At 61.0% G+C, this 57,186-nt stretch carries 52 protein-coding genes, 1 tRNA gene and 1 pseudogene (1 of these 54 only partly in view); 32 read left to right on the top strand and 22 right to left on the bottom strand.

The genetic code is table 11. From position 1 onward, the window contains the following. The 3 genes from KQ659_RS08110 to KQ659_RS08100 form a co-directional block, all read right to left on the bottom strand. A protein-coding gene (locus tag KQ659_RS08110) for a TonB-dependent receptor (RefSeq protein ID WP_216689247.1) crosses the window boundary here: on the bottom strand, nt 1-216 show its 5' portion. Its footprint begins 2,145 nt before the window's first position; 216 of the gene's 2,361 nt are visible here — the first part of the coding sequence; it begins with the start codon at nt 214-216; its stop codon lies beyond the left edge, outside the window. An 86-nt stretch (nt 217-302) separates the two neighbouring features. Next, nucleotides 303-614 (bottom strand): thioredoxin, encoded by a 312-nt coding sequence (trxA, locus tag KQ659_RS08105; RefSeq protein ID WP_168674075.1) that lies wholly within the window; start codon nt 612-614, stop codon nt 303-305. 105 nt (nt 615-719) lie between these two features. Then, entirely contained in the window at nt 720-1,169 is a 450-nt protein-coding gene (locus KQ659_RS08100; protein WP_216689248.1) for a hypothetical protein, read from the bottom strand. 228 nt (nt 1,170-1,397) lie between these two features. Here KQ659_RS08100 and KQ659_RS08095 point away from each other — a divergent pair, with 228 nt between their 5' ends. Both KQ659_RS08095 and KQ659_RS08090 read left to right on the top strand, forming a co-directional pair. Continuing rightward, entirely contained in the window at nt 1,398-1,682 is a 285-nt protein-coding gene (locus tag KQ659_RS08095; RefSeq protein ID WP_216689249.1) for an HNH endonuclease, read from the top strand. A 42-nt stretch (nt 1,683-1,724) separates the two neighbouring features. Beyond that, entirely contained in the window at nt 1,725-2,777 is a 1,053-nt protein-coding gene (locus tag KQ659_RS08090; protein ID WP_216689250.1) for a DUF6687 family protein, read from the top strand. A gap of 70 nt (nt 2,778-2,847) precedes the next feature. Here the strand turns inward: KQ659_RS08090 and KQ659_RS08085 are convergent, their stop codons facing one another. The 4 genes from KQ659_RS08085 to lpdA form a co-directional block, all read right to left on the bottom strand. Further along, the gene (locus KQ659_RS08085; RefSeq protein WP_216689251.1) at nt 2,848-6,561 is read right to left on the bottom strand and encodes an AAA family ATPase; all 3,714 of its coding nucleotides are present in this window, start codon (nt 6,559-6,561) and stop codon (nt 2,848-2,850) included. 78 nt (nt 6,562-6,639) lie between these two features. After that, nucleotides 6,640-7,110 (bottom strand): hypothetical protein, encoded by a 471-nt coding sequence (locus tag KQ659_RS08080; protein WP_216689252.1) that lies wholly within the window; start codon nt 7,108-7,110, stop codon nt 6,640-6,642. Between the two features lie 54 nt (nt 7,111-7,164). After that, nucleotides 7,165-8,424, bottom strand: a complete 1,260-nt coding sequence (sbcD, locus tag KQ659_RS08075; RefSeq protein WP_216689253.1) for an exonuclease subunit SbcD — start codon at nt 8,422-8,424, stop codon at nt 7,165-7,167. A 418-nt stretch (nt 8,425-8,842) separates the two neighbouring features. After that, nucleotides 8,843-10,237, bottom strand: coding sequence for a dihydrolipoyl dehydrogenase (lpdA, locus tag KQ659_RS08070; protein WP_216689254.1), 1,395 nt, complete (start codon nt 10,235-10,237; stop codon nt 8,843-8,845). Between the two features lie 219 nt (nt 10,238-10,456). Here lpdA and KQ659_RS08065 point away from each other — a divergent pair, with 219 nt between their 5' ends. Next, on the top strand, nt 10,457-11,368 hold the full coding sequence (locus KQ659_RS08065) for a tetratricopeptide repeat protein (RefSeq protein WP_216689255.1): 912 nt from the start codon (nt 10,457-10,459) through the stop codon (nt 11,366-11,368). A gap of 164 nt (nt 11,369-11,532) precedes the next feature. Here KQ659_RS08065 and KQ659_RS08060 read toward each other — a convergent pair whose 3' ends face one another. Continuing rightward, nucleotides 11,533-12,774: an NAD(P)/FAD-dependent oxidoreductase gene (locus tag KQ659_RS08060; RefSeq protein ID WP_216689256.1), complete on the bottom strand. Its 1,242-nt coding sequence runs from the start codon at nt 12,772-12,774 to the stop codon at nt 11,533-11,535. 124 nt (nt 12,775-12,898) lie between these two features. Between KQ659_RS08060 and fabG the strand changes: the two genes are divergently transcribed. Genes fabG through KQ659_RS08045 form a run of 3 tightly spaced genes read left to right on the top strand, consistent with a single transcriptional unit; the run spans nt 12,899 to nt 15,125 of the window. After that, entirely contained in the window at nt 12,899-13,648 is a 750-nt protein-coding gene (gene fabG, locus KQ659_RS08055; protein WP_216689257.1) for a 3-oxoacyl-[acyl-carrier-protein] reductase, read from the top strand. 11 nt (nt 13,649-13,659) lie between these two features. Beyond that, nucleotides 13,660-14,451: a DUF4262 domain-containing protein gene (locus KQ659_RS08050; protein ID WP_216689258.1), complete on the top strand. Its 792-nt coding sequence runs from the start codon at nt 13,660-13,662 to the stop codon at nt 14,449-14,451. Next, entirely contained in the window at nt 14,448-15,125 is a 678-nt protein-coding gene (locus tag KQ659_RS08045; RefSeq protein ID WP_216689259.1) for a YiiX family permuted papain-like enzyme, read from the top strand. Before KQ659_RS08050 ends, KQ659_RS08045 begins: the two co-directional genes overlap by 4 nt. Here the strand turns inward: KQ659_RS08045 and KQ659_RS08040 are convergent. After that, nucleotides 15,122-18,085 (bottom strand): InlB B-repeat-containing protein, encoded by a 2,964-nt coding sequence (locus KQ659_RS08040; protein WP_226930117.1) that lies wholly within the window; start codon nt 18,083-18,085, stop codon nt 15,122-15,124. The genes KQ659_RS08045 and KQ659_RS08040 overlap by 4 nt on opposite strands. Nucleotides 18,086-19,058: 973 nt before the next feature. Here KQ659_RS08040 and KQ659_RS08035 point away from each other — a divergent pair. The 9 genes from KQ659_RS08035 (at nt 19,059) to KQ659_RS07995 (ending at nt 28,645) form a co-directional block, all read left to right on the top strand. Then, on the top strand, nt 19,059-21,140 hold the full coding sequence (locus tag KQ659_RS08035) for a VWA domain-containing protein (protein WP_226929886.1): 2,082 nt from the start codon (nt 19,059-19,061) through the stop codon (nt 21,138-21,140). Between the two features lie 131 nt (nt 21,141-21,271). After that, complete coding sequence (locus tag KQ659_RS08030; protein ID WP_216689261.1) at nt 21,272-21,949, top strand: NAD-dependent epimerase/dehydratase family protein; 678 nt, start codon at nt 21,272-21,274, stop codon at nt 21,947-21,949. Nucleotides 21,950-22,031: 82 nt separating this feature from the next. Continuing rightward, on the top strand, nt 22,032-23,159 hold the full coding sequence (locus KQ659_RS08025; protein WP_216689262.1) for an MBL fold metallo-hydrolase: 1,128 nt from the start codon (nt 22,032-22,034) through the stop codon (nt 23,157-23,159). 90 nt (nt 23,160-23,249) lie between these two features. Further along, nucleotides 23,250-23,837 carry a pseudouridine synthase gene (locus KQ659_RS08020; RefSeq protein ID WP_216689263.1) on the top strand — a complete coding sequence of 196 codons (588 nt, stop codon included), beginning with the start codon at nt 23,250-23,252 and terminating at the stop codon, nt 23,835-23,837. Nucleotides 23,838-23,845: 8 nt separating this feature from the next. Continuing rightward, complete coding sequence (locus KQ659_RS08015; RefSeq protein ID WP_216689264.1) at nt 23,846-24,853, top strand: alpha/beta hydrolase; 1,008 nt, start codon at nt 23,846-23,848, stop codon at nt 24,851-24,853. A 27-nt stretch (nt 24,854-24,880) separates the two neighbouring features. Continuing rightward, a complete protein-coding gene (locus KQ659_RS22080; protein WP_216689265.1) occupies nt 24,881-25,141 on the top strand; it encodes an immunity 53 family protein in 261 nt (86 codons plus the stop codon). 86 nt (nt 25,142-25,227) lie between these two features. After that, nucleotides 25,228-25,611: a hypothetical protein gene (locus tag KQ659_RS08005; protein ID WP_216689266.1), complete on the top strand. Its 384-nt coding sequence runs from the start codon at nt 25,228-25,230 to the stop codon at nt 25,609-25,611. A 237-nt stretch (nt 25,612-25,848) separates the two neighbouring features. Next, nucleotides 25,849-27,783 (top strand): molecular chaperone DnaK, encoded by a 1,935-nt coding sequence (gene dnaK, locus KQ659_RS08000; protein ID WP_216689267.1) that lies wholly within the window; start codon nt 25,849-25,851, stop codon nt 27,781-27,783. Between the two features lie 196 nt (nt 27,784-27,979). Continuing rightward, complete coding sequence (locus KQ659_RS07995; protein ID WP_216689268.1) at nt 27,980-28,645, top strand: hypothetical protein; 666 nt, start codon at nt 27,980-27,982, stop codon at nt 28,643-28,645. A gap of 114 nt (nt 28,646-28,759) precedes the next feature. Here the strand turns inward: KQ659_RS07995 and KQ659_RS07990 are convergent, their stop codons facing one another. Together KQ659_RS07990 and purE are read right to left on the bottom strand one after the other, a co-directional pair. Further along, nucleotides 28,760-29,857: an endonuclease/exonuclease/phosphatase family protein gene (locus KQ659_RS07990; protein WP_226915608.1), complete on the bottom strand. Its 1,098-nt coding sequence runs from the start codon at nt 29,855-29,857 to the stop codon at nt 28,760-28,762. 154 nt (nt 29,858-30,011) lie between these two features. Further along, nucleotides 30,012-30,477, bottom strand: a pseudogene (gene purE / locus KQ659_RS07985) (5-(carboxyamino)imidazole ribonucleotide mutase); the annotation flags it as partial. 207 nt (nt 30,478-30,684) lie between these two features. Between purE and KQ659_RS07980 the strand changes: the two are divergent. From KQ659_RS07980 to KQ659_RS07960, 5 genes are read left to right on the top strand one after another with little or no spacing between them, the layout of a single operon-like run. Next, on the top strand, nt 30,685-31,305 hold the full coding sequence (locus KQ659_RS07980) for a MarC family protein (protein ID WP_216689269.1): 621 nt from the start codon (nt 30,685-30,687) through the stop codon (nt 31,303-31,305). 31 nt (nt 31,306-31,336) lie between these two features. Next, complete coding sequence (gene hemE / locus KQ659_RS07975; protein WP_216690721.1) at nt 31,337-32,365, top strand: uroporphyrinogen decarboxylase; 1,029 nt, start codon at nt 31,337-31,339, stop codon at nt 32,363-32,365. A gap of 35 nt (nt 32,366-32,400) precedes the next feature. Continuing rightward, complete coding sequence (locus KQ659_RS07970; protein WP_216689270.1) at nt 32,401-32,820, top strand: hypothetical protein; 420 nt, start codon at nt 32,401-32,403, stop codon at nt 32,818-32,820. A 21-nt stretch (nt 32,821-32,841) separates the two neighbouring features. Continuing rightward, a complete protein-coding gene (locus KQ659_RS07965; protein WP_216689271.1) occupies nt 32,842-33,036 on the top strand; it encodes a hypothetical protein in 195 nt (64 codons plus the stop codon). Between the two features lie 16 nt (nt 33,037-33,052). After that, nucleotides 33,053-33,262, top strand: coding sequence for a zinc ribbon domain-containing protein YjdM (locus tag KQ659_RS07960; RefSeq protein ID WP_216689272.1), 210 nt, complete (start codon nt 33,053-33,055; stop codon nt 33,260-33,262). A 195-nt stretch (nt 33,263-33,457) separates the two neighbouring features. Here KQ659_RS07960 and KQ659_RS07955 read toward each other — a convergent pair whose 3' ends face one another. The 5 genes from KQ659_RS07955 to KQ659_RS07935 all read right to left on the bottom strand — a co-directional run bounded on the left by KQ659_RS07955 (nt 33,458) and on the right by KQ659_RS07935 (nt 39,034). Continuing rightward, the gene (locus tag KQ659_RS07955) at nt 33,458-34,459 is read right to left on the bottom strand and encodes a bifunctional heptose 7-phosphate kinase/heptose 1-phosphate adenyltransferase (RefSeq protein ID WP_226929883.1); all 1,002 of its coding nucleotides are present in this window, start codon (nt 34,457-34,459) and stop codon (nt 33,458-33,460) included. 139 nt (nt 34,460-34,598) lie between these two features. Beyond that, nucleotides 34,599-35,819, bottom strand: coding sequence for a pyridoxal phosphate-dependent aminotransferase (locus tag KQ659_RS07950; protein WP_216689273.1), 1,221 nt, complete (start codon nt 35,817-35,819; stop codon nt 34,599-34,601). 123 nt (nt 35,820-35,942) lie between these two features. Next, entirely contained in the window at nt 35,943-37,931 is a 1,989-nt protein-coding gene (locus KQ659_RS07945) for a glycosyltransferase family 2 protein (protein WP_216689274.1), read from the bottom strand. A 109-nt stretch (nt 37,932-38,040) separates the two neighbouring features. After that, nucleotides 38,041-38,655 carry a recombination mediator RecR gene (gene recR / locus KQ659_RS07940; RefSeq protein WP_216689275.1) on the bottom strand — a complete coding sequence of 205 codons (615 nt, stop codon included), beginning with the start codon at nt 38,653-38,655 and terminating at the stop codon, nt 38,041-38,043. A gap of 97 nt (nt 38,656-38,752) precedes the next feature. After that, nucleotides 38,753-39,034 (bottom strand): ATP-dependent Clp protease adaptor ClpS, encoded by a 282-nt coding sequence (locus KQ659_RS07935; RefSeq protein ID WP_216689276.1) that lies wholly within the window; start codon nt 39,032-39,034, stop codon nt 38,753-38,755. 152 nt (nt 39,035-39,186) lie between these two features. On the opposite strand from KQ659_RS07935, the gene KQ659_RS07930 reads away from it, so the two are divergent. Continuing rightward, nucleotides 39,187-39,744: a hypothetical protein gene (locus KQ659_RS07930; RefSeq protein WP_216689277.1), complete on the top strand. Its 558-nt coding sequence runs from the start codon at nt 39,187-39,189 to the stop codon at nt 39,742-39,744. Nucleotides 39,745-39,801: 57 nt separating this feature from the next. Here the strand turns inward: KQ659_RS07930 and KQ659_RS07925 are convergent, their stop codons facing one another. Continuing rightward, a complete protein-coding gene (locus KQ659_RS07925; protein WP_216689278.1) occupies nt 39,802-40,440 on the bottom strand; it encodes a YceI family protein in 639 nt (212 codons plus the stop codon). A 113-nt stretch (nt 40,441-40,553) separates the two neighbouring features. Beyond that, on the bottom strand, nt 40,554-41,018 hold the full coding sequence (locus tag KQ659_RS07920; RefSeq protein ID WP_317197787.1) for a MarR family winged helix-turn-helix transcriptional regulator: 465 nt from the start codon (nt 41,016-41,018) through the stop codon (nt 40,554-40,556). Between the two features lie 161 nt (nt 41,019-41,179). Here KQ659_RS07920 and KQ659_RS07915 point away from each other — a divergent pair, with 161 nt between their 5' ends. After that, nucleotides 41,180-41,755: a DUF6799 domain-containing protein gene (locus KQ659_RS07915; protein WP_216689279.1), complete on the top strand. Its 576-nt coding sequence runs from the start codon at nt 41,180-41,182 to the stop codon at nt 41,753-41,755. An 88-nt stretch (nt 41,756-41,843) separates the two neighbouring features. Here KQ659_RS07915 and KQ659_RS07910 read toward each other — a convergent pair whose 3' ends face one another. Continuing rightward, nucleotides 41,844-42,587 (bottom strand): enolase C-terminal domain-like protein, encoded by a 744-nt coding sequence (locus tag KQ659_RS07910; protein WP_226929881.1) that lies wholly within the window; start codon nt 42,585-42,587, stop codon nt 41,844-41,846. A gap of 81 nt (nt 42,588-42,668) precedes the next feature. Further along, nucleotides 42,669-42,848, bottom strand: a complete 180-nt coding sequence (locus KQ659_RS07905) for a hypothetical protein (protein WP_216689281.1) — start codon at nt 42,846-42,848, stop codon at nt 42,669-42,671. Between the two features lie 208 nt (nt 42,849-43,056). Between KQ659_RS07905 and KQ659_RS07900 the strand changes: the two genes are divergently transcribed. The 5 genes from KQ659_RS07900 to KQ659_RS07880 all read left to right on the top strand — a co-directional run bounded on the left by KQ659_RS07900 (nt 43,057) and on the right by KQ659_RS07880 (nt 49,880). Next, nucleotides 43,057-44,295: a DUF6799 domain-containing protein gene (locus tag KQ659_RS07900; RefSeq protein ID WP_216689282.1), complete on the top strand. Its 1,239-nt coding sequence runs from the start codon at nt 43,057-43,059 to the stop codon at nt 44,293-44,295. 158 nt (nt 44,296-44,453) lie between these two features. Beyond that, nucleotides 44,454-45,863: a dicarboxylate/amino acid:cation symporter gene (locus tag KQ659_RS07895; RefSeq protein ID WP_216689283.1), complete on the top strand. Its 1,410-nt coding sequence runs from the start codon at nt 44,454-44,456 to the stop codon at nt 45,861-45,863. Between the two features lie 261 nt (nt 45,864-46,124). Continuing rightward, nucleotides 46,125-46,742: a hypothetical protein gene (locus tag KQ659_RS07890; RefSeq protein WP_216689284.1), complete on the top strand. Its 618-nt coding sequence runs from the start codon at nt 46,125-46,127 to the stop codon at nt 46,740-46,742. Nucleotides 46,743-46,854: 112 nt separating this feature from the next. Beyond that, nucleotides 46,855-47,433, top strand: coding sequence for a hypothetical protein (locus KQ659_RS07885; protein WP_216689285.1), 579 nt, complete (start codon nt 46,855-46,857; stop codon nt 47,431-47,433). A 74-nt stretch (nt 47,434-47,507) separates the two neighbouring features. Continuing rightward, nucleotides 47,508-49,880 carry a GAF domain-containing protein gene (locus KQ659_RS07880; protein WP_216689286.1) on the top strand — a complete coding sequence of 791 codons (2,373 nt, stop codon included), beginning with the start codon at nt 47,508-47,510 and terminating at the stop codon, nt 49,878-49,880. A 37-nt stretch (nt 49,881-49,917) separates the two neighbouring features. Here KQ659_RS07880 and KQ659_RS07875 read toward each other — a convergent pair whose 3' ends face one another. Together KQ659_RS07875 and KQ659_RS07870 are read right to left on the bottom strand one after the other, a co-directional pair. Next, on the bottom strand, nt 49,918-50,610 hold the full coding sequence (locus tag KQ659_RS07875; RefSeq protein ID WP_216689287.1) for a phosphatase PAP2 family protein: 693 nt from the start codon (nt 50,608-50,610) through the stop codon (nt 49,918-49,920). Between the two features lie 94 nt (nt 50,611-50,704). Beyond that, nucleotides 50,705-50,786, bottom strand: a tRNA-Leu gene (locus KQ659_RS07870). A gap of 191 nt (nt 50,787-50,977) precedes the next feature. Here KQ659_RS07870 and KQ659_RS07865 point away from each other — a divergent pair. From KQ659_RS07865 to KQ659_RS07845, 5 genes are all read left to right on the top strand, one after another. Beyond that, on the top strand, nt 50,978-51,679 hold the full coding sequence (locus KQ659_RS07865; RefSeq protein WP_216689288.1) for a class I SAM-dependent methyltransferase: 702 nt from the start codon (nt 50,978-50,980) through the stop codon (nt 51,677-51,679). A 163-nt stretch (nt 51,680-51,842) separates the two neighbouring features. Next, a complete protein-coding gene (locus KQ659_RS07860; protein WP_216689289.1) occupies nt 51,843-53,921 on the top strand; it encodes a M61 family metallopeptidase in 2,079 nt (692 codons plus the stop codon). 204 nt (nt 53,922-54,125) lie between these two features. After that, a complete protein-coding gene (locus KQ659_RS07855) occupies nt 54,126-54,812 on the top strand; it encodes a hypothetical protein (protein WP_216689290.1) in 687 nt (228 codons plus the stop codon). A gap of 99 nt (nt 54,813-54,911) precedes the next feature. After that, nucleotides 54,912-55,907, top strand: a complete 996-nt coding sequence (locus tag KQ659_RS07850) for a hypothetical protein (protein WP_216689291.1) — start codon at nt 54,912-54,914, stop codon at nt 55,905-55,907. A gap of 180 nt (nt 55,908-56,087) precedes the next feature. Next, nucleotides 56,088-57,098, top strand: a complete 1,011-nt coding sequence (locus tag KQ659_RS07845; protein WP_216689292.1) for a hypothetical protein — start codon at nt 56,088-56,090, stop codon at nt 57,096-57,098. Nucleotides 57,099-57,186 lie beyond the last annotated feature (88 nt).

Genomic DNA, 57,186 nt, shown 5'->3' with positions numbered 1-57,186 from the left:
CAAGCTCAGCGAATAGTGGCCGAGCGAGTCGGCCGCCACGCCAGTTCCGAGGGCGGGCACGGCCACGCTGGCGCCGGGCAGGGTTTCGCCCCGCCCGCCGCGCACCGTGCCGCTGATGGTGAACCGCGCCGCCGTCTGGGACCAGCCGGCCCGGGGCCAGGCCAGTCCCAATATGAACAGTAATAAGTAGTAACGCCGGGAAAATCTAAAAATCATACGGTAGCAATGGGAGAGCGCACAAAGGTAGCGTCCTCCCCAACGCCGGCATCCGCCGGATAGTTTAGCGCCCGCGCGCGCCCGGCCTACTTGCCCACGAACGGCTGCAAAGCCTGCGCAATCTGGGTGGCCGGCACCACGCCCGCCTGCCGCCACACCGGCTGCCCCTGATGAAACAGAATCAGCGTGGGAATGCTCTGCACGCGGTATTGCTGGGCCACGGCCTGGTTGCGGTCCACATCAATTTTAATGATGCGCACCTTGCCGCCGTGCTGAGCCGCCACCTGCTCCAGAATGGGGGCCATGGTTTTGCAGGGGCCGCACCAGGTGGCAAAAAAATCGACCAGCACCGGCATTCCGGGGCTATTGATGAGTTCGGGAAAAGACTTGCGAGGCATGATGCGTAACGGTTAAGCGAGAATTCAGGACTTCTGACCTGACTATAACGCAAAAAGCCCGGCGCGGGGCCGGGCTTTTGAATTTTGCGGTCGGAACCGGCTCAGCTACTTGTTAATAATCGTCATATCATTGGCCACTTCGGGAATCATGAACCGGCCACCCACGGCTTTCAGGCCCTTCACGCGGCATTCCCAGGTGTAGCGGCCGGGGATGGCGCTGGCTGCTTCCCCGGTTTCAGCCTTGAAATATTCGGGGTCGGAGGGGTCGGTGGGAAAAAGCACGTCTACACCGGTCTGGCCTTTGGCCAACTCCTTCACCAGCAGATAGTCTTTGCCGGTTTTTTCGCTATGCACAATAAAATTGGCCGTGTAAGGACCAAGCTGGCCGTATTTATCCAGGATGCCCAGCTTGATTTGGGCGGTAGTACTCACCATCCAGGTTTGCGCGTGGGCAGCCGGGGCCGGCCCCAGCAGCAGCAACATCATCAGCGCACCGCCCAGCCAGCCGGCCAGCGGCCACTGTTTGAGCTGTAAAAATGAGGGTACAGTTATCATCACGGTTAAAAGATTTGGAGAAAAATGGTGAAACGCGGCTGAACAGAACGGGTAGTAATATGCAAAACCACCGCACATTACTGGCTAAGATAGTACGCCGATAACGAATCCGCAACTTGCAGCGGGCGAATCCTGTTGGGGTTTAAGACAAACTGTTCAAGCTTGACTACTATCTGCGCAATGCCCAGGCCACGCTCGCGGTCCGTCTCATGGCCACCCAATAATTCAATGTCGGCCCCGACCGGCCACCGCTGCGGCCTCTGCGAGCGGGAGGTGCAATCGACCTCGCGCCACCACCTCGTTCCGCGCGAAGAAGGCGGCAAGTACGGCCCCACCGTGGACTTGTGCCAGCCCTGCCACAGCAGCGTGCACCGCTTTCTGAGCAACCGCGCCCTGGCCCGGCAATATTCTTCGGTGGAAGCGCTGCGGGCGGCCGAAGAGCTGCAAACCTACCTGCGCTGGATTCGGAGGCAGCGCGTGGAGCGCATCAGCAACCGGCGCGGGCGGCGGTAGGCGGGATTGCCCCGCCCGGCATTTTTGACGGAGCTTTGCCGGATGAACCGCTATTTCGTGCCTTTCGCGCAGCTTCGGCAGCAGCCTACTATTGTGGTGGATAGTGTGGGCCTTGGGGCCGTGCTCACGCTGGCGCACTGGCGCGGGGCGGCCACGCCCCCAGCCCTGCGCGACGACACCAGCGCCGGCTCGGCCCTGCGGGCGCTGCACCAGCCCACCACGCCGGGCCTGGAGGCAGCAGCTGTCACGGCCAATCATTTTGATATCGACGGCTTTATCGGCGTATGGAGCCTGCTGAATAAAGGGCTGGCAATGAAGCACGAAGAACTACTGCGCATGGTGGCCGTGCTGGGCGACTTCCGCGAAATCGACCTGGCCCACCCGCTGGCTGATGATGCACTAAAGCTGGTGTGCTGGCTGAATGCCGAAGAAAAGGCTCGATTCTACGAGCCGTTCGGTGCGCCCGCCCGGCGCCGGCGCGAGGATGAGGCCTCGGCGGAGAAATTTGACTGGTTTCTGCCCCACTTCGCCGCAGTGCTGGAAAACCTGGCAACCGGCCGCGCCGCCTGGCAGCCCGAATACGACCGGGTGCAGCGGGCGGCGGCCATTATTCGGAGCCACCAAACCACGCGGCAGGACTACCCCGAAATCGGACTGGCCGTGGTGCGCACGCCCGCGCCGCTGCCCTACTACGCCCTGTTCGGCCCCACCGCCGGCTACGACATCGTGCTGAGCCAGTACGAAGGCAACCGCTACGAGCTCGAATACAAATACACGACTTGGATTGACCTGGCCAGCCGCCCTACCCTACCGCGCCTGCCGCTGGCCCCACTCGCAGCCCAACTCAACGCGCTGGAAACCAGTGGCAAAACCTGGGCCGCCGACGGAATTACCGATACCGGCCCGCTGCTGCGCCTCACCGGCCGAAAGCTCAGCAAAGCCGAGCGCTACGCCGACCCCGACGGCCGGCCAATTTATGCGTCGTCCATCGCGCCGGAGGTGCTGGAGCGGGAGGTAGTGGCGTTTTTCCGGGCGGGGTATGCCGGGGTTGAGGCGAAGAGCTACTGGAGTTGGGCTGAAGTGAAGGCTGTTTAGCGACCGTGGACTCTGCGAGTCCGCGAGTTTGACCGTTCCCACGCGCGGACTCGCAGAGTCCACGGTACAATTACACCGCGCAGTCGGTTTCTTCGCCGCGCACGTCTACCAGGTGCACCGAGCTGTTGCCGCCCGCGCCGGGCCGCACCCGAATCTGGGTGCCGATGCGGTCCTTGAGGTCGGAAACGTGGGAGATGATGCCAATCATCTTGCCCGAATGCTGCAGGCGCTCCAGCGCGTCGAGGGCTGTGTTCAGGGCTTCGGGGTCGAGGGTACCGAAGCCCTCGTCAATAAATAGTGACTCGATGCGGGCTTTGTGGCCGGCCAATTCGCTCAGGCCCAGCGCCAGGGCCAGGCTCACCAGGAAGCTTTCGCCGCCCGAGAGCGAGGCCATGGGGCGCACGGTATCGGCCTGGTCGTGGTCGATAATTTGCAGCTCCAGGTTGCGGTTGGGCGTTTTGAGGATGGTATAGCGGCCGGTGAGCTGGCGCAGGCGCAGGTTGGCCAGCCGCGCCAGGTGCGTGAGCGTGAGCCCTTGGGCAAACTGGCTGAACTTGTCGCCCCGCGCCGAGCCGATTTGGTCGCTGAGGTCCTGCCAGCGCTGCTCTTCCTGCTGGCGCAGCAACAGTTCCTGCAAGCCGGCGGCCTGCTGGGTGCGGGCGTCGTCGTCCAGCTTCAGCTGGTTGCCCACGGCCCCCAGCTTCTGCTGCAGAATGTCATCGGCGGCCGAAAGGGTGTTGAGCTGGGCCGTGAGCTCGGGCGCCGAATGCGGCGTGAGGCCCGCCTCGGCGTGGTGGCTGAGCTCGGCGGTGAGGTCGGCGAGGCGGCGGGCAGCGGCAGTCTGGTTGGTGAGGTGCTCCTGACGCACCTGCTGGAGGCGCTGGGCCTCGGCGGCGGGTAGCAGCAGGGCGCGGGCTTCGGCGGCGGTGGCGAGGCCCGCGGTGGCCAGGGCGGCGGTGAGCTCGGCCTGGCGCAGCGTGTGGGCCGCGTGGTGCGTGGCCAGCTGGGTTTGCAGGCCATCGCGCCGATTCTGCTGAATTTCGAGGGCTTTCTGCTGGTCGGCCAGCTGGTTTTGGCTGAGCTGCTGGGCAGTGGCCAACCGCAGGGTATTCTGGCGGAGCTGCTCGGCTTCGGTAGCGGGGTTGGGGCCGGTGTAGGTGCGCTGGCGGGCTTGCTGCTGCAGTTGCAGCACTTCTTGGTCGGCCACTAAGACAGCGGCGGCGGCGGCAAGTTGGGTTTCCTGCTGCTTCAGGGCCTGCTTATTGGCATTGCGCTGGCTGGTTTTTTCCAGCAGCTGTTTTCCCAGCTCGCTGAGCGTGGTAACCTGGGCTTCGTAGTGGTCGGCTCGCTCCCGCAGCGTGGCCAGCAGGCCGTCGTAGGGCGGCCGGGCGGGCAGCTCCAACTTGTGCGGCTGCAGGAAATACCGAATCGAGCTTTGGAAAATCCCGGCCTGCTCCTGCCAGTATACCAACTCATCAGCCAGCCGGGTTAAGTCTGCCTCGGTGGTCGCTTGCCGGTCCAGCAGGCGCGGAATTTCGCGCTGCGCGGCGGTGATGGCCTCGCCGGCCTGCAGGTATTTTTCGCGCAGCTCGGCCAGCTTTTCATCGAGCACGGCCAGGCGGCGGCGGGCAGCAACGGCAGCATCCTGCTCACCAGCAGCTGCTTCCAGCAGCGCACGCACCGCAGACGGGTCGGCCAGCTGAGCGGGCGCGGGCACCAGCGCCGCCCCGAGCGCTGCGGCTTGCTGGCGGGCGGTGTCGGCGGCGGTGACGGCTTCCTGGTGCAGCCGCTGGCGCTGGCGCTGCTCGGTCTGGTGGCGGGTGAGGGCCGTGGTAGCGTGGCGCAGCTCTTCGTCGAGGGCAGCCAGGGTCTGCTCCTGCTGGGTCACGCGTAACTCCTGGGCATCGGCTTCAGCCGTAAAATCGGGGGCGAAGGCGTGTTCCAGCGCGCCGCACAGCGGACAGGGCTGGCCAGCCTCCAGGTGCTGGCGGTGGGCGTTGAGGTCAGCCAGGGCCTGCTGGGCGCGCAGCTCGCGGCGGTAGCTGTCGAGCAGCTTCTGGCCGTCGGCACGGCGGGTTTCGAGGTGAGCGGCGGCTGTTTCGGCCGTAGCGAGGGCCGGGGCCTGCTGGTCGATTTCAGCGGTCAGGGCCTCGGCGCGGGTCTGGTACTCGTGGGCGGCTTCGGCTTTGGGCAACAGCTGTTGCAGGGCTTGCCGATGGGCGGTGAGGTCGTCGGCGCGCTGGGCCAGGGCGGCGGCCGTTGTGCCGGCCAGCAGGGCATCGCGCTCGGTGCGGCAGGGCTGGCCTTCGTCCTTGATGGCCTGCTGGCGGGCCTGGGCCTCGGTTTCGAGGCCGCGCTGGCGGCGCAGGTCGAGGGCCGTCTGGTCCTGACTTTTGCGCAACTCGGCGCGGCTGGCTTCGCGGGTGGCGATTTCCTTTTGCGCGTTTTGCAGGTCGATGATTTCGCGGTCTAGCGCCAGCACCTGGTTTTTCAGGTCGATTTCAACGCTGTGCTCGATGAGCCAGTGGTCCAGGGCCGCGTTGCGGGTTTGCAGGGCTTCAATCTGCTGCGTCTCGCTGCTAAGGGCGGCTTCGGCCTGGTCGTAAGCCTTCCGGCTTTGGCCGTGGGCTTCGCGCTTCAAATCGAGCTGATGCTGGGCGGCGGCAATCTCAGCATCCTGCTGCTGCGCTTTGCTGAGCAGGGGGCGCAGGCGGTTTTCATCGGCCAGCGCGGTGGCGTGGGTGGCGTGGGCGGCGGTGTGGGCAGTGGTGGCAGCATCGGCGGCCAGGCGCAGGCGGGGAAGGGCTTCGGCCAGTTCGCGCAGCTGGGTTTCGTCGCTGGTGACTTCCTTTTCGGCGGCAGCAGCCAGCTCCAGCGGCTTATCCACGGCGGCGGCGCGGACGTGGCCGGCCAGCCGGGCAAACTCGGGTTGCAGGGTTTCGTCGTGGCGGCGCAGGCGCTCGGCTTCGCGTTCGGTTTCGGATAGCTGCTTATCCAGCTGGTCGAGGATGGTGCGCCAGGTCAGGCACACCGTCAGCTCCTGCTGCTCCAGGTGGTGCCATTCGGCCTGCTGGTGCAGCACATCGAGCTGGGTTTCCAGCGCCGCCCGCTCCTCGTCCGTCAGCAACCTGGTGGCATCCAGCTTGGCGCGCAGCAGCTTGGTTTTCAGCTCCTCCTCCTTCGCCTTCTCAAACGCCGCCACCGACAGCCGCGAGTAGATGCCCACGTTGGTCATCTTTTCCAGCAGGGCGCTCCGCTCCTTCTCCGGCGCATGCAGGAAGCGCGCAAATTTGCCCTGGCTCAGCAGCACCGACTGCTCGAACTGCCCGAAATCCAGCCCCGACAACTCCCCCACCCGCTTCGGCACCGCCTCCTTGCCGCTGATAACGGCCACGTTGGAGGGACTCATAACCAGCGTCATAGCGTCGGCATTGAGGGCGCCTTTGTCGTCGCCGCGCACTTTGCGCTTCACCTCCCAGCGCGAGCGGTAGCGCACGCGGTCCACCACACCGGTATCGGGATTGGTTTCGTGCACTTCAAACTCAACCTCCGAAAAAGCGTCTTTGGCGTGGCGGCTCACCATCTCGCCCACCTGGCGGTCGTGGCGCGGCACGCGGCCGTAGAGGCCCACGGCAATGGCATCGAGCAGCGTGCTTTTGCCCGCGCCGGTAGGGCCGGTGATGGCGAAAAGCCCCGTGTCGGCTAGCGGCGTTTCATCGAAGCGAATGAGAAACGGACCGGGCAGCGAGTTCAGGTTAGCGAAGCGGACGCTGATAATTTTCATAGCATAAAATTACGCCCGCCGCCACCGGCAGTAAGCGGGCGGCGGCGGGCGGAAAACGGGGTACCGGCAAGCGCCGGGCTATTTGGTGAAGGCCGCTTTTTGGCGGCGGGCATCTTCCGCCAGGTAAAACGTGGCCTCCTGCTGGTAGGGCTGCAGGTCCCAGCGCGACTGGGCGCGGGCCAGGCCCACCAGCGCGGTCTGGATGGCCGTGCGCTGCTCGGGCGTGCACAGGGCGCTGGCCGAGTCGGCCAGCAGCGCCGTGTGAAAGCGGTCGAGCTGGGTTTCAACCTCGGTCACCTGCTCGGCCCCTTTTTTGGGCAGCTGGTCGGCCGGCGTGCGCTGCATCGGAAACACCTGGCCCCGGTAGGTGCTCGTGGCGGCAGCTGGGGCATCTTTTTTGGCCGCCGAAGCGTCTTTTTTGTTGGCCGCCATGCGGGCCAGTCCAATGCCCGCCGTAATGCCGTGGATGAGGTTGGCCTGGGCACAGGATTCCGTGGTGGTACCCAGCAGGAAAGCGAGGCCGAGGGCAGGCAGTAGTATCTTTTTCATGAGTAGAATGAATGTGAAGGCCAAAAGTACCGCCGAAACGTCACTACGCCGGCCTTATTCGGCCGTGCCGCCCCAGGCCAGCGGGTCGGCTTCGGCCAGAAGCTGGCGCAGCTCGCCAAAGGTGGCCGTGAGCAGGGCGGCCCGCTCGGGCGGCAGACTGGCTACGCGCCGGCCAAACACCTCATCCACGGTCAATTCGTGCAGTAGGGCCAGTGGTATCGTGCTTTCGGCCAGGTCGGCGGCATCGGTGGCGCGCTGGTGGCGCACGCCGCGCGGGGCCAGCACCTGGGCTTTTTGCAGCTGCAGCACGGCCTGCACACGGCGCTGCACTTCGGCGGGGGTTTCGTCGGAGCGCACCAGCACATCGGCCCAGGCCACCAACGGAAATGCGGCATTATCGAAAGCCAGAATATCGGCCTCCACCTCCTCCAGCGTGCCGTGGAAGCGCTGCAAGCGCCGCGCCACGGGCACCGGAATACTGGTGATGGCCGGCGCACCAGCCCCGTTGAATTCCAGTAGCAGCACCTGCTGCTTATCATCGGCTTCGGTGAAGGACAGCGGCACCGGCGAGCCCGAGTAGCGGATGTGTGCCCGCCCGCCCACCACCTGCGGGCGGTGCAGGTGGCCCAGGGCCACGTAGTCGAATGCGGCCGGAAAGTGCTCGGCCCCAATCAGGCCCAACCCGCCGATGTGCACGTCGCGCTCGGCCCCTTCGCGGGCCTCGCCGCCAGCCGCGTAGAGATGGCCGGTAGCCAGCACGGGCACATTCTGCTCGCGCTGGCGCAGCACCGACTCGTGGTCGGCCAGGGCGGCGTAGTGGTCGGCAATGCTCTGGCGGATGCGGAGTTGGCGGTCGTCGGGCGTTTCGCCGGCCACGGCCAGGCGGATATCGCGGTCGCGCAGGAAGGGCACGGCGCACACCACCAGCCCCGGCCGGCCGTCGGCCGCGTTCAGGTGCAGGATTTGCTCGGCCGGGTCGGTGGGCACGCCGCCTACTACGTGGATGCGCAGCTGCCGCAGCAGCTGCCGCGAGGCGTTGAGCATGGTAGGCGAGTCGTGGTTGCCGCCCACCACCACGATGTCGCGGCAGCCGGTGGCCTGCATCTTCACCAGGAAGGTATAATATAGCTCCTGCGCCGTGTAGGAGGGCGTTTGGGTATCGAAAATATCGCCGGCCACCACCAGCACCTCAATGCCCTGGGCCTGCACGGTCAGCAGTAGCCAGTCGAGGAAAGCCTGCTGCTCGGTGGTGCGCTCCTGGCCGGTGAGAAAGTGCTGGCCGAGGTGCCAGTCGGCGGTGTGAAGGACACGCATGGGATAGATGACGGTGGAGAAAGCTGCCGAACCCGCCAAGCGCTGAAAAACGTTTGGCGCGGTTCGACAAAGGTCCCCCGGAATTCGGGATTTTCCCGACCTGGTGCCTGAGCTAATTGTCCTGGTTAATCAGATTCACCAGCAGGGTCACCATCGTGGCCTTGTCTTCGGGCTTGCTCTCGGCGATGAGCAGCGTGAGGGCCACCAGTGCATTGACAACTGAATACATCGCTGGCAGTTATCCAGTATTTCCGGACAACTGCTTTTCCTTGGCAGTTAGTAAGGATTTCTTACCAACTGCATTTTAGTTACGCATTGCACAACTGTCAGGAATTACTTGACAGTTGACAGCAACTTACGAAGCAACGAGGCCCGGCTGAATCAGCCGGGCCTCGTTGCTTCGTAAGAATCTAAAAAACTACAAGTGAATCACTTCGCCATAAGCAGCCGCAGCGGCTTCCATAATGGCTTCCGACATGGTGGGGTGCGGGTGCACGGACTTGATGATTTCCATGCCGGTGGTTTCCAGCTTGCGGGCCACCACTACTTCGGCAATCAGTTCGGTCACGTTCATGCCAATCATGTGGGCACCGAGCCACTCGCCGTACTTCTTGTCGAAGATGACTTTTACGAAGCCATCTTTGGCACCGGCGGCGCTGGCTTTACCCGAGGCCGAGAAGGGGAACTTGCCCACCAGCACGTCGTAGCCTTTGGCTTTGGCTTCGGCTTCGGTGTAGCCCACGCTGGCAATTTCGGGCGAGGCGTAGGTACAGCCGGGGATGTTCTGGTAGTTGAGCGGCTCGGGGTGATGGCCCGCGATTTTCTCCACGCAGATAATGCCCTCGGCCGAGGCGACGTGGGCCAGCGCGGGGCCGGGCACGATGTCGCCGATGGCGTAGATGCCGGGCACGTTGGTCTGGTAGAAGTCATCGACCACCAGGCGGCCGCGCTCTACCTTGATGCCCAGCTCCTCGATGCCGATGTTTTCGAGGTTGGTGGTCACGCCCACGGCGCTCAGCACCACGTCGCACTCAATTACCTGCTCGCCCTTGGCGGTTTTGATGGTGACGTGGCAGCCGGCGCCGCTGGTGTCCACGTTGGTTACTTCGGCGCTGGTGAGCACGTTGACACCGATTTTGCGGAACGACTTCTCCATCTGGCGCGAAATCTCTTCGTCTTCCACGGGCACAATGCGGGGCAGAAACTCCACCAGCGTCACCTCCGAGCCCATGGTGCGGTAGAAGTAGGCAAACTCGACCCCGATGGCACCGGAACCCACCACCACAAGGCGCTTGGGCAGCTGCTCCAGGGTCATGGCCTTGCGGTAGCCAATGATTTTTACGTCATCGATGGGCATGGTGGGCAGCTGGCGGGCGCGGGTGCCGGTGGCCAGAATGATGGATTTGGCTTCCACCATTTCCTTGCTGCCGTCGGCCCTGGTCACCTCCACCTTGCCGGGGCCCAGCACTTTGCCGGTGCCCATCACGGTTTCGATTTTATTTTTTTTGAACAGAAAGGTGATGCCCTTGCTCATGCCGTCGGCCACGCCCCGGCTGCGGCCGATAACGGCTCCGAAGTCGTAGCCAATGCCTTCAGCCTTCAGGCCGTAATCGGCGGCGTGGTTGAGGTACTCGAACACCTGCGCCGATTTGAGCAGGGCTTTGGTGGGGATGCAGCCCCAGTTGAGGCAAATGCCACCCAGCGACTCGCGCTCGATAACGCCCACTTTCAAACCCAGTTGCGACGCCCGAATGGCAGCTACGTACCCACCAGGGCCGCTGCCGACCACGACCAAATCAAATTGCAATGCCATAGAATGCTGCGAAAGATAAATGTATACCGGGCCCGGCTGGGGGGCCCACCCATTATAAGTCGTAAAGATAGCCGCCGCGCCGCGTCGGGATTGTTGTTGCCGATGGGTAATCTTACCAACAAGATTTTGGCGCGGACCGGGCCGGCAGCCAATTTTCTGATTGCCCCGTATAATGCCGGGCTACGGCACAGCTTGCCGGCGCTACATATTCCGCATATTATGAAAATACATTTTCGCCCTTCTATGGCGGCGCTCGGGCTGCTGGCTTTCCTCACCAACTGTGCTACGACCGTTACCGAGAAGGAAAAGCCGTCCAACACCAGCCAGCTGATGAACATGCCGGCGGCCTCCGACGCCCGCCGGCCCGACTCGACCGGCGCGGCCACTTCGGCCCCCGATGCCCGCACCACCGGCGAGGCCAATGGCATTGCCGCCACGCCCGCCACGGCCGTAGCCTCGGCCGCTGCGCTGGCCGCCGACCGGCCCGACCCGAATGCGCTGTCGGCCTCGGCTGCCTCGGCCGAGCGTGAAAAGGAGAAGAAAATGACGGCCCTCGACTACCGCAACATGCTGGCCAACGCCGATGCCATCATCAAAGTAGAGCCCAAAAACTCGGCTGCCTACCTGCAGCGGGCCAAGGCTAAAAGCTACCTCAAGGACTACGCGCAGGCGCTGCCCGACTATGCCACGGCCATCAAATACCAGCGCAACAACCCCGATGCCTATTACAACCGAGGCGTTAACCACCTGATGATGAAGCAGTACAAGTCGGCGACCAGCGACTTTTCGGGCGCCATCAAGTACCGCGCCGATGACAAGGAATCATACTTCGGCCGGGGCGTGGCCAAGATGCAGATGTACCAGTACAAGTCGGCGGTAATTGATTTCACCAAAGCCATCCAGCTCGATTCGACCTACGCCGATGCCTGGGAGTACCGGGGCATCAGCTACTCGTCATTTGATAAGCTCTCCGAGGCCCGCCGCGACCTCGAAAAAGCCGCCACGCTGAACCCCGAAGCCGCCAAAAGCCTGAAGCGCTACGTGGGCAATGAGGAGGGCAAAGCGCCCATCAAGCCGGCCCCGGTGGCGCGCCCCGGCACGGGCTACCACCCCCGGCCCGGCCAGCACTAGCGCCGGTTTATTGTCAGCTGACGACCCAAGCCTGGACGTCATACTGAGCGGAGCCGAAGCAGCTCTACCGCGCAAGTAATCCAATCGAAAGGATTTACTATTGCGGTAGAGCTGCTTCGGCTCCGCTCAGCATGACGTTCTTTTTTTGTTCTTTCTCCACTTGCCTACTTCCCGCCAAATACCAGCTTGAAGTAGAAGCTCGGTTTCCGCAGCTGCTCGCGCAGGTCCAAATCCATGAACATCATGGAGAGCGTAGCGGCCAGCGTGGGGTTGCGGGCGGCGCGGTTGGCCACGATATTGAACAGGCTGGGAAAATTCAGCAGCCGCTGCATAACGGTGCTGATACGCAGCTCCTGCCACAGGCGGTTGTAAACGGCCTTGTCGTAATTCTTTAGAAATTCGGGGCTGAAATCCTGCTTTTTCACCGCCTCCACGGCCCATATGGCCGCATGCCGGCCGCTCACCATGGCGTGCGAAATACCTTCGCCCGAAAACGGGTCGATGAGCGAGCCGGCATCGCCGAGCAGGCAGTAGCCGGCCCCCGACAGCGACCGCCGCTTCGAGCCCAGCGGCAGGCCGAAGCCTTTCACCGAGCCCAGCCGCGTGGCCCCGGCAAAGCGCGGGGCCAACGTGGGGTGCGTGGCCAGAATCTCATCGAGGCGCTGGCGCAGGTTGATTTTCTTGGCCGCCACGGTTTTCGAGAGCATGCCCACGCCCACGTTGGCCTGGCCGTTGGGCAGCGGAAACACCCAGAGGTAGCCGGGCAGGAAATCCTTGATGAAGTGCAGCTCGATGAAATTATCGGGGCTCATGCCGCTCACGCCGTCGTAGTAGGTGCGCAGGCCGGCGCAGTGGTGGTCGGGTTCCAAGGCATGGCCGGCCACTTTGCGGGCAAACTCGGATTGCGCGCCGTTGGCCACCAGCAGCAGGCGGCAGGTGGCGATTTCCTGGCCGGCTTTGTTGAAAAGCTGCCAGCCGGTGGGCGTGCGCTCGGTGCGGGCCACGTCCACGTTTTCGCGAAAGTCGATTTCCGGACGCTGCCGCACTTCTTCGACCAGGAAATTATCGAAATCGATGCGCTTGGCGACGTGGCCGGCGGTAGCATCGGCGGCTTTGTCGAATTTGGGCTTGAAGGGGATGCTGAGCTTGCGGCCGTTGGGCGCGATGAAGTCGATGCCCCAGCTGGGGATTTGCTGCGGGGAGGCGGCCAGCTTGGCGTGCAGGCCGGGCTCAATGCGCTTCAACTCGTTGATGACCTTGCCACTGAGGGCATCGCCGCAGGTTTTATCGCGCGGGAAGGCGGCACGGTCCAGTAGCAGGCAGGGCTGGCCGGCGTTGGCGAGGTGCAGGGCGGCGGCGGCCCCGCCGGGGCCCGCGCCCAGGATGCAGATGTCGTAGTGGGGCATAATGTGGCGCGAAGTTAGGGCGATGTAGCGCGGACTTTGTAGTCCGCGTCCCCGCGCCATCCGCTAACCGGCGAGGCGGTGCGGGGACGCGGACTACAAAGTCCGCGCTACTTACCTTCGCCCCATGACCAACACACTCACCGGAAAAGTGGCCCTCGTAACGGGCGCTTCCAAAGGAATTGGCCGCGCCATCGCGGCGCATTTCGCCCAGCTCGGCGCCGATGTCGCCTTCACGTATTTGTCCTCGGTTGAAAAAGGCCAGGCCCTCGAAACCGAGCTATCGGCTGCCGGTACTAAGGTGAAAGGCTACCGCTCCGACGCCTCCGACTACGCCCAGGCCGAAAAGCTGATTGAGGACGTGGTGACCGATTTCGGCAAGCTCGATATTCTCGTCAACAACGCCGGCATCACGCAGGACGGCCTGCTGATGCGCATGAGCGAGCAGCAGTGGGACAACGTGCTGAACGTGAACCTCAAGTCCGTGTTCAACCTCACCAAAGCCGCCACCAAACCCATGATGCGCGCCAAATCCGGCTCCATCATCAACATGACCAGCGTGGTGGGTATCAAGGGCAACGCCGGACAGGCCAACTACGCCGCCAGCAAGGCCGGCATCATCGGCTTCACCAAGTCGGTGGCCCTGGAGCTGGGCTCGCGCAACATCCGCTGCAACGCCGTGGCCCCCGGCTTCATCGAAACCGAAATGACCGATGCCCTCGACCCCAAGCAGGTAGACGAGTGGCGCAAAGCCATCCCCCTGAAACGCGGCGGCCGGCCGGAGGACGTGGCGAAGGCTACAGCGTTTCTGGCTTCGGATGATTCGAGCTACATCACCGGGCAAGTGCTACAGGTGGATGGCGGGATGCTGACGTAGGGGGAAAAGCAATGGCCACGCCGGAAGAACACGCAGAACACAACACAGCTGCCGAAAAGCGGATTCTCAGCGACATTAAGGAGCATGGGTTTCATGTGGCGCTGTTCAACGGCGATGGGTATTCGCCCAGCTTCGCCTACACAATTGGGCTATACAAGACGTACGGTTATCCGGAGCTAATCTGCTTTGGCTTCGGGTTGGATTTATTGCATTCGGTGCTTTGGGAGGGAAAGCGCTTGCTGGATAAGCAGCCGCAACCCGACCAAGGCATCGGCTACCCCAATTTTCTGGAAGGCTTCGATATACGATTCGTAACCGTGGATGGAGCCCGTTATCAGGACTACTTTGGGTATGCCGCATGGTTTTATAAGAGCTGGGATTTCCCGGCTTTGCAAATCGTTTGGCCAGACAAAAATGCGCTTTATCCCTGGGATGAAAATTTTAACCCTGATTGGAAAGCAGCGCAGCCCTTGCTTGACCGCGAGAACGATTTCAAGTTTCGGGAGGACCGCAAATTAGGCGTTTACACAACCCGCCAGGTTTTGGAAGGCTCCCCTATTCTTCGGGTGTCGCACGAAACGGATGGAGACTGGCAGTTTCTGTGCGATACCACCACCGATGTAGCAGACCTGAAAATAGTCTGCCTGGACCACATCGTTGAGTTGGATGCTTCGGTTAACGGGTTATTCCAGTTGAACTATGGCTGGACTGCATGGCGGGAAACGATAGAAGACGATTGGGAAACCTGGGAGGACCCCGACGAAGAAGAAGCCGCTGAAGAAGCAGAAGAAACCGGGCAATGAAACGCTGGCTCCTCCTCCCCTTTCTACTCCTTACGGCCCTCGCCATCGCCGCCTACCCGCGCCTGCACCGCCGCCTGCTCCGCTACCAGAGCCACCGCGCCGCTGAAGCCGCCACCACCCAAATCGCGCCCCAGCTCCGCGACGGCGACCTGATTTTCCATACCTCCCTCTCAGCTCAGAGCCGGGCCATTCAGCTGGCCACGCACTCGGCCTGGAGCCACTGCGGCATCGTGTATAAGGAAGAAGGTAAATGGCAGGTGTTCGAAGCCGTGCAGCCGGTGAAGCGCACGCCACTGGCCGATTGGGTGGCGCGGGGCCAGGGCGGCCACTTCGTGACCAAGCGGCTGCGCGATGCCGAAGCCGTGCTCACGCCCGCCGCGCTGGCCCGCCTCAAAGCAGCCGGACGGCCCATGCTGGGGCACAATTACGACTTGTATTTCGGCTGGTCCGATGACCGGATTTATTGCTCCGAGCTTATCTGGAAAGTGTATGAGCGCGGGCTCGGCCGGCGGCTGGGGCAGCTCCAGCACCTGCGCGATTTCGACCTGAGCCACCCTGCCGTGCAGGCCAAGTTGCGCGAGCGGTACGACGACAGCTTGCCGCTGAACGAAACCGTGATTTCGCCGGTCAGCATTTTCAATAGTCCCGAGCTGGTGACGGTACTGACTCGTTAAGGCCGCACCAGCTTGATTTGGGCACGCTGGTTCTGGCCCTTTAGCAGCAGGTAATACAGGCCGGAAGCAGTTAGCTGGCGGGAGAAATCGAGCTGCTGGGCAGGCCCTGCCAATTGGCCACTCGCCAGCGTTGCACCTATGCCCGACACCAGCGAGTACGCTACCGGTCCCTGGAAATTATTGGGCAGCAGCACCCACAACCGGCCATCGCTGGTGGGGTTGGGGTATACCTGGGGCGTGGCAACGCCTGCAGGGCCGCTCAACCGGTCTTCGGGCAGGCGGCTGCCGGCTGACGCGAATGGCTGCGCCAGGCTACCGGAATCAGGCGTCAGGGCGGTTCTGGCTGCGCCGACGGCATTTTGACGCCACACTTCAATTCCCGAGAGGTTGGCATAGCCACCGGCGGTACTCACCACCAACGTGCCATTGCTGGCAACGGTGGTGGTGTAAGGCCCCAGCCGGCTCCAGCTGCCGGCCGGCCCGCTGTTGTAGTTAGACAGCACCAGCTGGCCCTGCACGCGCACATCGAAGATTTCCGGGTTGTTGTCTTCCCACACATAGGCATACACGACGTAGGTGCCCGCCGGCACATTGCGCAGCGTCGCATCGAGGCTGGGGCCATACACTGACGAGCGAATCATGCTGGCCCGTGGGGCATCGGTGGCCGGATTAAGGGGGATATTTTGATTCGCAAACCGAGTGCCCGTGACGGTGAAGTTGGCCGCCCCCGTGGCGGCTTCCCAATTCTGACCGTCGAGCACTAGTGCATTGCCGTTGATATTTAAGGCCCGGTAAAACACTAAGCCCGTGCCGCTAATAGCCGTGAAGGTGGCCGTGATGCTTTTGTTGGCCGTCATGGTCACCGTGAGCGGATTGGTGCTGCCCGTGGCATCGCCACTCCAGCTGGCGAAGGTGAAGCTGGCAGCGGCTGTGGCCGTCAGGCTCACCGTGCTGCCGCTGGGGTAAGTGGCCTGATTCGGGTTTTTTGTTACCGTGCCACTGCCCACCGTGGTCACCGTCAGCGTGTAGGTCGTGGCTGGGGTGGCGGTAAAGGTGGCCGTGATGTTTTTATTCCCGGTCATTGGCACCGATAAGGGATTGGCTGTGCCCGAGGCATCGCCACTCCAGCCGCTGAATTGGTAGCCGGCGGCGGGCGTGGCCGTCAGGCTTACTGTGCTGCCACTGGGGTAAGTGGCCTGATTCGGGTTTTTCGTTACCGTGCCACTGCCCACCGTGCCGATGGTGAGGGTATAGCTGGCAGCGGCCGTCTGGTTTGTGACGCTGAAGCCGATGCTGAGGGGCGTGCCAGCCGTGCCCCCGCCACCGCCAGCGGTGTAAGGCGTAGCCGTGAGGGTATAGTTGCCGACTCCCGGCGTCCAGGAATTATAAACGCCAGCGCCGTTGTCACCAAACAGCGCGTAGGGCGCTACCGACTCGGTCTGGTTCCGGGCCGCGGCCCCGCCGAGGACGAGAACGACACTGCCCACCGTGGCCGGGTTGGTATTGGCCCGAATGTTCAGGCGAATAGTTGGCAAGGTAGCCAGGTTGAGGGTGGTTCCGGGGGCCAGGGCCTGAATGTCGCCCCCCGTGTCGGCATTCACCAGGGTGTAGCTCGTCACGCTTTGCCCGGCCGGTGCGGCGGTGAAGGTGGCCGTGATGCTTTTGTTGGCCGTCATGGTCACCGTGAGCGGATTGGTGCTGCCCGTGGCATCGCCGCTCCAGCTGGCGAAGGTGAAGCCGGCAGCGGGCGTGGCCGTCAGGCTCACCGTACTGCCGCTGGGGTAAGTGGCCTGATTCGGGTTTTTCACTACCGTGCCGCTGCCGGTAGTGTTGGTGGTCAGCGTGTAGCTGGCGGCCGGGGCAGCGGTGAAAGTGGCGGTTATGTTCTTGTTGGCCGTCATCGTCACCGTCAGGGGGTTGGTGGTGCCAGAGGCGTCGCCGCTCCAGCCGCTGAACTGAAAGCCGGCCGCTGGGGTGGCCGTTACCGTCACACTGCTGCCGCTGGCATATGCCGCCTGGTTCGGGCTCTTGCTCACCGTGCCGCTGCCGGTGGCAGCGACCGTGAGCGAGTACGTGGTCGGATTAGTGCTGCCGCTCACCTGGTTATAGGCCACCTGCTGCAAGGCCACGGCATCGGCCGGCGCAATGCCCAGGTCGGCGGCGGCGAGTTCCCCGGCCCCCAGGGAGCGTGGGTCAACCCCCGTAATTTGTTGAAGCAACACACAGGCGCTCAGGTATGAGCCCCATTTGCTGGCGTGGAAGTAGCTGGACCACAAGTCGAGCTGCCCGGCCGTGGGCGTGTAGGGATTGGACATGGCCACGCCCGTTTGCATGGCCAACTGCCAGGCATCACCCACGGGAGCCACCGCTTCGAAACGCCCATTCTGCGCAAATGCCTGGTAATAGGCATTGTGCAGGTCGGTGCTCATGGCCGTAATGGGCTGGCCCGAATAAGGTTGGCCGGCGGGATACGTCAGGTCGGCGCGCGCCCAAGTTTGGTACAGGTAGATTTTTGAGGCGGCATTCACTGAATGAATGGCCTGCTCCAGCTGCGTGGAATAGGTAAAAAAATCGGCCGGATTGCCGCCTTTGTTCGCCGGCAACGGCCCCGTACTTAATTCCTGCAGCACTACTTTGTCCCATTGGGCCTGCCGGATAACCATGAGGGCATTGGTGTAGTGGTAGGTCAGGTCTACCCCGCTGATGGCCTCGATGTGCACTTCATAGGCCAGCCCGGCCTCGTCGGTGAACTTCTTGAAAATGCCCGGTACACCGCCCCAAGGCCCCGAGTCGTCGCTTTCGTGTCGGGGAGAACTGGTGGGCAGTCCGTAGTTTTCGTCCGTCACGGCGGCGGTGTTGTAGTTCAGCACCGGGGCAAGGTTACCGTGCGTAAAGCTGTTGCCCACAAACAAAATGCGGGTTTGTGCCAATGCTGGCGCGGCGGGCAGCAGCAGGCCCACAACCAGCAAAAGCTTCAGCAGATAATTGGTACTGCAACGCGGAGGGAGAAAGTTGACTAGCATAGCAAAAGCATATCACAGGTAAAAAAGTCAGTTAAGCACCTATTCATCAGGCAATAAAATACCCTGCCTCGCATGGCAGGCGCGTGCCGGAGCACGACCGGTCGAGCTATTCCCCGACACCCTTCAAGTGGCCCACCCGGCTACCCGATGCGCAGGAGCATACCCATGCCAGTGGGGCTCTGACAACCAGGCCAAATCGGCACAGCAGAAAAAACGCGGGGTAGTAGTAGCCGCACACAGCCTGCCGGGCACTGCGCCCATGAGCAGCCGACAAGTATTTAACAACTGATTTTTCATACTGCCCGGCAAAGAGCTGGGCCAGGCAGGTCCGTTCCTGCCGGTGGCTGCAGGTAGTGCGTACTAGCAAATTGAATCTATGCAGACTTCAATTCTCCTTCCCAATCGAATGGGAATCAAATTAGTAACTGATTTTACACCGGTCGCTCTTATGCCAGGTATTTCAGCTCGTTTCTGGTTGCTCGTTGCTGGTTGGTTTTCGTCCTACAAAAGGGCTCAAGAGTGAAAAACCAGCAATAAGGCACCACCTAATACCCTGTTTAACAGAACCTAATAATCGACTTCACTTTCGACCGCACTACGGTGCTTACCGGACTGCTCACGGCAGACAAACCGAATAACACGCAGTAGTCGAGATGATTGTATCAGCCAAAAATTGGTTTTTGACGGGAAAAATCATAGTTACGATATATATGAATTAATGTTCAATTATTTATTTTTTAACACTTGAAAACAACGGCTCAAGCTTAGCAGGCCGAAATCCGTAATTTCGTCGGGTAAGTTTGCTCTTTTTGCACGCCTTCTCCCCCGGCTACTTCCGCTGCTGCCGGCTACTGGCCGAAACTTTGGCGGCGCGGGCCGACCTTTAGCCCTGATTCAATCCGACTTTCGTTTGCTGACTACTTCCTATTCTTCCTGGTTTATCCTGCTCTGCCTGGCCGTGGGCGCGGGCTACGCGGCCCTGCAGTACTCGGCCAAAGCCCCGTGGAGCAAGCAGCGCAACTACGCGCTGGCCGCCCTGCGCTTCGCTGTAGTGAGCTTTTTGTGCTACCTGCTGCTGGCCCCGTTCATCAAAACCACCACCACGCGTACCGAAGCGCCCACGCTGGTGCTGGCCATCGATAACTCGCAGTCGGTGGAGCTGTTCACCCCCAAAAACGTGCTGGGCCAGGCCACCACCAGCCTCGCCCGGCTGGCCGAAACCCTAAGAGGCAAAGGCTTCACCATCGAAACCCGAACGCTGACGCCCGCGCCTGGCCGCCCGGACCGGCCTGATTCGCTGCGCTTTTCCGCCGCCACTTCCGACCTCGACCAGCTGCTCAGCAGCACCCGCGAGGCCTACGACGGCCGCAACCTGGCCGGCGTGGTGCTCCTCAGCGACGGCCTCGTGAACCAGGGCCGCAGCCCCGCTTATTCGGAATTCAACTTCCCGATTTACACCGTGGCCGTGGGCGACACCGTGCCCAAGCGCGACCTGCGCCTGACCGGCCTCACCTACAACCGCGTGGCCTTCAGCGGCAATAAATTTCCCATTGAGGCTGAATTGGGTTTCGAAGGCTACGCCGGCGGCGCGGCCACGATAGAGCTGCGCGAGGGCAGCCGCGTGCTCGACAGCCACCGCGTGGCCCTGCCCGCCGGCCGGCGGCGGGTGCGCACTACCTTCCAGCTCACCGCGCCCGCGCCCGGCAAGCGCCGCTACGAGGTGCGCATTGTGCCCCAGCCCGACGAGTTTACCGAGCTGAACAACCAGCGCACGGCCTTCATCGAAGTCGTGAAGGGCAAGCTGCGCGTGCTGCTGGCCGGCGCGGCCCCGCACCCCGACCTGAAAGCCCTGCGCGCCGCCATTCTGGCCAACGACAACTTCGACCTCACCCTGGCCCTGCCCGGCGTGCAGCCGCTCAGGGCCGATGCCGATTTCGACGTGGCCATTCTGCACCAGCTACCGGCCCAGGGCGGGCTGGGCAACGAGATTCTGGCCCAGGTGAAAGCCCGCAAAACGCCCGCTTTCTACATTTTGGGCGCACAGTCGGACCTACCGGCCTACAACCAGCTGGGCGCGGGCCTCACCATTCAACCGCGCGGGGCGCAGACCGATGAGGTGACGCCCGTACCCAATCCCGGCTTCGCCCGGTTTGCGACGGACGAGGAATCGGCCCGCCGCTTTGCGCAGTACCCACCCGCGCCGGTGCCGTTTGGCGACTACCGCCTTGGGGCCGGGGCCGAAGCCGCGCTCTGGCAGCGCGTGGGCCGCGTGCCCACCCAAAAGCCCCTGCTGGTTTTTGGGGGCCCAACGGACCGCCGCCAGGCCACGCTGCTCACCGATGGCAGCTGGCAATGGCGCTTGCAGGAAGCCGTGGAGCACGACAACAAGCCCGAAGCCTACGACCGCCTCGTTATCCGGACGCTCCAGCTCCTCACCCAGAATGCCAACAAAAAGCGCCTCGACGTGTACCCCACGCAGGACGTATTCGGCACCCAAGACGACGTGACCCTTGGGGCTGAAACCTACAATGCCGTCTTCGAGCGCCTCTACAACCAGCAAATCGACTTGGTTTTAACCGACGAAAAAAAGCAAGTCCGCCGTTTTTCTTTCGCCAACCCTGAGGACGGCTCGCCCCTGCACCTGGGGCCGCTGCCAGCCGGCCGCTACCGCATCCAGGCCCGCGCTACGCTGGGCGGCCAGCCCCAGCAGGATGCGGGCGAGCTGCTGGTGCAGGCGCAGCCCCTGGAAGCCCTGGAGTCGAAAGCCGACCACAACCTGCTGGCGCAAATCGCGCGCCGCAGCGGCGCCCAGCTGTACTACCCGGCGCAAATGGACAAGCTGGCCCAGGACATCATCAAGGCTAACTACAAGCCGGTGATTACGGCCGAGGAAGATTTGAAGGATTTAATCAATCTGAAGTGGATTTTCTTCGTGATTCTGGGCTTTTTGACGGTAGAATGGGCCGTGCGGAAGTATTCGGGCAGCGTGTAACTGTGCGGTAAGCTTTAGCTTACCGTGGCGAGTTTGAGTGCATGAAACAGACGGCAAGCTAAAGCTTACCGCACATTCAATAAAGCAAAGCAGCTGCCGCTACGTCTTCCCTCCTACATCACCGAACCAACATGAACCTACGAGTTATTCTCACCGGAGCCACCGGCATGGTGGGCGAGGGCGTTCTGCTCGAATGCCTGCAGAACCCCGTCGTGGCGCACGTACTGGTGCTCACGCGCAGGCCCACTGGCCGCACCCACCCCAAAATGGCCGAGCTGCTGGTGCCTGACCTATCCAACCTCAGCGCCGTAGAAAGCCAGCTGACGGGCTACAATGCCTGTTTTTTCTGCGCGGGCGTGTCATCGGTGGGCATTTCGAAGGAAGAATACGAGCGCATCACCCACGACATGACGCTGGCCGTGGGCAAAACCCTGCTGCGCCTCAACCCGGAGCTTACGTTCATATACGTATCCGGCGCGGGCACCGACAGCCGCCAAACCAGCCGCCAGCACTGGGCCCGCGTGAAGGGCCGCACCGAAAACGAGCTACTGGCCCTGCCCTTCCGCGCCACTTACATGTTCCGGCCGGGCTTTATGAAAGCTACTACCGGCCAGCGAAACATTCTCAAGTGGTACGGGGCCATTGCCTGGCTCTATCCCATGGCCCGCAAGCTGGCCCCGAACTTCGTGAGTACCATGCAGGAGGTAGGCCGGGCCATGATAAACGCGGCCGACTTCGGCTACTCCAAACCGGTGCTCGAAGTGCGCGACATCGTGGCGCTGGCCCAGGCCAAATCAGTTAAGCATTAGGCGTTGAAAGTGAAGGGTCGAAACCGGATGGCGCGGCTTTCCCCAATTCTTCCCTCTTAACACCTAACTTTTAACTTTCCCTGTGCCCAAACCCCTAAAAAAATTCCTTGTGACAACCGGCGGCATTCTCGGCACCCTGCTAGTGGCAGTGGTAGCGTTCACGGGCCTCAGCCCGCAGCTGGGCGGCACGCCTACCAAAGCCGACCGGGCCATTTACGCCAAATCGGGCCATTACAATGCGCAAGCGGGCCAATTTGTGAACCTGATTCCGACCCGGCAAATGACGGGCAGCAGCATACCGGCGGTGATGTGGAAATTCCTGTTTCATAAATCACCCCAGGCCGCCCCACCCGGCCCGCTGCCCCAGCAGCCCCTCGATTCGCTGGCCATCACCCAAAAAACGCCCGAAATGGTGCGCGTCACGTGGTTCGGCCACTCGGCCAGCCTGCTCGAAATAGCGGGCCAGAACATTCTGCTCGACCCCATGCTCGGCGTGAAAATGGGCCCCGTGAGCTGGGCCACGCCCAAGCGCTACAACCCCGCGCTGGCCATTACGCCCGAGAAGCTGCCCTACATCGCCGCCGTCCTGATTTCGCACGACCATTACGACCACCTCGACTACGAAACCATTCGCAAAATCAAGGACAAGGTGGGCCGGTTCTACGTGCCGCTGGGCATTGGGCCGCACCTACGGGCGTGGGGCGTGGCCCCGGCGCACATCACCGAAATGAACTGGGGCGACAGCGTGCGGCTGCCCGGCCTCACGCTGCGCTGCACGCCCAGCCGGCACTTTTCGGGCCGGGGCCTCACCAATCGGAACTCCACGCTCTGGTGCTCCTGGGTGGTGCAAACGCCTGCCAAGCGGGTTTTCTATACCGGCGATGGCGGCTACGGGCCGCATTTTGCCGCCATCGGCCGGCAGTATGGGCCGTTCGATTTGGCCCTGGTAGAATGCGGACAGTACAACGAGAGTTGGGCCGACATTCACATGGTGCCCGAGCAAAGCGTGCAGGCCGCCCGCGACGTGCGCGCCGCCGTGATGCTGCCCGTGCACTGGGGCGCGTTCACCGAATCGCTCCACGCCTGGAACGAACCCGTGACCCGTGCCACCGCCGAGGCCACGCGCCTGGGCCAGGTGATGACCACCCCGCACCTGGGCGAACCGGTAACTTTGGGGGCTGCGCTGCCGAAGTCGCGCTGGTGGGAGTAACGCGGACTTTTAGTCCGCGACCGCGCCGCATTTCCCGGCAGTTCGCGCCTTCGTACCGTTCTTACTCGCGGACTAAAAGTCCGCGCTACTATGCGTTATATCCTCCTCAATAAGCCTTACGAAGTCCTCACCCAGTTTACCGATGAGCACGGCCGCGCCACGCTCAAGGATTTCGTGCCCGTGCCCGACGTGTACCCCGTGGGCCGGCTCGATTTCGATAGCGAAGGCCTGCTCCTGCTCACCGACGACAAGCAGCTCCAACACCGCCTCAGCGACCCCAAATTCAAGGTCCCGAAAACCTACTGGGCGCAGGTGGAAGGCACCGTTACAGATGAAGCCTTACAGCAGCTACGGCGCGGCGTGCCGATAAAAGAAGGCCTAACCGCCCCCGGCGAGGCGGTCGAAATGCCCGAGCCGGCCGGCCTGTGGGCCCGCAACCCTCCTATTCGCTACCGGGCCAGCATTCCCGCCAGCTGGCTGGAAATCCGCATTTCGCAGGGCATGAACCGCCAGGTGCGCAAGATGTGCGCCGCCGTGGGCCTGCCCTGCCTGCGCCTGGTGCGGGCGGCCATCGGGCCACTGGAGTTGGTCGGATTACAGCCCGGCAAGTGGCGCGAGCTCACGGCGGCTGAAGTGGATTTGTTGCGCAAAATAAGTGGGGCTGCCCGGCGTTTCTAGTTTAGAAGATGAAGCAACGCTCCCGCCACCGCTGGCTGTTACTACTCCTGCTCGCTGCCTTCGGGGCCATGAATGCCGTAGCCTTCTTCCACGCCTGGCGGTTCACCCACTTCTCCAACGAGCCCGGCCTGCACTCGCCTAACCCCGAGCAGCTCGGCCCCGGCCGGAAGGTGTGGCTGCTGCTCACCGGCATCCGCAACCCCAAGCCCCACAACGGCCCCAAACCCAGCTTCCCGGTCGAGACCGTAACCATTGCCAGCCCCAACGGCCCCCTCGAAGCCTGGCTGGCCCGCCCCGACAGTGGCCAGACGCGCGGCACCGTGGCCCTGTTTCACGGCTACACCAGCAGCAAGTCGCACCTCACCCACGAGGCCGGCTACTTCCGCCACCTCGGCTACAACGTGCTGCTCGTGGACCAGGCCGGCAATGGCAATTCAGCCGGTTTCCGCACCACCGTGGGCTACCACGAAGCTGATGACGTGGCGGCTACATTCCACTGGCTAAAAGACTCCACAAGTAAACCGTCAGGCTCCCCTCTCTTTTGGAGAGGGGCCGGGGGTGAGGTTCCGACGTCAGGTGAGGTGATTTTATATGGCGTGAGCATGGGCGCCGTAGCCATCCTCCGCGCCGAAGCCGAACTTGGCATCCGCCCCACCGCCAACATCCTGGAATGCCCCTACGGCAACATGCGCCAGACGGCCTACAACCGCTTCGAATCCATGCACGTCCCCGGCTTTCCGATGGCCGATTTGCTGGTGTTCTGGGGCGGCGTGCAAAACGGGTTCTGGGCCTTCGGCCTCAACGCCGAGCACTACGCCAGCCAAATCCACACGCCTACCCTCCTGCTCTGGGGCACCGCCGACCCGCGCGTAACCCGCACCGAAACCGAGGCCATCTTCACCCACCTCGCCGGCCCCAAAGCCCGCCACGACTTTCATAACGTGGGCCACGAACCGTACTGGAAACGCTATCCAGCGGATTGGGAGCGGCAGACGCGGGCGTTTCTGGGGCGGTAAGTCACCCGATTCGTCGTTATTCGCTGCATGGAATTATTACAACGCCTTCAACGCTGGTATACTATTCACTGTGACGGAGATTGGGAACACAAATACGGAGTTTCAATTTCAACTTTAGACAACCCTGGATGGGATGTCAAAATCAATTTGGAAGACACATGTTTGCGCAATGCGCAACTAGAGTACAAGTTGATTGAGCGCAGCCCTACAAACTGGATTGGATGCACTGTTAAAGATGGAAGCTTCAATAGTGCTGATGCGGGAAAAATGCTTATATGCTGTCGATAGCAATCCAAAGAAAGTGCCTGGAGCGAGGTTAGAGTTCTGTTCGTTTTTTGACCGGCTCGCGACAATCTAAGCAATTTTTCCGCATCATGTTTAATGGAATTGGTGGGCCAGAGAATCTTTCGGAGATACTGACCTATTTCTTAGACGAATTCTTACCTGAACATATCGACTCAGAATTTACATACCCTTTGCATCTCCCTATGCTTGCACATAAAGGACAATTGTGGTTAAAAGCTGATGCAAGTGTTGTATCCGAGTCAACATTAAAAATTGTCTCTCTTTCTAATCCTTTACTTCCTAATTCCTATGAATGGAATCTAGACGCAGAAGCGGAGCTTTTGAATCAGATAGCATCCAACCTTTCTGATATGCGCCCCGCTTTTGAAGTAGGAGATGTAGTGGAGCCTACGGTATATCAATCACCGAACAATATGCTTCGCACTTTCTTAGTTGCGCCAGAGAAGAAATAATGCTTGAGTTGCTGCTGAAACTTCAGCAGCCGCTCTTTCCGTCCCCTTGTCAGGGAAACTACACCCGTCCGCACCAAACCCAGCCACCGCGTCGGATAAACCCCCGCCCGGCCCCTGATTCGGTGACAATCTGTCACCAAAACGACGCTGGTACGTTGCTTGTAATCCTTTGATAGCGGCTGGAAAGCTGCTTTGAACCTGACATATTCCACTCTTCTTAACCAACACACCCTCCTCATGGGCAAAATAATCGGCATTGACCTCGGCACCACCAACTCGTGCGTGGCCGTAATGGAAGGCAACGAACCCGTTGTCATCCCCAACAGCGAAGGCCGCCGCACCACCCCCAGCATCGTCGCTTTCCTCGACGGGGGCAAGGGCGAGCGCAAAGTGGGCGACCCGGCCAAGCGCCAGGCCGTGACCAACCCCCAGAACACCATCTCCAGCATCAAGCGCTTCATGGGCCGCAACTTCAGCGAGGTGTCCGCCGAACAGAAGCTCGTTTCCTACGCGTTGGGAGCCGGTGCCAACAGCACCGTAGCCGTGAAAATTGGCGACCGCAACTATACGCCGCAGGAAATCTCGGCCATGGTGCTCCAGAAAATGAAGCAAACCGCTGAGGATTACCTCGGCCAGCCCGTAACCGAAGCCGTTATCACGGTGCCCGCTTACTTCAACGACGCCCAGCGTCAGGCCACCAAAGAAGCCGGTGCCATTGCCGGCCTCGACGTGAAGCGCATCATCAACGAGCCCACCGCCGCCGCTTTGGCCTACGGCCTCGACAAGAAGCACAAAGACCAGAAAATTGCCGTGTACGACCTCGGTGGTGGCACGTTCGATATATCCATTCTGGAGCTTGGTGATGGCGTGTTTGAAGTACTGAGCACCAACGGTGACACCCACCTCGGCGGCGACGACTTCGACCAGGTCATCATCAACTTCCTGGCCGACCAGTTTAAGTCGGACAACGAAGGCCTCGACCTGCGCAACGACCCCATGGCCCTCCAGCGCCTCAAGGAAGCTGCCGAGAAAGCCAAAGTAGAGCTCTCCAGCTCGACCGAAACCGAAATCAACCTGCCCTACATCACCGCTACGGCCTCGGGCCCCAAGCACCTGGTGGTGAAGCTGAGCCGCGCTAAATTTGAGCAGCTCGCCGACGAACTCGTGCGCCGCTCGATGGACCCGGTGAAAAAAGCCCTCTCCGACGCCGGCCTGAGCACTTCGGACATTGACGAGGTTATCCTCGTGGGTGGTTCGACCCGTATTCCCCGCATCCAGGAGGAAGTGGAAAAGTTCTTCGGCAAGAAGCCTTCGAAAGGTGTGAACCCCGACGAAGTAGTAGCCATCGGTGCCGCCATCCAGGGCGGTGTACTGACCGGCGAAGTGAAGGACGTGCTCCTGCTCGACGTGACTCCCCTTTCGCTGGGCATTGAAACGATGGGCGGCGTGATGACCAAGCTCATCGAGTCGAATACGACCATCCCGACCAAGAAATCAGAAACCTTCTCGACGGCTTCGGACAACCAGCCTTCCGTGGAAATCCACGTACTGCAGGGCGAGCGGCCGCTGGCCAACCAGAACCGCACCATCGGCAAGTTCCACCTCGACAGCATCCCGCCGTCGCCCCGTGGCGTGCCGCAGATTGAGGTAATCTTCGACATCGATGCCAACGGCATCCTGAACGTAACCGCCAAGGACAAAGGCACCGGCAAGGAGCAGAAAATCCGCATCGAAGCCAGCTCGGGCCTGACCGATGACGACATCAAGCGCATGCGTGATGAAGCCGCCGCAAACGCTGAGTCGGACAAAGCCGAAACCGAGCGCATCAGCAAGATGAACTCGGCCGACTCGATGATTTTCCAGACCGAGAAGCAGCTGAAAGAGTATGGTGAGAAGCTGAGCGGTGGCAACAAAACCGCCATCGAAGGCGCACTGGCTGACCTCAAATCGGCCCACGAATCGAAAGATTTGGCCCGCATCGACACCGCTATGGAGGCCATCAACACCGCCTGGCAGGCTGCCTCGCAAGAGATGTATGCTGCTGGTGGGGCCGAAGGCGGCCAGCCCAGCGGGGGCTTCCCCGGCGGCGACGGCCAGGCTGATGGCGGCCAGGGCCAGCCGGCCGGCGACCACGTCACCGACGTCGACTACGAAGAAGTAGACGGCAAATAGACCACGGATTAGCGCGGATTTTTTTGGACTTCGCGGATTTTGTGGACGATTGGAAAAGGCCGGAAGCTTATGCTTCTGGCCTTTTTTATTGTTGGGGTTTTACCTTTAACCCTGCGTTACCATTCGCGTAAGCAGCGCATTGCCTTAAAGTCGTTGCTCTTATCGCGGCTTTCTATCTCGCATCCCATTTATTCTCATGAAAGTTTCTTCTCTTCTGTTTCCCGCCCGCGCTCTGGCTTTGGGCGCATTGCTGCTTGCAGCCAATTCGTGCAGCGTGAGCGAACAAGTTAAAGACAAGCCCACCGGCAAAAAAGCATCGGCCGAAGCCCTCGAAAACGAGGCGTACAGCCTGATGCAGTACCGCCTCAATTTTATGGATGAAGCCACGCTCGGCGGCCAGGACATCCTGTTCGTGCGCCAGGCTTCCGACATTGCCTCGCCCCAGCAAGCCCAGCTCCAAACCGCGCTGCAAAAAGGCAACCTGCCCCTGCACCTCAAAATGCGCGTGTACGCCCGCAACCCCAGCGCCACCACCAGCATCCAACTCAAGCGGCTCGATTACCAGCTGTTGCTCGATGGCAAGGAGTTGACCGCCGGTACCACCGGTGCCAATACTGCCCTGGAGTTCAGCGCCATCGAAACCCTGCCCGTTACAGTGGACCTCAACGTAAAGGCCGCCCAGCTGGCCGGCAGCACCCCGGCCGCCTTCGCCGCCGGCCTCACCGATTTCACGGCTGCCAACCGCCGCCTCACCATGCGCATCCGGCCCCTGTACGTGGGTGCCAACGGCCGCCAGGTACTGCCCACTGACTTTGAAACCGTAGAGCTGGTGACGAAGAAAAAAGTAGCGGCGGCCAAGTAACGCGAAACGCGCAAGTACCGTGCGCTGCTGATAACAAATTATAACAGAACGTCATGCAGAGCGCAGCGAAGCATGACGTTCTGTTTTGTTGCCTGTTACTAATACCTGTTCGCGCTACTCGTTGCCGGCGGCAACATCCTCCACGCCCTCCTCAATTTTTTCCTCGGCCTCGTCGTGGTCGTCGGCATCGGCGGCTTCGAGCTCATTTTCCTGCTCCTGCCAGCCCTTGGGCTCGTAGCTGAGACGGATGTAGATGGGGTAATGGTCGGAGCCGATGTGGGTGAGGCGCTTGATTTCCTGCAGGCGGAAGTGGGCCGAGTGAAAAACGTGGTCGAGGGGCCAGCGCAGCAGCTTGTGGTCGGCGTGGAAGGTGGGCAGCAGGCCGCGCCCGATGCGCGGGTCGAGCAGGCGCGAGAGCCGCCGGAACAGCTCCGAAGTATGCGACCAGGCCACGTCGTTGAGGTCTCCGGCCACAATAGTCGGCCCGTCGTGGTGCTGAATGAGCTTGCCCACCACCAGCAGCTCGGCATCGCGGCGGGCGCTGGTTTTCGACTCCTGCGGGGCCGGCGGCTTGGGATGCAGAAAATGCAGGTTGACGGTAAGGCCGCTGGGCAACCGCACGCAGCCGTGAAACGACGGAATATCGGGGTCGAGAATGTAGCGAATCTGCGGCTCGACCAGCGGCAGGCGCGAGAACACCAGCATGCCGTAAGTATTAGGCAGCGGGGCGTGGCAGGTGTAGGGGTAGTCTTTTTCGATGCGCTTGAGCTGGCTCAGCCACCAGTCGTCGGTTTCCACGGCCAGCACCACATCGGGCCGCTGGTGCGTGATGTGGCCCAGCAGGCGCGAGGCGTCGCGGTTATACATCAGCACGTTAGCCACGATAATACTCAGGTGATGGGCATCATCATCGTCTGGGCGGCTGGCATCGGATACCTGCTTGCGGTGCAGCGGCGTGTAGGGCCAGATGCGGCTGAACTGGTACATCACCGCCACGCCCAGGCTCACCACAAACAGGCTGTTGCCGAAGCTGCGCGGCGTGGGCAGCACCAGCGCCGCGCCCAGGCTCAGGAGCAGGGCAGCCACAATTTGCAGGCGTGGAAAGTCGCAGATGCGAATCCACCACGCGGTTTGGCGGAACACGGGCAGCAGCGTCACGAGCAGGCCCGCGCTCCCGATTATCCATACCACCCAATGGCCGGTGGTTAGCATTGCAGAAAGAAAAGTGGGCATCTAAAAAGGAGGCGGGTGGGATTTGTAAAAGGGCAATTGACATCAAAAGAACGTCATGCTTCGCTGCGCTCTGCATGACGTGCTGTATTGCGCATTGACACGCCCTATACGTCGCGTCCTGAGACCTGCCCTTGCGCAGCTCCTCAATCGTCCGCATCACCCGGTCCTTGAGGATGGTGCGGTATTTTTCCAGCGCATCGGCCAGCCGGGCATTGCCAATGGCCAGCATCTGCATGGCCAGGATGGCCGCATTGGTCGCATTATCGAGCCCCACGGTAGCCACGGGTGTGCCGGCCGGCATCTGAATCATGCTCAGAATCGAATCGAGCTCCTAAATGGACAGCGTACTATTGATGGGCACCCCAATGACGGGCAGCGTGGTGAACGCGGCCACCATGCCCGGCAGGTGCGCCGCCCCGCCCCCGCCGGCAATCAGCACGCGCAAGCCGCGCTTGCGGGCATTTTCGGCATATTCAACCATGCGGTGCGGCATGCGGCGTACGGTGCGGCGACACGAGCGTAATTTCGTAGGGTACGCCAAACTGCCGGCACACCTCGGTAGCAGCCGCCATAATTTTCAAATCCGATTTTGAGCCCATGATAATGCCTACCAGGGGCGTTTCGGTGGTTGGTCGGTCGTCGGTTCCGCTCGGAGCGGCAGCAGTAGTGTCAGGAATCATGCAGCAAAAGAACGAGAAGAGCGAAAAGCCGGCCTATCCCGGCACCGGGCGAAGCGAAGGCCGCCGTTGAAGCGACAAAATAGAGCTTTTCCATCCGGTCCGCCCCTTCTCCTACCTTTGTTGCCTATGGAAATTCTACTTACCACCTTCACCACCTTGTTTTCCATCGTGAATCCCTTCGGGGCGATGCCGGTTTTTCTCACCCTCACGGCCGACGACCGCGCCCCCGAACGGGCCCGCACGGCCCTGCGCGCCTGCGTCTACATGGTGTGCATTCTGAGCGTCGCGTTCTTTGGCGGGCAGTACATTCTGAATTTTTTCGGCATCAATATCCAGCACCTGCGCATTGCGGGCGGCATCCTGCTCATGCGCTCAGCCTTCGAGCTGCTCACGCCCGGAGCCAACCGCGACCGCGTGGGCCCCGCCGCCCTCGAAGAAAGCAAGCAGAAGGACGACATCAGCTTCACGCCGCTGGCCATGCCCATGCTCTCCGGGCCGGGCTCGATGGCCATTTGCATCGGCCTGATTCGGCCTACCTACGTGGATAAGGCCATGACCATTGCCGGGTTTGCGCTAGTGGCGCTGGCGGCATTTTTAATTTTGCTGTTCTCCCTGCGGCTCACGCGCCTGCTTGGCAAGCCCGGCATGGCGGCCATGGCACGCATCATCGGCTTTATTACGCTGGCCATTGGGGTGAACTTTCTGGCCTCGGCCATCGGCGTGCTGTTCCCTGGTTTAACGCGGTAAGCACCGGCCGTAAGCCGTACCTTTGCGCTTCATTATGCTGAAAAACGACCTTTTCCTACGTGCCGCCCGGGGCGAAGCCACCGAGCGCACCCCCGTCTGGCTCATGCGCCAGGCCGGCCGCATCCTGCCCGAATACCGCGCCCTGCGCGCCCGCCTCTCCGGCTTCAAAGAGCTGGTGGAAACCCCCGCGCTGGCCGCCGAAGTCACCATCCAGCCCATCGACGCGCTGGACGTGGATGCCGCCATCATCTTCTCCGACATCTTGGTAGTGCCCGACGCCATGGGCCTGCCCTACGAAATGGTGGAAGCCCGCGGCCCGCTGTTTCCCACCACCATCAAGTCGGCGGCGGATATCGACAAGCTCCGCATCCCCGACCCCGAAGACGGTCTCGGCTACGTGCTCGAAGCCCTGCGCATCACCAAAAAAGCCCTGAACGGCCGCGTGCCGCTCATCGGCTTCGCTGGCGCGCCCTTCACCATCCTGGCCTACATGATTGAGGGCCACGGCTCCAAGACCTTCAGCAAAGCGCGCGGCTTTTTGTATAAAGAGCCAGTGTTAGCGCACCGCCTGCTGGCCAAAATCACCGCCACCACCATCGCTTACCTGCAAGCCCAGGTAGCGGCCGGCGCGCAGGTCGTGCAGGTGTTCGACTCGTGGGCCGGCATCCTGCCGCCCGCGCACTACACCGAGTTCTCGGCCCGCTACATCGCCGAAATCTGCGAAGCCCTAGCCCCGCTCGTGCCCGTCACCGTGTTCGCCAAAGGTGCCTGGTGGGCCGTGCCCGAGTTAGCCGCCATGCCCTGCCGCACCATAGGACTCGACTGGAACCAGGACCCCGCCCAGGTACGCCTGCAAGCCGCCGGCAAAACCCTGCAAGGCAACCTCGACCCCTGCGCCCTCTACGGCACCCCCGAGCAGGTAAAAGCCGCCACCGAAGCCATGCTCCGCCAGTTCACCGGCGGCCCCCACATCGCCAACCTCGGCCACGGCGTCTACCCGGATACAAATCCGGACAACGTGCGGGTATTTGTGGAAACGGTGAAGGCCTGGCGGGGGTAATTCTAATTTGGTCCAGCTAATCATATTGAGCATTTATGTCCAAGGATTTAGTCCTGCTTGAGTTAAATGCGCGGTGGAATTGTGACATCCCATTTGGTTGGGTGCCTATTACCGGCCCTGCTGACAATTCAGAGGAACTAGAAATTTATGACCTAGATGCTTTCATTGAATGGTTTGATGACGACGGCATCAAATTACTTCTTGGGAATACATTCAGCATATCTGCTGTCTATGAAATTGAGGAAGGAGGTCGGGTAGCGTTTGTCGAGTTAGACAAGTGCATATTCGGCTATGACGGTCTCGAACATATGCACACCGATGCCGCATTTCAGTTTCTCCTTTATTTCTCACACAAGGATTCCGTAACGGCAGGTAGCAAGCACCTGATAGAAGCTATTCATCAAGCTTGGCCTGCTTACAAAAGCCACTTCTGGCCACCGGCCTCTTGGCTTTAAATTCAAACTGATAACTCCCCCATGTTCGGTCCCGTCTTTTACCTCACGCTGGCGCTGCTGCTGGGCCTGCTGTTTTTCATGTGGCGCTGGTTTCTAAGCCGACCGGAGCGCAGCAAAGTGGAAACCTTTCTGGTTGTTCTGATTTCGATTGGCAGCCTCTCCCCGGTATTTTTCCTACTCTACCTGATGCTGGCTCAAGGCACCAGCATCCGTTAAAACAGCTCCTTTCCTCGTGGACGTAAAAGACAGCAACGGCACCCTGCTCGCCGAAGGCGACTCTGTCACCCTCATCAAAGACCTCAAAGTGAAGGGTTCCTCGCTCACGCTCAAGCGCGGCACAGTGGTCAAAAACATCCGCCTCACCAACAGCACCGCCGAAATCGAAGGCCGCGCCGGCGGCGGTACCATGGTGCTGAAGACCGAGTTTCTGAAGAAGGCCTAAAGTAAAAAGCGCTTTCACTGGCGCGAGTTTAGCGCAGCGTAACTCGTGACAAATGATGATGGGGAGGCTGTGCCTCCCCTGCCGCGCCAGCGGTAAGTTGGAACCGCGCCGGCGGAATCGTTCCACGGGAGGCACAGCCTCCACCGTATGCGAGGCACGAGTTACGCTGCGCTAAACTCGCGCCAGCAACGAGGGTTACAGCCCCGCCTCTGCCGCTTCTTCCAGCAGCCGCTGCTTCTCCACGGGTACCACGCCCACCTGCTCGCACACCAGCCCGCCGCCCAGGTTGGCCAGTGCCGCCGTGAAAGCGGCCGGTTGGCCCAGCGCCACGCACAGCGCGGCAATGCTGATAACGGTATCGCCCGCGCCCGACACGTCGGAAATGGTGCGCAGGTGGGCCGGCAGATAGGTTTTCTCGGCCTCCTGCTGGGCGAACACACCGTATTCCGATAGCGTCACCAGCACGATTTCGGGCGTTAGCACCTCGCGCAGCCGGGTCACGGCGGCCTCGAAACCGACGCGGTCGGCGTTGGGCTCGCCGAACTCCAATTTCAGGCCCTCGCGCAGCTCCTTTAGGTTTGGTTTGAAGAGGGTGCAGTGGCGGTAGGCCAGGAAATTCTTCTTTTTGGGGTCCACCACCGTGGGGATGCCGCGCTGCCGGGCGCGGGCAATGCACTCCGTGATGATGGCCTCGGTAAGCACGCCTTTGTCGTAGTCCTCGAAGATTACCACGTCGGCGCGGGCCAGCAGGTCGTCGTAGGCGGCCAGGAGTTGGGCGGCCTCCTCGGCGTTAAGGTCGGTTTCAATTTCCGAGTCGATGCGCAGCAGCTGCTGGCCGTGGGCCAGAATACGCTGCTTCACCGTGGTGGGCCGCGCCGCGCTGCGGATGAGGCCATCGGCGGGCAGGTCGTGAGCGTGCAGCAATTGCAGCAGCTGGTCGCCGCCCGCGTCGTTGCCAATCACGGCGCATAGTAGCGGCGTAGCCCCAAGGGCCTGCACGTTCAGGGCCACGTTGGCGGCCCCGCCGAGGCGGTTTTCGGTGCGGGCTACGTGCACCACGGGCACGGGAGCCTCGGGCGAGAGGCGCGTGGCGCGGCCCCACACATATGCATCCACCATCACGTCGCCGATGATGAGGACGCGCAGGTTATTGAAGTCGTTGAACAGCGTTTGCAGGGAAGAATCGGAAGTAGGCAAGGTATTGATCAATTTAAGAGAACGTCATGCTGAGCGGAGCCGAAGCATCTCGCTTGCGGCAGTAACTCAATCGATTGGATTACTTCGGCACGCGAGATGCTTCGGCTCCGCTCAGCATGACGTTCTTTTTCAGCACAGTTTAGAGCTTCGCCAGGCTGGCTTTGATGCGCCGGAACGCTTCCACCAGCTTGTCATCGGCGGCGGCGGTGCTGAAGCGCATGCACTCCGGCGCACCAAAGGCATCGCCCGACACGGCCGAAACGTGCGCGTCGTTCAGTAGGTACAGAGCCAGGTCTGAGGAGTCCCGGATGGTGCTGCCATCGGGCGCGAGACGATTAAAATAGGCCGATACTTCCGGAAAAATGTAGAACGCGCCGCTGGGCGTGGGCGTGTTGAAGCCGGGAATGTCCTTCACGATATCCAGCACCAAATCGCGGCGGCGGCGGTAGGCGGCCACCATCTCATCGGCCGAGGCGCGGCCACCGCGCAGAGCCGCCAGCCCCGCCCGCTGGGTGATGGAGCAGGTGCCCGACGTAATCTGGCTCTGCATCTTCTCGCAAGCCGAGGCGATGTCGGCCCGGGCGGCCAGGTAGCCCAGCCGCCAGCCCGTCATGGCGTAGCCCTTCGAGAAACCGTTGACGGTGATGACCCGGTCTTTTATCTCATCGAAATGGGCCAGGCTGGCGTGCTCGCCCACAAAGTTGATGTACTCGTAAATCTCATCGGCCAGGGCGTACACCTGCGGGTGACGAGCCAGCACTTCGGCAATTTCGCCCAGCTCCTCGCGGCTGAAAACCGCGCCCGTGGGGTTGCAGGGCGACGAATACATGATGAGCTTGGTGCGGGGCGTGATGGCCGCTTCGAGCTGCGCGGCCGTCACCTTGTACTCGTTTTCGAGGGTACCCACCAGCGTCACGGGTACGCCCTCGGCCAGCTTCACCATCTCCTCGTAGCTCACCCAATAGGGCGCAAACACGATGACTTCCTCACCGGGATTCACCAGGCTGAGCACGGCGTTGGCCAGCGACTGCTTAGCCCCGGTGCTCACCACAATCTGGTTGGGCTGAAAATCGAGCTGGTTATCCCGCTTGAATTTATCGCAGATGGCCTGCCGCAATTCCGGGATGCCGGGCACGGGTGTGTAGAAGGTATGGCCGTCGTCGAGGGCCTGCTTGGCGGCATCCTTGATGTACTGCGGGGTCTGGAAATCGGGCTCGCCGAAGCTCAGGTTGATGACGTCGATGCCCGTGGCCATCAGCTCGCGGGCTTTCTTGGCCATGGCGATGGTAGCCGACTCGTTCATCGCCAGCAGGCGGTGCGAGAGCGGGGAAACGGGTGCGAGCGTGGTGGTATCGGGCATATCGAGCAACGGTAAATGAAGGCGTAAAGCTACGGAAGTGGCAGCGTAACGCTGTACCGTGGACTCGGCGAGTCCGCTCTTGCACTGTTTAAAGCGCGGACTTGCCGAGTCCACGGTACTGGTCTACTGCCCCAGCCGCCGCCAGCAGCGCCAGAGCATGCTCAAGTCGGTGCCCGGTTCATAATCCTTTGCATAAAGCATCTCCAGCCTTCGCAGCGTCACCTCATTGAGCGGGGTGGCCGTGTGGGCGGCATCGGCGGGCGAGAGCACGGCGGGCACGGCGCGGGCCGGGCCTTCGAGGTGGCGCAGGCCCACCCAGGTGCGGCGGCCCAGCAGCACGGCCCCGCAGTTGCGCAGGAAACCGGCCTTTTTCGGCTGAAACCAAACCAGCACCGGGCTCAGCACCAGCAGGCCGGCGCTGGTGAGCAGGTCGAGCAGGCGCTTGGCGCGGGCCTGCTGGGGCTGGTAGAGGTTGAGGGCAATATCGAGGGTGTAGTAGTCGCCGGGCGAGTCTTTGCTGCTGCTGCCGATGATGTACTGGCTGTCTTCGGGCAGGATTTTGTAGGCCACGGGCGGCTCGGCGGGCAGGCCCAGCATGAGGGCGATAATCTGACTCGCGGGCAGGTCTTTACCGCAGAATATCAGTTCATTCAGCCCGTATAGACGGATAATGTCATCCAGCTGGCGCAGCTCGCCCAGTGGCGAATCGGTGAATTGGTGAATTGGTGAATTTTCTTCTAAAACGGCTTCCTCCTCCCCCACGCTCACGTAGCCAATCACGCGGGCCGATACGTGGGCGGCTTCGAGCAACTGGCGCACGCGGCGGCTCTCGGGCCCCGAGCCCACGATGGCAATATTTTTCTGCCGGCGCTCGCTCAGGTGCAGGTTTTTATACTTGATGAAGTGCGCCACCAGCTGCCGGCCCACCAGCGCCGCCACGGCCCAGGCCCCGCCCAGAATAATGAGGGCTTTGGAAAACCGCCAGGCATCGAGAAAATTCGAGGCGGCCGAAATCAGCAGCGTGCCAATGAAAATACCGCGCACCACCCGCGAGGTCCGCACCGGCTGGTCGTAGCCCCCGCTGAGATAGGCCGACGTGAGCCAGACCGCGATGTAGGCCGGCACGGCCGCCGCCATGTACTGCGGCGGGTACGCGCCCGGCACAAACTTGTGGTTGTGCTCCCAGTAGGTTTTCAGGAAGTACATGCCGCCCCAAATCAGGCCGGCATCCAGCAGCAGCGGGGCGGCGCGCACTGCTAGGCGCTCGGCCACGGCCACGCCGGCCCGCAGCCAGATGGCCGCGTTGATGAGCAGCGAAAACAGGCCCGCCCGGCCCGGCGCGAAGTGTTTCTGAGCAAAAATCACCATCGCCCGGTAAAACACAAACACGTAGTTCACGCTGGTGCGCTTCGTGCTTTCGCCCTTGTAGTGAATGATGCGGGTGCCGGGAAAATAATAGTTTTTCCAGCCGCCCTGGGTGAGGCGGTACGAGAGGTCGATGTCCTCGCCGTACATGAAATAGTCTTCGTCGAGCAGGCCCACCTGGTCCAGCGCGGCCTTGCGCAGCAGCATGAAGGCACCGCTCAGCACCTCAATCTCGTGGGTTTCGTCCTTGTCGAGGAAGCCCAGATGGTAGCGCCCGAAAGTGCGCGACTTCGGAAATACGCCCGCCAGCCCGAACATCTTATAGAACGCCACGGCCGGCGTGGGCAGGGCGCGCTTGCTTTCGGGCAGAAATTTGCCCTGGCCATCCAGCATTTTTATGCCGAGGCCGCCGCAGTCGGGGTGCGCGTCCATGAAGTCGCAGCAAGCGCGGAAGGTGTCTTCCTCCACCACGGTATCGGGGTTCAGCAGCAGCTGGTACTGGCCGGTGGCGCGGCGCAGGGCCTGGTTGTTGCCTTTCGAGAAGCCAGGGTTGTCGCGGTTGGCAATGAGCACAACCTCCGGGAACCGCGCCCGCACCATGGCCACCGAGCCGTCGGCCGAGTTATTATCGACCACGAAAACTTCTACCGGCTGCCCCAGCTTCTCCACGGCCCGCCGCACCGAAAGCAGCGCCTGCTCCAGGAAATAGCAGACGTTATAATTGACAATGACGACGGAGAGCTTCAATTTTTAGCTGTTAGCCATCAGCTGTTAGCTGTTAGCTTTTTTGTGGCGACCGAGCGGCTCCTCGGGAAGTGCCGACAAAGCTAACAGCTAATGGCTAACAGCTAAAAAACTACCGGGCCTGCCGCAGGCGGTCCACGATGCTGCGGCCGAGGGTGATTTCGTCGGCGTATTCCAGCTCGCCGCCCATCGGAATACCCCGGGCAATAGTGCTGATGTGCACGTTGGGCAAATCGCGCAGGCGGCGCGATAGGTAGAAGGCCGTGGTGTCGCCCTCCATGGTGGGCGAGATGGCAAGAATAACCTCGCGCACTTCCGAGTCTTCACCCGCCGCCCGCTCCACCAGCGAGTCAATGTGCAAATCGGAAGGCCCGATGCCTTCAATGGGCGAAATAACGCCGCCCAGCACGTGGTACACGCCCTTGTACTGGCCCGTGTTTTCGATGGCAATAACGTCGCGCACGTCCGACACTACGCAGACGAGGCTGTGGTCGCGCAGCTTGTTGGCGCAAATGCCGCATTCTTCGGCGTCGGAAATGCTGTGGCAGGTTTTGCAGTAGGTAATTTCAAACCGCATCTTGGCCAACGCCTCGGCTAGGCTGGCAGTGGTGTCCATTTCGGCTTTCAGCAGGTGCAGGGCCAGCCGCAGGGCCGTTTTGCGGCCGATGCCGGGCAGGCGCGACAGCTCGCCCACGGCGTTTTCAATCAGTTTGGAGGGAAATTCCATTCAAAAAATGTGAAAATGTGCTGATGTGAAAATATGCAAAATGAAAGGTGTGCTAATCGTATAATTCAGCACATTCTCACATCAGCACATTTCCACATCAAATAACATCGGCGGCAATGCCGCGGTCGTGAATGGCGGTGCAAAGGGGCTCCAACTCCTCGTAAGTACCCATTTTGACGGCGCACTTTCCCTTGTAGTGGATGAGCAGGGTACATTGCTCGGCTTGCTCGGGCTGGTGGCCACACACGTCCATCAGGGTTTTAATGACGTGGTCGAAAGTGTTAATTTCATCGTTGTACACGACGAGGTTGCGCAGCTCGGCTTCTTCTTCGAGCAGTAGAACCTCTTCATCGTAGTCGGTTTGCGGACGGGTATTCATAAGGCAAATTTACGCAGAAAGCCCGTGTGAGGCAGCTCCTGATAACCCCAAACCCGCCCGTTTCGTTTCGTGAAATCCTGGCAAATACGCAAACCTTACCCCGCCATTATGCGAACGAGTAGCGCGAACTTTGCTCCTAGCCCCCGCCCCTCATGCCCGTTCCCTCCGCCGATTTCAAAAAAGCCCTCAAACGCCTCTCCGAACCCGAAAAGGAAGCCCTCCTGCTCCGCGCCGTGCGCCGCGACGCCGAGCTCTACGAAACCTTCCGCTTCGAGCTGCTGGCCGATATAACCCTGGACCAGATTCAGGAAGAAACCGCCGACCGCATCCACGAGCTGTTTACCGTGGCTGTGACCGGCCGCCTACTCAACCGCAGCCTCGTGAAGGCCGTGCGCGCCGGCGTGCAGGAAGCCGCCCGCGCCCGCCGCATCACCAAAAATAAGCAGCTCGAAATCGACCTGCTGCTCTACATTCTGCGGCAGTGCATCGATAATTACTCGGGCCAGTTCGACAGCGTGTGGGACGGCTTTTACAACGCCACCGCGCGCCTGGCTGCCCGCCTGCCCGCCCTCGTCCTCAAAAGCTTGCACGAGGACCTGTGGGTCGAATACCAATCAGAATTAGACGATGTGCTGAGCGAGCTACACCGCCGCAAAAAGAGCCACAACCTAAAATTCAACCTGCCCCGAAAATTTGAAATCCCCGAATAAATAAAAAAGCCCGCCGAATCGGCGGGCTTTTTTATTTATTCGGGTTGAAAACCGCAGTTAGGCTTTCTTGGCGATGACGTTGAAAGTCAAGTCGAACGTGTCGTAGATGGCTTTGTCGCCAATGCTGTCGAAGAACGACTTCGAGCCGTATTTCAGGCCAAACTTGGTACGGTCGATGGTTACTTTGCCGGTAGCGGCGGCCACACCGTCTTTCACGCCGGCTTTAGCCGGGAAGCTGATGCGCTGCGTCACGCCCTTAATGGTCAGGTCGCCGGCGATGGTCGCGTTATCGGCATTGGCGGCGGCACCTTTGATGGGCGTTACGCTGACGATTTTGAAGGTCGAGGTGGGGAATTTCTCCACGCCGAAGAAATCGTCGCTGCTCATGTGGCCCACAAATTTGCCCTGGCTTTCGGCATCTTTGATGTCGGTGGCCACCATGGTTTTCATGTTCACGGTCACGGTACCGCCCACGATGGAGTTGCCCTTCACGAGCAATTCGCCGTCGGAAAATTGCATAGTGCCGTTGTGGCCGTGGGTTACGGCTTTGCCTTCCCAGCCCAGAGTGCTCAGCTGCGGCTGCAGCTTGTAGGCGGGGGCAGGAGCTGCCACGGTAGCCACTTTAGGAGCCGAAGCAGCGAAAGTTGCACCAATGGTGGCAATGGCAAACAGGGCGGGCAAGAGGATTTTTTTCATCTTAAGCAAGTATTGGAAAAAAGGTAAGAAGTATAGTTTGAAACAAGCGGTATGGCCCGGCTGCAACGAAAAAGCGTGCCGGAACCTGGGCAACAGCAGAGATTGAAAATGGCTTATTCCACCGTTCGCATTTTATCGAGCAGGTCGTTCAGCTGGCGCATCTCGTCCTCGTTCAGCGGGGCGTTTTCGTTAGAGTCCAGAATGCCGGTTTCCTCAATGCTATCGAGTAATTCCAGGCCAGCCTTGGTAATCCGGATATCAACGGCCCGGCGATTGGCCGGGCACACGGTGCGGGTCACCAGCTTTTTCTCTTCGAGGCGGTCCACGATGCGCGAGGCGTTGCTGGTTTTGTCCAGCATTCGGTCGATGAGCAGGGCCACGGTGGCCGGCAGCGGGTGCTGCCCGCGCAAAATGCGCAGAATATTGAACTGCGGCGAGGTGAGGCCGAACGGTTTGAAGGCTGCTGCCTGGCGCAACTGCAACCAGCCAGCCGTGTATATCAGGTTGATATGGGCTTTCTGGTACTCGTTGCGGAAAATGGGCTGTTTGATTTCGTCTTCGATGCGCATAGCAGGCATAGATGGCAGGTAGTGGAATCGGATACAAATATATGTACATACATTTAATGTCACAACATTGTTCCTCGGTATTTTAGAAAAAAGCTGTGCTCCTCCCCTTCCGCCCTACCGCCGGGGCTTAAAATCCGTATCCCCGCACATTCACCATTTTCTTTATTACCATGACTCGTTTCTTCCTGCTCGTATTCGCCGCCGGCTGCCTGACCAGCGCTCCACGCCTGGCCGCAGCCCAGGCCGGTGGCTTTCCGGTGCAAACCACCAGCCGCACCCAGTTTGTGATGACCAACGGCGAAGTAGTGCGCCGCGAGGGCACTCAAACCATGCCCCTCACCCAAAACGTGAAGCTGCTCGGCGGTGTGAAAATCAACTACAAAAACGGCATCGTAGAGATGCCCGCTGACAAAATAAGCCCCAAGGGCAAAAAAATCACCCTGCAGGAAGGCGACTACGTGAGGCCCGACGGGGGCGTAGTATTCGCCACGCCGGCCAGCGCCGCCGCCGCCCGGGGCGAAGGCACGCCCACCACCACGCCCCCCGGCACCAAGTACGATACCTACGTGCAGCACGGCCCCGGCTTCTCCGACCCCGCCATGCAGGTATCGCTGCTCACTAAAAAGGTTGAGCTGCTCAACCAGAAAATACGGGCGCTCAGCCAGGGCCAAACCACGCTGCCCAACACCAAAGCCATCGACGACCAGCTCACGCAGCTCGACGCGCAGCTAAACGCTCCGAAATAGCCCCAAGCGGCGGAATAGCCCCAGCAAGGCGGCACTCGGTTGATGAGTGCCGCCTTGCTGGGGCTTTTGGGTTCATGAGCAGTGCCAGCTACACTCGCCGCAACAGCCCCGCCTGTTCCTGCACCAGGCCAAACGGCTCGTCCTTGATAATGAGAAAGCCATCGAGGTCCAGCACATCGGCCAGGGCGCTGATTTCGAGGGCGGCCGCGATGCCCACGCTGGTTTCGACCATGCAGCCCAGCATGGGCAGCAAGCCATGGGCGCGGGTACGGTGCAGCAGGTCGATGCCCCGCCGGAAGCCGCCGGCTTTCATCAGCTTCACATTCACGCCGTGGAACTGCTGGGTGATTTCGGCAAAATCGGCCGCGTCGGTCACCGATTCATCGGCGATGAGCGGCACGCTGCTGCGGGGGCGCAGGTAGCGGTAGTCATCGGCCAGGGCGGCGGGCAGGGGCTGCTCCAGCAGTTTCAGGTGCAGGCCGGGCACTGCGGCCGTTTCTTCCAGAAACCGTAGCACGCTGTCGGCATCGGGCCAGGCTTCGTTGCCATCCACCAGCAGGGCGTGGCCGGGCAGGGCACGCGATACTTCGCGCAATAGGTCGAGTCCTTCGGCTTGGTTTACCTTGATTTTCAAGAGCTGAAAGCGGGCAGCATCCTGCTCGCGCAGAAAGTCCGCCACCGCGCCCGGCGCCATAATGGGCAGGGAAAAAGCCGTGGGCACAGCGGCGGCAGGGGGCAGCACGCCCAGCCATTGCCACACCGGCTGCCCGGCGCAGGCGGCCAGCCACCGCACGAGGGCGGCTTCAAGGGCAAAGCTCAGGGCATGGGCCACGGGATGCGTGGCCAGTAGCGCATCCAGCTCCGGCAGCGTATTTGTTTCGGATAACCCATTACCCAACAGCTCATTAAACTGCTACCGAAGCAGCTCGAGCGACTCGCCGTAGCGCATATTGGGCGCGGCCTCGCCGGTTCCGTGCTGACCGTGCCCGGCTACGCGCAACACCAGATTGATTTTAGTGGCCGAGGCGTTGCGGGATATTTTCCACACGTAGCGAAGCGGAAGCAGGTACGGGGTGAGAGTCCAGTTTGGCATGAATAAAATAACGGAATGCCCGGATAAGCCGGCTATAAAAGCAGGCAGAATGATTCGAGCATATAAGGACCGACTGAATAATTATGACAATTCAACGTGATTCTAAGGCCATTGGGCTAAAAACAGTGGGATAAATGGGAAATAAGCCGAGCTTTGTCACGTCATAATTCTTCGCAATTATGTTCTACCTCTACTCATCATCTTTTTCATGCAAAAAACGTTAATCACCTCCCTTTTCCTTGGTACCCTGCTGGTTACTTCGCCATTTCAGCACGCCCCGGTACAAGCCCAAACAACCAAAGCCGTCAGTGTCATTCCGTGGTTTGCGGTAAAGAACAGCACCATAGTGGTGCAAACCGGCGACAAAGCAAAGACACTGGATAAAGATGTAACGCTGCCGAACGGAATTCGGATCGAACATCTCTCGCGCTCCATCGTGCTTACCAACGGCAACCGCGTGAAGCTCAAGGAAGGCGATATGCTAAGCCTGAACGGCGAGTTTATTCGGAAAAACGCGGCTCCGCAACCAGAAGTTGCCGCAGTTCCGGCACCTGCTACCCTTTCGGCCTCGGCCGCACCGGCAGCCGCCGCGCCAGCCCCGGTTTCGGCCCCGGTGCCCACCGTGGCCCCGGCAGCTACGCCGACTTTCACCTACCGCCCCACTGCGCCCGTTGATGGCAAGCTGAAAGGCGTGGTAGAGCTCGGAGCCAGTGGCTTCAACCTGTTTATTGTTCGGGCCGATAACCAGCACAACTGGAAACTCGAAAAATCAGAGTTCGGCAACAGCCTGGTGATGGAAAACATGGCCACGGAGGAAGATGTGCGCAACGGCCTGAAAAGCTACATCGGCAAAATGCTCGATTTTGGAGTAGCCGGGCGCGATATTCACTTCATGGTGAGCTCCGGCGCAGCTATGTCGGACGTGACGCGCCGCATTGTGAAGTCGCTGGAGTCGCTCAAGTACGTGGTGAACACCGTGACGCCAGAGCGCGAAGGTACCCTGGGCCTCAAAGCAGCCCTCCCGATGCCTTTTGCCGATAAGGCCTTTATGCTCGACATGGGCTCGGCCAACAGCAAAATTGCGTGGCTGGCAGACGGCCAGCCCCACGTAGAAGACACCTACGGCTCGAAATACTACGAAAAAGACGTGCCCGATGCCACCGTAATCGCCGATGTGAAGGCCAAAGCGGCAAAGGTGCCGGGCAAGTTGCGCAGCACCTGCTTCGTTATCGGAGGCATACCCTACGAGTTGGCTAAAGCCGTACGCCAGGGCCAGGAGCCCTACACCGTACTGAAAGCTGCTGATGCTTATCCGCAGCTTTCGGGGGCCAAAATCAAGTCTGGCCTCAACATCTACCAGGCCGTGGCGGCGGCTACTGGCTGCCAGCAGTTCGTGTTCGGCTACGATGCCAATTTCACTATCGGCTACCTGCTTTCGCTGCCCTAGTCCATCGGCGGCTACCTGCCTCTGCCGCCTCGTGCCCATTGGTACGGGGCGTTTTTTTATGGCCGGCCCCGAACGCGTTTTCCGGAGCACCGGGCTTGCTGGCGGGATAATGCCGTTCTTTGATGCCTCATTCCGTATTCACGGCCTTTTTTAGTTGCATGGCAAAATCCCGTTTACTCCTCGTTGCTATTATGGTGCTGCTGGCTGGTGTGCTCACCGTGCTCGTCGCCAACCAAATGCTGGTCCTGCCGCCCGCTGTGCCCGTGGCCGCCCGCTGGCTGGCCCTGCTGACCATTGCCGCCGCGGTGGCCCCCCGCCGCTCCCTCACCCTTTGGATTGTGGTGAGCATGCTGGTCGGCATTGAGCTGGGCCACGATGCACCCGCCGTAGCCATCAGCCTTAAAGTACTGAGCGACGCCTTCCTGCGCCTGGTGAAAACCATCATCGCGCCGCTGGTATTTGCTACGCTGGTCGTAGGCATCGCCGGCCACGCCGACCTCAAGCAGGTGGGCCGCATGGGCCTCAAAGCGCTGGTTTACTTTGAAGTTGTGACCACGTTTGCGCTGTTCATCGGCCTGGCGGCCATCAACTTCACCCACGCCGGCCGGCTGGATGCCAATGTGCTGGCCGCTGCCCGCGCCGCCAACACCTCCGATGAAGCCAAAACCCTGGCCGTGGCCGGCCCCCAAACCGCCGCCGACATCATCCTGCACATCTTCCCCGAAAACATTGCCAAATCGGTAGCCGAGGGCCAGGTCCTGCAGGTCGTTATTTTCGCTATTCTGTTCGCCATCGGGCTGGCCATGACGCCGGAGCGCCCGCGCCGCGTGATGCTGGAAGTCTGCGAAAGCCTGTCGGAAGTCATGTTCAAGTTCACCAATGTGGTGATGTATTTCGCGCCGCTGGGCGTGGGCGGAGCCCTGGCCTACACGGTGGGCAAAATGGGCTTTGCCCCGCTGCTCAATGCCTTGCAGCTACTGCTCACTCTTTATGGGGCGCTCATTGCCTTCGTGCTGCTGGTGCTGCTGCCGGTGGCGCTGCTGGCGCGCCTGCCGCTGCGTCGCTTCATTGCGGCCGTGGCCGAGCCGGTTAGCATTGCCTTCGCCACCACCTCGTCGGAAGCGGCGCTGCCGCGCGCCATGGAAGCCATGGAAAGCATCGGGGTGCCGCGGCGCATCGTCGCCTTCGTGATGCCCACCGGCTATTCTTTTAACCTCGACGGCACCACGCTGTACCTTTCATTGGCCGCCGTATTTGTGGCGCAGGCGGCAGGCATCCCCCTCACCTTTGGCCAGCAATTGCTCATGGTGTTCACGCTGATGCTCACCAGCAAGGGCGTGGCAGGCGTGCCCCGCGCCTCGCTGGTAATTTTGCTGGCCACGGTGGCGTCGTTCAACCTGCCGGCCTGGCCGGTGTTCATCATCCTGGGCATTGATGCCCTGATGGATATGGCCCGCACGGCCGTCAACGTGCTCGGCAACTGTTTGGCATCAGCCGTCGTGGCCCGTTGGGAAGGCGAGTTTGTGGACGACTACCAGGGCCCCGACCCTACGGCTATCACACAATAAAACTTTTTCAATAACAGCCAAGCTCAATGGTTAGCTTGGCCGGTTAATCCTCTACTATTTAGGGGCTTTTTCAGGCTTTTTACCGAGTACATGCCAACAGGTTGATGTAAATCATCTAATTTTACACCTATCCTCTGCAGGTTAGTGCTACCGATTTTAAAAAGGCATTTTTTGGTTTTAATATTTGGTTTTTACTATACAAATTTCTGCCTTACTCCTATGAAAATTGCTAGTCCCCTCGCATTGCTGGCACTTTCGCCGATGCTACTGCTCGCTCCGGCTTGTGTATCGGTCAAGAGCATGATGAAAGGCACGCCGTCGGCCGCCATTTCCAAGCGCCTGCCCCCGCTGGAAATCCTGGCCGACCAGGGCCCGTTGGCCATGAACGACGGCGCGCTGCCGGAGGACCCACTGAAATTATTTCAGCAGGAGTGCCGCATAAACCTGACCGAGCCCACCGACTCGGCCACGTACGGCTACGCCAAGCTCATCGTGAAGAAGGTACGCACCCTGCGCACCGGCCGTGCCGTGCAGGGCCTGCAGGTGCTCACATTTATGATTCCCGCCATAGTGGGCGTGCCCCTGGAATGGTATAAGACCACGCTGCAAGCCGAAGTGCAGGTAAGCGACGCAGCCGGCAACCTGCTGGGCTCGTACCTCGGCACGGGCACTTCGGAGGTGAAAGTGGCCATGTACCACGGTTATTCGCAGACGGCCGCGCCCCGCCTGGCCGATGTTATCGCCCTGCGCGGTGCCATGGCCAAGATTCGGCCCCAGCTCGACACCGCCACCACCCGCCTGCGCCCCCTGCTGATGGCCGGCGGCACCGTAGAAAACCCCACCCTACCGGCCTCGTCGGTGGTAACGGGCAGCCGCTAACCCCGGACTACCGCAAGCTTCCCCCTATTCTGACTACTATAAAAGGCCCGTAGTGCCCCTCCTTCCCGGTTCCGGGCAGATGGGCGCTACGGGCCTTATCTTTGGGCTTGCCATGACCCACCTCCTGTCTTTCCGGTTTTCTGCCATTCTGTTGTTGGGCCTTGGGCTGCTGCTGCCCGGCTGCTGCGCCAATAATGTGTGCGACTGCCCGGGCGAATCCCAGGCCGATGCCATCAAGCTGGTTTTTTCAAGCAAAGACTTCCCCACGAATACCGACCTGGATAGCATTGTGATTCAGCGCTATCCGTTGGTAATCATTCCGGCCAGCGGCACCAACCCGGGCACCAAGCCCGAAACCGCGACCCTGATTCGCTCCGCAGCCCAGGCTTACGACACGATTGTTATCAACAATACTACACCGTTTTCCCAGGTCAGCACCGCCAAGCTCGACCAGTACCAGTATTACGTGCGCTACTACCCGGCGCTGCCGGTCCCGCGCAAGAAACGCCCGGTCTTCGCGGTAGTTATCGATAAGGTGTCGCTGAAGGGAAACCTGGATGGCAACGGCTGCTGCACCTGCTACACCAATACGCAGAAGGTCATCACCACGCGCAAGGACAGCACGGCCGGCATCGCTACAGCCGAGACAACCAATCTCAAAGACAAACCCGTCTTTATCATCACCAAGTAGCCCGCCTGGCACTGGCTTGCGTATAGCTATTGTCGGGCTGCAACGTTTGGCCGGGCATTCCTGTTTTCGTTTCTATGGCTGTTGAACCTACTCTCACGGTGGCTCCGGCGGTGCCCGTTGCACCCCAGCCGGCCGCCCCTGCTTCTTCTGCTTTCCCGTTTCGGTCTACGCTCAGCCTCGAGCCACTGATTGCCTACTGGCATGCGCGCGAAAGCGCCAGCAATGCCGGCGTGGCGCTGCTGGCCCGCACCATTGGCGAACAGGTGGCCCAGGCCGCGTGGTGCCGAGGACTGCTCACCGATTATTCGGTGCTGGAGTGCAACTGCGACCTGGTGGAAACGCTGATGCTGGCCATTTTTCCACCGGCCTCGTTCGCTACCGACATCAGCGGGGTGGTGGCCCCCTTCCAACGGCACAGCTTCTACTCTACGCTCCTGTTTGAGGAGGTGCTGCTAAACAAGGACCGCACCGTGAAGCAGCCGCTCAACATCGACATGCCAACCATGGAGCGGCAGATGGGCCTGATGGCCTACCACCTGATACTGCACCGCCTGTATGGAGCCGAAATGCCGGCGCTGGGTACCATTGTGTTCACCGTGCCCGATTACAAAGTTGGACTGTACCGGCACTACGGGGTCGATTTCAACTCCGATTTTGTGACGGTGCGGGTGGTAGGCGAGCTGCCCGCGCTCACGCCCGAGCAAATTGAATTCCTGGTGCATAACCGCCAACGGCCGGAGGTTTGGCACGAGCTGCTGCCGGCCGAGAACTTCGAGCTGGAAGGATTCAACCTGTTGCAGCTGGTGGATGTGACCGACCAGGAAATTCTGTCGGAGCTGAAGTATGACCTGCTGGAGCGCGACGTGCTGCAAAACCCGGCCCGCTTCGAGCAGATTCAGGAGAAGCTGCGGGTGCTGTTTGCGATGCCGGCTCTGCAGCTGGGCATTGCGGCTTACGATGAGAAGAAGCGGGCTTTTGTGGATTTTGGACGCAAAATCAACCACAGCTTTCTCGCCAAACAGGTGCAGAATCAGTCGGCCAACAGCAGCTTCCGCCAGATTTATGAGCGCCTGCTGCGCGAGCGCGAGCCGCTGGTGCTCAAAGACGTAGCCAATTCGGACATTCCGAAGGACCTGCGCCAGCAAATCATCACCCTGGGCATTAAGTCGGCCATTCTGGCCCTGCTGCCTTATGGCACCGACACGGTGGGCCTGCTGGAGCTGGGCACGCCCGATGTGAACGGCCTCGATGAGTTTGATATGGACAAGGTGGCGCAGTTTGTGCCGCTGTTTGCAGTGGCCGTGAAGCGCAACGCCGAGGACCTGCAATCCCGCATTCAAGCCGTGATTCAGCAGAAATTCACGGCCATTCACCCCACCATGGAGTGGCGCTTTGCCGATGCGGCCCGCAACCTGCTCACCCAGCTGGATGCCGGCAACCGCACGGCCGAGATGGAAGCCATCGTGTTTGAGGACGTGTACCCGCTGCACGGCTCCTGCGACATTCGGGGCAGCAGCACGGTGCGCAACGAGGCCATTCAGGGCGACCTCATCGAGCACCTTACCCTGGCCAACAAGGTGTTGAATAAGGCCTCTGAATGCCAGCAGCTGCCCATTCTGGACGAGCTGAAATTTTACGTCACCAAAAACCTGAAGCGCCTGCGCGAGGGCATGCTCACCGGCGACGAGGCCAACATTTACGATTCGCTGAAGCGCGAAGTGGAGCCGCTGTTCGAGTACCTGGCCACGCACACGCCCGAGCTGCGTCCCATCATCACCAGCTACTGGAACAACATCGACCCCAAGCTGGGCATTCTTTACAAGCGCCGCCAGGACTTCGAAATCAGTGTGACGACGCTCAACGATGCCGTGAGCGACTACCTTGATGAAGAGGAAGATAAGGCGCAGCTGATGTTCCCGCACTACTTCCAGCGCAACAAGACCGATGGCGTGGAGTTCAACATTTACGTGGGCAGCACGCTGGTGCAGGACAAGCCGTTCGACCTGGTATTCCTGAAAAACCTGCGCCTGTGGCAGCTGCTGACGATGGTAGAAATCACGCGCCGCACCCATGTGCTGAAAGCAACCCTGCCCGTACCGCTGGAAACGACGCAGCTTATCCTCATTCACGGGCAGTCGCTGAGCATCCGGTTCCGGCAGGATGAGCGGCAGTTCGACGTGGACGGAGCCTACAACATTCGCTACGAAATCATCAAAAAGCGAATTGACAAAGCCACCGTGATGGGCACCGGCGAGCGCCTGACCCAGCCCGGCACCCTGGCCCTAGTGTACGCCCAGACCCGGGAGGCCATGGAATACTACGAGTACATCGACTACCTCCAGGACCGGGGCATGCTGGAGCCCGAGGTGGAGGAGCTGGAGCTGGAAGAGCTGCAGGGCGTGAAAGGCCTGCTGGCCCTGCGGGTGCGGGTGCGGCTGGTAGAATAACACGGCGTCCAACGCCATCGGGCTAAGCAAAAGTGCATCAGGACGATGCTCTTTCCTGCTGCATCACCGCCGCTTCCTCGCGCCAGAACAGCTTTAGGCCGACCCGGAAAGCCACCAGCCACGCCACGCCGCCCGCGAAGCCCGCCAGCACATCGGTGGCGTAGTGCGCGTGCAGATACACCCGCGTGAGACCAATGAGCCCCGCCCACAGCAGCAGCGGGACCACCCACCCCGGCCGCTTGAAATGCCGTGCCAGCAGCCACGCCAGGCACCCGTAGAACGTGAAGCCCAGCATGGCGTGGCCGCTAGGAAAGCTCAGACCGAATGTGTGCAGCAGGGCATTGGAAGGGCGGGGGCGGTTGAAGTATAGCTTAAGCAGCTGGTTGAGCAGCACGCTGCCGGCCATGGCCAGCAGCATTTCCAAGGCCCCGCGCGGGTGGCCGGCCCGGCGGATGAGCAGCGGCGCGATAATGCTGGCCGGCAGCAGAAACGGCAGCGCCGCGAAAAACGTGACCATCCGCACCGGCCCGGTCAGGCCCGGGTGGGCTAGCCGCCAGCCATCCACGATGCCCGAAGCCCAGTTGTCGAGCGCCACCGAATGATGCACGAACACCACCCGCGCCAGGTAAAAGAACACCGCGAATGCCACGATGAACAGCACTAGGCCAAACAGCACTTCGACGGTGAGCAAGCCAACCAGGGCCAGCAAGCGGGAGGTCAACCGATTCATAGCGGGCAAAAAGGCTGATAACAGAAAAGCCGGCAGCTGCTTCCAGATACGGGAAATAAAAAAGCCAGCCCGGTGGGGCTGGCTTTTTAACACGTGCGCTCGGGGAGACTCGAACTCCCACACCTTGCGGAACTGCCGCCTGAAGACAGCGCGTCTACCAATTTCGCCACAAGCGCAAGCTGGGCTAAAAAACCGCTCATCCTAGAAGGATGGTGGCCTTTTGATGCTGCAAAGATACAGTGCCGATTTGCCGCCACGCAACATATAGGCCGTTTTTTTCCTTTTGGCAGGGGTGCCAAATGGTACCGGCAATTGTTTTTCAGTTACTTGCCGGCCTAATTTATTTTCCTGCACCTGTTATTTTCGGATGGCTTCACCCCCCACAGCCCCTTTTTCAGCCCTCATTGCCCCCGAAAAGTTGGTTGGCTTCGACCGGGCCGCCTGGTTTTATGATGCGCTGGCCGCTCTGGTGTTCGGGACTTCGCAGCAGGCGGCCCAGCGGGCGGCCCTGCGCGGCCTGCCGGGTGGGGCTCCGCACGTTCTCATATTGGGCGGGGGCACGGGCTGGGTACTGGGCGAAGTACTGCGGCGGGCACCGGCGGCCACGGTGCTGTACCTGGAAGCATCGCCCCGGATGCTGGCCCGCGCCCGCGCCCGGCTGGTGCGCGAGCATCCGCAGGCGGTGGGCCGGGTTGAGTTCCGGCACGGCACCCAGGCGGCCCTGCAACCGGCCGAGCGGTTTGGGGCCATCATCACCTTTTTCGTGCTGGACTGCGTGCCCCTGGCCGACCTTGAGGCGGCCGTGGCGCAACTGCGCGCTGCCCAAGGCCCCGGAGCCCCGTGGCTGGTGGCAGACTTCCGGCCGGCGCGGCGCGGCTGGCGGCACTGGCTGCTCCAATCGATGTACACGTTTTTCTGGCTCACGACCGGGCTGCGCGCTCAGGAGATGCCCGACCTGCGCACGGCCCTAGGCCGGTTGGGGCTAGTGGCCGGACACCCGCAGCTTTTTTTTGGCGGAGCGATAGAAGCCCTGGTTTTTAGGGAAAACCCGGCTACGGCCCAACCTTGATATTTACTAACACTGTTTCACATAGTTGAAACATGACTTTATCATTACCGAGACCGTTTTTTGCAATGAATACCCTTATTTTATTGTAAATTTTCTGCAACTTTGTATTCCACATCGTTCGCGACTTTCTATTGCATTACTTGTTTCCTTATTATTTCTGCCCATGAAACACACCGCCACAACCGCTATTTTATTTTCTTTAGGGCTGGGCGCTTTTCCGGTGCTGGCGCAGGTAAAACCTGTGCCGGCCAAGGCCGCTCCGGCCGTAGCTAAGCCCGCCTTAGCCAAGCCCGCGCCAGCCAAAGCTGTTCTTCTTAAACCAGCACCCGCCAAACCAGTACCTGCCAAACCTGCGGCCCCCAAGCCCGCCCCGATAAGTGCTACGCCAGTGGCCCCGGCGGCGGCCCCCATCGTGACGGCGCCCCCCGCCCCGGTTCAGGCCAAGGCCGATACGGGCCCGGCCGTGCGCTACACCATGGCGTTTCCCAACGCGGTGCACCACGAGGCGAAGGTGACGGCGACGTTTTCGGGGCTGCCCGGCGGCGGACCGCTGCACGTACGCATGGCCCGCAGCTCGCCCGGCCGCTATTCGATTCATGATTTTGCCAAAAACGTGTATTACGTGGTGGCTACCGATGGCAGCAACCATCCCCTGCCGCTGAATCGCCCCGACCCCTACGGCTGGGACGTGATGCCCGCCGCCGACGGCACCGTGATTTTCAGCTACACGCTGTACGGCGACCAGACGGATGGTACCAACGTGGGCATCGACCAGCAGCACGCCCACCTCAACCTACCGGCGGCCCTATGTTACGCCACCGACCTGGAAGGCCGCGCCACCGAAATCAAGTTTGACCTGCCCGCTACCTGGAAAGTGGCCTCGCAGCTGCGCCAGGGCAGTGATAAGGCCGTGTACACCGCCCCCAACATGCAGTACATGATGGATAGCCCGGTGTCGTTGGGTGCCCAGCAGGTGCTGTCGTGGCAGGAGGGCGACCAGACCATTGAGCTGGCGACGCTGTATATGGGTCCGGTATCGGAAATTGATGCCTATGCCAAGAAAATCCAGAAGGTGGTGAAGGAGGAGAAGGCCATTTTTGGCGAGCTGCCCACGTTTGACTTTGCCCGCTACACCTTCGTGGCCGACTACCTGAGCCAGGCTTCCGGCGACGGCATGGAACACCGCAACTCCACTTCCGTAACCAGCCCCCGCACGCTGAAGGACGAGGACGCAACCAAAAACCTGGGTACCGTGGCCCACGAGTTCTTCCACGCCTGGAACGTGGAGCGCCTACGCCCAAAAGACCTGGAGCCCTTTGATTTCCAGCGTGTAAACATGAGTGACAACCTCTGGTTTGCCGAAGGCTTCACGCAGTACTACGGCCGCCTGGCCCTGCGCCGCGCCAAGCTGATTGAGGACGAGGAGTTTTACGACGACATCAGCCGCTGGGTGAACCTGCGCCAGAACAGCCCCGGTGCCCGCTACGCCTCGGCCATCGACATGAGCCGCCAAGCCGCCTACACCGATGGGGCCGGCACCGGCGCCCCGATGAACCTGGTAAACACCAACTTGTCGTATTACGACCAGGGCGCGGGCATTGCGCTGGTGCTCGATTTGCAGCTGCGCCAGCACCACCGCTCCTCGCTCGACAAGTTTATGCAGGCCATGTGGCAGCAGTACGGTAAAAAGCAGGCGGGCTACGCCCCCACCAACCCCTACACGACCCGCGACCTGCAGCGCGTGCTGGGCGAGGTGAGCAAGGACACCGTGTTTGCCGACCGCTTCTTCCGGCAGTACGTGTACGGCCGCGAGCAGCCACGCTTCAGCGAGAACCTGCTGGTGGCTGGCCTAGCCGTGATTCCGACCCGCGCCCTGGGCGCGGCCCTGCCCAGCCAGGTAGAGTTTGACGAAGAAGGCCGCTGCCTAGTGGCCTACAATACCCAGATTGGCTCGGGCCTGTACAAGGCCGGCATTGACCGGGGCGACCAGCTAATGGTGCTTGATGGCCAGACCATTAAGAGTTCCGGCGACCTCGACGGCGTGCTGCACAAGCACTCGCCCAGCGACGTGGTATTTGTGAAGGTGAAAACCCGGGGCGGCGTGGAGCGCACCACCCAGCTCATCCTGTCTGAAGACCCCAACGTGCAGGTGAAACCCGCAGAATCGGTGGACAAAATGGTGTATTCGCCCGCACAAAAAGTCCTCCGCGAAGCGTGGCTGGCCAGCCAGGCCTCCAACTAAGCCCAACCAATAAGGAAAAAGCCCCGGCGGGCCGGAGTCGCGTAGCGCGGCCCGGGTCGCCGGGGCTTTTTGCTGCGTGGTGGTCGCGGGCGGCTGATTGGCTAATATCTTTACCTTTGGACGGTTGGTGGCCGTTTTTATGCCGTTCCGGCGGTACCAGCGCATCAGCCCGGCCCTTTCCATCATTCCCTTTTCCGTTTCGTCATGGCAATTTTCGATAAGCTCGCCCACGCTGCCAAGGACTTTTTTATTGAGCCCGAGGCAGGCGCACCGACTCCGCCCACCCCGCAGTACGGGGCCACTGCCCCGCCGGCAGCTACTCCCGCTACGTCCAATACAACGCCCCCTGCCGCCCCGGCTCCCGGCCAGGCTGAGCAGCGCCACCTCGACCACATCACCGGCCTGCTATCCGGCGATGGCAAGGACTTCGCCGCCTACATGAAAATGGTAAAGAGTATGGCCGCCGCCGGCCTGAATGGCCCCATGCTCTACCAAACGGCCTTCAACGCCTTCTCGGCCGTGAATGGCGGCACCGTGCCAGCGCTGCTGGCCTCGGCCACCCAGTTTGAGCAAACCCTGGCTGATGACCGCGCGAAAGTGCTGGCCCGCCACCGCGAAAAGATGGGAGAAGGCGCAGCCCCGGGGGCCGCACCGGGCCCGGTGGCGCTGCTCATGGTGCAGGAAAAAAAGCTGGCCGAAGACCTGGCCGAGCTCACCCGCCAGCTGCAGGCCAAGCAGCAACAGCTGCTGCAAACGCAGCAGCATCTGGGCGAGGAGCGCCAGAAAACCCAGAGCGCGCTGGCCTCCTACGAGCTGGCCAATGCGGCCGCGATGGCAGAATTGCAGACCCATCACAAGGCTGCTGAAACGTTTCTGAACGGCGCAAAGTAGTCTCGTTGCACAAGCTTCCGCTTATACTTACCAACGATGCGTATGTATGGACAAGCGAAAGCTTAGGCGAAAATTTCCATCTCTTTCTTTTTTCTGCTGATGAACACTCCGTTACTGGGCCCGCCCTCGCCGGCCGATGGCCTGCCCTCCTGGCAAAAACCTGAGAAAACTGCCGCCTGGGTCTTCATGGCCGCGCTGGTGGGGGCCGGCATTTATTACTGGGGCAAAATCCTGCCTTTTCTGATTGACATCGTTTTTGATACCGTGAAGCTGGGGGTTGGGCTGGGCGTGCTGTTCGTGCTGTTTCTGCTGGCGACGAACAAGCGGATTCAGACCGGGCTATGGTACATGGGGCAGCGTATTTTCCGGACGGCAGCCAGCATTTTCGTCAACACCAACCCCATCGGCATCATGGAGGACTACATCTCGAACACCGAGAAGGAAGCCCGCAACATGGACGCCGAAGTGGGCCACATTGAAGGGGCCAACGAGCTGGTGAAGCGCAAGATAATGACCAATACCGTTCAGATGAAAGAGTACCTGGCTCTGGCCGCCTCGGCCCAGCGCCAGGGCGAAAAAGACTCGGCCGATTCCTACGCCAGTCGTGCCGCCCAGTTGGAGGACTACAACCGCCGCCTGCAGCCCATGGCCACCACCACGGCCAACGTGAGCCTGGTAATGCGCCAGATTCTGAAAGCTGCCCTGCGCCAGATTGACAACTCCAAATTCAAAGTCAACCTCTTGAAGGATGAGTACGCCCTGGTGAAACGCACCAGCTCGGGCATGCGCGCCGCCATGAACATCCTGCGCGGCGACCCCGACAAGAAGTACTTCTTCGACCTGGCCACCGACCGCGTGGCCGAGGACATGGCCCAGCAGCTGGGTCAGATTAAGCAGGCCATGCGCTACTCGCAGGAGTTCGTGAAGGAGATGGACATCCAAAACGGGGTGATGAGCGAGAAGGGCCAGCACCTGCTCGACCAGTACCAGAAGGGCGAGTTCAGCGCCATTATGAACAATGAGCCGCCCGTACCCATGAGCGCCGCCACCACCCGACAGGCCACTGATGACGCTTATGGCAAGCTGCTGGATTAGCGGTTGTCATTCCGCCGCAGGAGGAATCTGAGTACACCCATTGGACGAATAATATCAGATTCCTCCTGCGGCGGAATGACAACCCTGCTTTGCGCTGCTTCCAAATTCCCGCCGCGTAACATTACCTCGATAAAACCACCCCAGACTCTCCCCCTTTTCATCACCTTAACTGCCCTCACCATGCGGCTCACCTTCGCCAGCAAGGCCATTATCGCGGCCATCATCCTCATCGGCCTGTACTTCGGCATTCGCCGCTTCACGGCCACCAATCCGGAGCTGGCCCAATCGGGCCGCTCGGCCATCGACCCCGTTGCCGATACCACCAGCCGCTCGAATGCCCCTGCGGGCTCTTCCGAAACGTCTGCTACGGGCACCGGCACTCGCCCGGCCTTTGCTTACGAAGCCCCCGCGCCCGTTGATGGCAAACTGAAGGGCGTGGTGGAACTGGGGGCCAGCGGCTTCAACTCCTTCATCGTCCGCATCGACCAGAACCGCACCTGGAAGCTGGAGAAAGCCGATTTTGGCAACAGCCTGGTAATGGAAAACATGGCCACCGACGATGACATTCGCCGGGGGCTTAAGGCCTACATTGCCCAGATGCTGGACTTCGGCGTGGGCGGACGCGACATTCATTTCGTGGTGAGCTCGGGCGCGCTAAAGGCCGAAGGCACGGGCAAAATTGTGAAGGTGCTGAAGGGCCTGGGCTACGTGGTGAACACCGTGACGCCGGAGAAGGAAGGCGTGCTGGGCCTGCGCTCGGTGCTGCCGGCTTCTTTTTCCGACCGCGCCTTCGTGGCCGACATCGGCTCGGGCAACACCAAGATTTCGTGGCTTGACGGCAACCAGCCCCGCTCGGTGGAAACTTACGGGGCCAAATACTTCGAAAAAGGAACCGCTGATGCTGCCGTAGCGGCCGAAGTAAAGCAGAAAGCCACCCAGGTTCCGGCCGATTTGCGGGCCACCTGCTTCATCATCGGCGGGGTACCGTTTGAGATGGCCAAAAAGGTGCGTAAAGGCAAGGAGCGCTACACCGTGCTCGACGCGCCCAGCGCCTACCAACTCGACAACGCCAAGTCGAAAGCCGGCCTGAACATCTATAAGTCAATTGCTGAGGCCACCGGGTGTCAGCAGTTCGTGTTCGACTGGGACGCTAACTTCACGATTGGCTACCTGCTCACGCTGCCGAAGTAGCGGCGGCAGCGAAACAGCCCCGGTGGGGCACAGGTCGGTAGCAATATCTGGTTCTATTATAACAAAGCCCCGGCGGGGCGACACTCGT

This window comes from Hymenobacter siberiensis (assembly GCF_018967865.2).
GTDB lineage: Bacteria > Bacteroidota > Bacteroidia > Cytophagales > Hymenobacteraceae > Hymenobacter > Hymenobacter siberiensis.
This window is presented reverse-complemented; position numbering and strand designations above follow the sequence as displayed.

Bases quoted from the DNA above. Each gene is read 5' to 3' on its own strand.
- KQ659_RS07880 (WP_216689286.1), top strand. From the start codon at position 47,508: ATGGCTGTTGAACCTACTCTCACGGTGGCTCCGGCGGTGCCCGTTGCA.
- KQ659_RS07920 (WP_317197787.1), bottom strand. From the start codon at position 41,018: ATGCCTGCTATGCGCATCGAAGACGAAATCAAACAGCCCATTTTCCGC.
- KQ659_RS07845 (WP_216689292.1), top strand. From the start codon at position 56,088: ATGCGGCTCACCTTCGCCAGCAAGGCCATTATCGCGGCCATCATCCTC.
- KQ659_RS07895 (WP_216689283.1), top strand. From the start codon at position 44,454: ATGGCAAAATCCCGTTTACTCCTCGTTGCTATTATGGTGCTGCTGGCT.
- KQ659_RS07980 (WP_216689269.1), top strand. From the start codon at position 30,685: ATGGAAATTCTACTTACCACCTTCACCACCTTGTTTTCCATCGTGAAT.
- KQ659_RS07935 (WP_216689276.1), bottom strand. From the start codon at position 39,034: ATGAATACCCGTCCGCAAACCGACTACGATGAAGAGGTTCTACTGCTC.
- KQ659_RS07915 (WP_216689279.1), top strand. From the start codon at position 41,180: ATGACTCGTTTCTTCCTGCTCGTATTCGCCGCCGGCTGCCTGACCAGC.
- KQ659_RS08095 (WP_216689249.1), top strand. From the start codon at position 1,398: ATGTCGGCCCCGACCGGCCACCGCTGCGGCCTCTGCGAGCGGGAGGTG.
- KQ659_RS07950 (WP_216689273.1), bottom strand. From the start codon at position 35,819: ATGCCCGATACCACCACGCTCGCACCCGTTTCCCCGCTCTCGCACCGC.
- KQ659_RS07900 (WP_216689282.1), top strand. From the start codon at position 43,057: ATGCAAAAAACGTTAATCACCTCCCTTTTCCTTGGTACCCTGCTGGTT.
- sbcD (WP_216689253.1), bottom strand. From the start codon at position 8,424: ATGCGTGTCCTTCACACCGCCGACTGGCACCTCGGCCAGCACTTTCTC.
- KQ659_RS07930 (WP_216689277.1), top strand. From the start codon at position 39,187: ATGCCCGTTCCCTCCGCCGATTTCAAAAAAGCCCTCAAACGCCTCTCC.
- KQ659_RS22080 (WP_216689265.1), top strand. From the start codon at position 24,881: ATGGAATTATTACAACGCCTTCAACGCTGGTATACTATTCACTGTGAC.
- KQ659_RS08080 (WP_216689252.1), bottom strand. From the start codon at position 7,110: ATGAAAAAGATACTACTGCCTGCCCTCGGCCTCGCTTTCCTGCTGGGT.
- KQ659_RS08065 (WP_216689255.1), top strand. From the start codon at position 10,457: ATGAAAATACATTTTCGCCCTTCTATGGCGGCGCTCGGGCTGCTGGCT.
- KQ659_RS08100 (WP_216689248.1), bottom strand. From the start codon at position 1,169: ATGATAACTGTACCCTCATTTTTACAGCTCAAACAGTGGCCGCTGGCC.
- KQ659_RS07860 (WP_216689289.1), top strand. From the start codon at position 51,843: ATGAAACACACCGCCACAACCGCTATTTTATTTTCTTTAGGGCTGGGC.
- KQ659_RS07990 (WP_226915608.1), bottom strand. From the start codon at position 29,857: ATGCTAACCACCGGCCATTGGGTGGTATGGATAATCGGGAGCGCGGGC.
- lpdA (WP_216689254.1), bottom strand. From the start codon at position 10,237: ATGGCATTGCAATTTGATTTGGTCGTGGTCGGCAGCGGCCCTGGTGGG.
- KQ659_RS07885 (WP_216689285.1), top strand. From the start codon at position 46,855: ATGACCCACCTCCTGTCTTTCCGGTTTTCTGCCATTCTGTTGTTGGGC.
- KQ659_RS08015 (WP_216689264.1), top strand. From the start codon at position 23,846: ATGAAGCAACGCTCCCGCCACCGCTGGCTGTTACTACTCCTGCTCGCT.
- recR (WP_216689275.1), bottom strand. From the start codon at position 38,655: ATGGAATTTCCCTCCAAACTGATTGAAAACGCCGTGGGCGAGCTGTCG.
- KQ659_RS08050 (WP_216689258.1), top strand. From the start codon at position 13,660: ATGGCCACGCCGGAAGAACACGCAGAACACAACACAGCTGCCGAAAAG.
- KQ659_RS08005 (WP_216689266.1), top strand. From the start codon at position 25,228: ATGTTTAATGGAATTGGTGGGCCAGAGAATCTTTCGGAGATACTGACC.
- KQ659_RS07925 (WP_216689278.1), bottom strand. From the start codon at position 40,440: ATGAAAAAAATCCTCTTGCCCGCCCTGTTTGCCATTGCCACCATTGGT.
- KQ659_RS08030 (WP_216689261.1), top strand. From the start codon at position 21,272: ATGAACCTACGAGTTATTCTCACCGGAGCCACCGGCATGGTGGGCGAG.
- KQ659_RS07995 (WP_216689268.1), top strand. From the start codon at position 27,980: ATGAAAGTTTCTTCTCTTCTGTTTCCCGCCCGCGCTCTGGCTTTGGGC.
- KQ659_RS07865 (WP_216689288.1), top strand. From the start codon at position 50,978: ATGGCTTCACCCCCCACAGCCCCTTTTTCAGCCCTCATTGCCCCCGAA.
- KQ659_RS08045 (WP_216689259.1), top strand. From the start codon at position 14,448: ATGAAACGCTGGCTCCTCCTCCCCTTTCTACTCCTTACGGCCCTCGCC.
- fabG (WP_216689257.1), top strand. From the start codon at position 12,899: ATGACCAACACACTCACCGGAAAAGTGGCCCTCGTAACGGGCGCTTCC.
- KQ659_RS08020 (WP_216689263.1), top strand. From the start codon at position 23,250: ATGCGTTATATCCTCCTCAATAAGCCTTACGAAGTCCTCACCCAGTTT.
- KQ659_RS08085 (WP_216689251.1), bottom strand. From the start codon at position 6,561: ATGAAAATTATCAGCGTCCGCTTCGCTAACCTGAACTCGCTGCCCGGT.
- KQ659_RS07890 (WP_216689284.1), top strand. From the start codon at position 46,125: ATGCTACTGCTCGCTCCGGCTTGTGTATCGGTCAAGAGCATGATGAAA.
- KQ659_RS07965 (WP_216689271.1), top strand. From the start codon at position 32,842: ATGTTCGGTCCCGTCTTTTACCTCACGCTGGCGCTGCTGCTGGGCCTG.
- KQ659_RS07970 (WP_216689270.1), top strand. From the start codon at position 32,401: ATGTCCAAGGATTTAGTCCTGCTTGAGTTAAATGCGCGGTGGAATTGT.
- KQ659_RS07905 (WP_216689281.1), bottom strand. From the start codon at position 42,848: ATGCCAAACTGGACTCTCACCCCGTACCTGCTTCCGCTTCGCTACGTG.
- trxA (WP_168674075.1), bottom strand. From the start codon at position 614: ATGCCTCGCAAGTCTTTTCCCGAACTCATCAATAGCCCCGGAATGCCG.
- KQ659_RS08090 (WP_216689250.1), top strand. From the start codon at position 1,725: ATGAACCGCTATTTCGTGCCTTTCGCGCAGCTTCGGCAGCAGCCTACT.
- dnaK (WP_216689267.1), top strand. From the start codon at position 25,849: ATGGGCAAAATAATCGGCATTGACCTCGGCACCACCAACTCGTGCGTG.
- KQ659_RS07875 (WP_216689287.1), bottom strand. From the start codon at position 50,610: ATGAATCGGTTGACCTCCCGCTTGCTGGCCCTGGTTGGCTTGCTCACC.
- KQ659_RS07850 (WP_216689291.1), top strand. From the start codon at position 54,912: ATGAACACTCCGTTACTGGGCCCGCCCTCGCCGGCCGATGGCCTGCCC.
- KQ659_RS08060 (WP_216689256.1), bottom strand. From the start codon at position 12,774: ATGCCCCACTACGACATCTGCATCCTGGGCGCGGGCCCCGGCGGGGCC.
- KQ659_RS07855 (WP_216689290.1), top strand. From the start codon at position 54,126: ATGGCAATTTTCGATAAGCTCGCCCACGCTGCCAAGGACTTTTTTATT.